The organism is Streptomyces bullii (assembly GCF_042657145.1).
Lineage (GTDB): Bacteria > Actinomycetota > Actinomycetes > Streptomycetales > Streptomycetaceae > Streptomyces > Streptomyces bullii.
This window is the reverse complement of record NZ_JBHSNY010000004.1, coordinates 503,073-559,909: the sequence shown is the minus strand read 5'-3', so window position 1 is coordinate 559,909 and position 56,837 is coordinate 503,073. Positions and strand designations below refer to the sequence as shown.

Below are 56,837 nucleotides of genomic sequence, written 5' to 3'. Positions count from 1 at the left end.
GGGGCCTTCGCGGGTCAGCGGCTGCCAGTGGCAGCGGGCCCGGTGCCAGGCCTCGGGCGCGCACAGGGAGTCCGTCTCGTCACCGAGGTCGGGGCCCGTGTACAGGGGGGCGTACGGGGTGCCAGCCGCGTCGAGGACGACGACGTCCCCGTCGCCGAGCTGCCAGCACACCAGCAGGCGCCGGGTGAGGACGGCGCCGAGGAGGGTGGTGCCGTAGGCGGTGAGGTCGGGACCCTTGGTCCGCTGTGCCGGCTGCTCACCGGCCGGCCGGGACGGTCCGCCGTGTGCCGGGGAGTTGCTCTCGTGCAGGGTGGCGCGCTCGTACCAGCGGTGCGTGACCTGCTGGGGCAGCCGTCGGGCCTCGGCGCGCAGGGTGGAGAGCGCGTTCCACCACAGGCCCTCGTCGCCCCGCAGCTCCGCCTCGTCGTCGTGGGCCACGGCGGTGCGCGCGAACTCCCCCGCGCACGCGACGAACTCCTCGACGGCCCAGCCGGCGCCCAGGTCGCTGCGGAAGTGGGGCGCGGAGCCGTGGCCGTCGGCCACGGCGAGGACGACGGCCCGCCCGTCGGCCGCGTGCCGGGCGGCGCAGCGGTCCTGGCTGTACTTCTTGCCCGCGCCCTTCACCGCGCCTTCGAGCAGTTCCCACCGCTCGGCCGGTGCCACGACGCCGTTCACCAGATGGGGTCTTCGTCCTCGTCCTTGCCCAGCGCCACCGGCGGCGGGGCCTGCACGGCGGTGCCGCCGTCGACCCTGGGCGTGGAGGCGGCCTTCACGGCCGTGGACATCCAGCGGATGGCGGCGGCGAGCTGGCGGGGGTTCTTGGCGTGCAGGGGCTCCAGCTCCGGGTTGGCGAGGAACTCCTTGAGCATGCTCTTGTCCGCGTCGTCGCCGATGGCGAGGGCGACCCGCACGGCGCGCTTGCCCCAGGGCGTGTCGTCGATGGCGCGCAGTCCGGAGCGCCAGTCGTCGGTGGGCTGGCCGTCGGAGACGAGGGCCAGCACCGGCGGCAGGGCGCGCTGCGGCATGGGCGGCGTCTGGAGCGCGCCGGCCGCCAGCCGGAACGCGGCGCCCATGTCGGTGCCGCCGTAGGTGTGCAGGTCCTCCCAGACGAACTGGTCGACCGGGGTGGGCTCGTTGATGTGCCAGCTGGCGCCGCTGGCGAAGGAGACGGCCCGCACGAGCAGGGTGGCTCCCGGATTGGAGCGGGCGGCCTGCTGCATCTCCGGTATGGCCTCGCGGATGGCGAAGTTCAGCTCGGCGATCTTTCCGTTCACACTCATCGAGCCGGAGCAGTCCAGCAACCAGATGAAATGGACGGGGCGGCTCGCCATACTGCCGCCGGGCAGGTCGAAGGTCTCGCTCACGCTGGTCCTCTCCCCCGAGGCCGGGGCCGTACCGGCCCCGCGTCTTCCGAGTAGCGCGTCGTCCGTGCCGCGGGCTCGCCTCGCAGGCGAACGCCGCGGATGTTCGTGTGGACTTCCTTGCGAGCAAGCCTAGTTGAGAATGCCCCCGCAGATCTGGTGCCTGTGAGGATTACGGGGGCACCGGTACCACCTTCCTGAGATCGTGCGCCCCTTGTGCGCCCCTCCTCTCGCGTACGCGCCCCACGATCACCGCCGGCACCAGGCGTGCCAGGCCCGCGCGTAGTCCTCGCCGCAGCGGCGGGCCAGGAACCGCACCACTTCGTCGACGTCGCGGCTGTCCAGCTGTCGCAGCGCCTCGCCGACGACCTGGACGAGCAGTTCGTCGGTGGCGTCGCGCCAGGCGCCGGTGGCGCCCCGGTGCCCTGTTCTCCATGCCGCGAACAGGGCCGCCAGGCGGCGCGGGTCGCGCAGCGAGTCGGGGGCCAGCACACCGCCCTCGCGCCGGGCGTCCGCCACGGCCTCCCGGTAGTGGCCGAGCAGCCGCATGCTGCCGGCGACGTACCGCAGCGCCTTGGAGCCGAACAGGTCCACGGGGTCGGTCCGGGCGATGCCGCGGGCGATCCGGTAGTCGATCGCGTCACGCAGGGTGGGGTCGAGCTCTCCCGCGCGGTCCTCCAGGACGGGCAGGGTTTCCATGACGCGGCCCAGCGGCTCGTGGCCGCGCTCGAAGTCGTCGGCCAGGGTGAGGAGCCGGGCGGTGGCCCTCTCGGAGGTGGTCAGCCGGCTGGAGTGGACGGCCGCGCGGGCGAAATCGACGAGCGCGGAGCCGACCCTGTTCGGGTGCCGGAGCCAGGGGGTGAACCGAATCTCCAGCTTCGCCTCGACGATCAGCGAGGCGGAGCAGACCTGGGTGATCCTGCTCAGGTCCTCGCGGGGCAGCTGGCCGCTCGCCGGCCAGACGAGGGCCCACAGCAGCCGCAGGGTGGGGGCGTCGGGCACCTGCCCGTCGAGGTGCTGTTCGGCCAGCCGGATCAGCAGGTCGGCCCCCCTGAGGTGGTGCGGTGCACGGCCCAGGACACCCGCCGACACGGCGAGCCGCACGGCGAGGGGCGCCCCGTCGAGCTGGGTGCGCAGCCAGTCGCCGTGCGAGGAGGCGGCCAGGTCGCGCAGGTTCCGCACGCGGTGCTCCGTCAGGTTCCCGGCCAGCCGCTCCAGGACGCGGCGGGTGAACCCGTGGTCGTCCAGCGCCGCGAGCAGCACGATCGCGTCCTCACCGGCCCGGCGGGCGTCGGAACTGCCGAGGACGCGGGAGATCCGCTCCGCGGCCTCCTCCACGACGGGGCTGGTGCCGGCCCCGGAGGAGAGCAGGGCGTGCAGCGGCTTCTCCCAGGTGTCGCAGGAGTAGCGCAGCATCTTGCGCAGCTCGTCCTCGGGCGGCGGCCCGTACTCGGCGCGCAGCGTGCGCCAGGACGTCTCGTCGAGGTGGAGGTCGGTGCAGGACTCCAGCACCGTCATGGCGTCCCGCGGGCTCGCCGCGTCCACCCGCCGCCGGGCCAGGGCGAGCGCGAGCGGCTGGACCAGGGACGGGCGGTGTTCCCCGAGCCGTACGCAGAACCTGGCGAGGTCCGCCACGGCGTCGCCGTCCGGCTTGTCACGTTCCGCCGCGTCGCGGACGGCGGCCACCAGGTCGCGCAGGGTCTCGTCCCCCAGGAGGTCGAGATGCTCCCACCGCTCGCGGTCCAGGGCGCGGCGGACGAGCGGGAGCAGGGTGAAGGCGTCGTCGGGGGCGGGAACGTGGGCCGTGTCGTCGTCGGTGCGCGGGGGCGCGCCCTCGCACCACAGCCAGGCGGTCACCTCGGCCCAGGTGTCGGTCAGGCGCGGGCTGCCCGGGCCGCCGAGCCCGTCGTGGACGCGGAAGAGGTGGGTTCGGGTCACCTCGTCGCACCGGTCGAAGACGGCCGGGTCGGTGTCCGGGCCGATCCCGAGGATCTGCTGCGGAGCGGTCCCGGGGTCGGGGGTGTGGGTGGTGAAGGTCAGCGCCCGTGCGTAACTGAGCGGCAGGGAGGCGCAGGCCAGGGCGATCCACCGCGCCACGGTCTCCTGGTCGTGCTCGGCCACGACGATCTGACGGCCGGCGGGATCCGCGAACAGCCTGCGCACATCGGCCAGGAAGGGCGCCAGGCGCCGGCCGGCGTCCCGGGCGAACTTGCCCAGCAGCGCGCCGTCCCAGCGCCGGTCGGGGTCCGCGAACGGGTCGTGCCCGGGCCGGACCAGGGCTCTGGGGCGCCAGGCGTCGATGGGCCGGCCCGGCCAGGTCCCGTCCGGATCGCCCACCGCGTACCGGGCGTCGACGCGCAGTCCTGCCCACTCCTCGTCGGGGCGCGCGCTGCACAGCAGTCCGCCGCCGTGCCGGCCGGGCAGCCGGGTGTAGCTGAGCGCGGCTCCCGACGCGGGCGCGGCGCGGTGCGTGGCGGTGATGATCCGCTCCATCAGGTCGTCCGGCACGCCCTCGGGCACCGCGGCGAGGAGTGTCAGTTCGTCGGTGCCCGTGGCAGGATCGCGGCGGAGCACGTAGCTGAGTTCGCGGATGGCCATGCCGTCATTCTGGCGACAGCCGACGAACCGCGCAGGCAGTCACGGGAGTTGCACGCAGCGCACGGAGGCGGATCCGTCCCCCAGGTGTCGCTTCCCGTAGACGCACCGGCGCGTCCCTCGCGGAGTCCGCACCACTCCCGACCGCGGTCTCCGGCAAGGGCTCACACCCGGACCTGGATCAGCGCGTGTGTGCCGCTCGTACGCCATCTGCGTTCCTCCCGCGCCACCAGTGCGGCCTCGGTGGCCGAGTCGAGGCCGGTGACGACGTCGGACTTCAGGGTGCGCAGGGCGGCGACCGGGCCGGGGAAGTGGGCGGTGACGTCCGCGAACGGCGTGGTCGGTGGCCAGAGCCGGTCGCCCACCAGGCGACGGTAGTTGAGGTCGCCCTTGAGGACGGTGACGGTGGCCGAGGCGAACTCCGCGCGCAGGTCGCCGGGCATGTCCTCGTACGGCAGCGGGGCGCAGGAGAAGGGGTGAGCACGGACGGTGAGGCGGCCGTCGGCCAGGGCGGACCACAGCAGGTGCCCGTGCCCGGCGGCGGCTCCCCCGGCGCCGGTCAGCCGCCGCAGCGCGTCGACCACGTCGGCGGTGGTGGCATCGGAGACGTAGTACGGGTACGGCTTGACGTGCAGGACGGCCCGGCCGATGTGCCCGTGGGTCAGGAGGTGCGCGACGAGCAGCAGGTCGGGGACGAGTTCCCGGCCCGCGTTGTCGGCGACGAGGTACAGCGTGCCCGTGCCGGCGGTGTCGAGCAGCGACCACAGGGTGTCGCTGTCGTCGGCGACCAGTCCGGGGGCGGCGGCAGCGGTTCCGGCGCCTTCGGCGGACAGCCGGAAGCCGAGGTCGGCGCGGTTGCCCCACAGGGAGCCGTGCAGCAGGGCCCGTGCCTGGGCGTCGGCGGGGCGGTCGGCGAGGTCGTCGAGCGCGGCGAGTTCCTCTTGGGTCTCGGTAGCGTCGAGTTCGGCCGTTTTGAAGGGCCGGAACGGGTCGATGCCCTGCCAGGGGCCGGGCGTGAAGTAGCCGACAGCGTCGAGGAGCCGACGGTAGAAGTAGCTCTCGGACCACAGCCAGGGCACGTCGAACCAGGACCGGCCGGCGTACTCGCGCATCCCCCATGTGTCCCAGCGGTCCCGGTCGTGCGCGTCGGCGGGGAGCGGTTCGATGGCGCCCTTGGCGCAGCTCTCCAGCAGCGCGTCGAGCGCGCGGTGCTGCTCGGGTCCGTAGGGGAAGGCCTCGCGCACCTGGCGGATGATCGCGGGGTGCCGTTCGGCCAGGACGCCGTGGGGGAACGAGCCCGGCTCATGGCCGAGGAGCACGGGAGCGGTGGGGGTGTCGGGCATGCGGCTCACGGTAGCGCGCGGCGGCGGACGGCCCGGTCGGGGTCGCCTCCCCGCACGGCCTGCCGTCACCGCCCGGCCGCACCGCCCTGCCCGTCAGACGTGTCCCGGCCGACCGACTCTGACGTCTCGTCGCGCGTCATTCCTCAGACCGGCGCTATCTCCCGCTCCAGACGCGCCGCGAGGCTCAGGTAACGCGCCCGGCGGGTGACCGGTACCAGCCCGCGGATCAGTATCTGCCACATCTCGGCGGTTCTGCGGGGCTGGCGTGCGACGGGTTCGCGCGAGCGGCCCACGACACGGGTGCCGACGAAGAAGCAGACGAGGGAGTGGGCGACGGAGTCGACGTCGATGTCCGGGTGGAGGTCGGACTCCTTGACCGCGCCCACGAGTCGGGCCGTGACGATGTCCATCAACTCCGCGAAGGGGTGCTGCATCGGCGGACGTGCCCGGATCCCGCCCGTCGCGAGCCGAAGACCGGCCCGCAGGACCGGGTCCTCGACGGACAGCCGCGTGACGCCGAACGTCAGGCGCATCAGCGCTTCCAGGGACGAGTGGCCGCGGCTGTCGGTCTCCCGGGCCAGCCGGCGGCACGTCTCGGACTGAATCTCCAGGATGGCCTGGGCCAGGTCTTCCTTCGCCGCGAAGTGGAAGTACAGGGCACCCTTGGTGACATGGGCGTGCTCGACGATGTCGCTGAGACTGGTCGATTCGTAGCCGTGACGGTCGAACAGGTCAGCTGCGGCCGTGATGATCGTCGCGCGGGTCTGTTCGGCGCGTAACTGCCTCGCCATCGACTGGACTATCCTGTAACGGAAAGGAACGGGTCATGCCGTTTGTTTTTACCCCGCGTACACGATAACTCACCGTACGACGGCGTTCATCACACCAGTGTGCCGGAAGTGCAGGTGCGCCTCCGGCGAAACAAGCGGAACCGTCGAAAGAAAACGGCACGTTCGGTATGCAACTGTGGGGGTTGTGTGGGCAAAAACACGACGGGCCGGCCGGTGCCCCATCCGCACCGGCCGGCCCGCCCGCTTGTGGCAGCCCCCGTTCAGGCTCCGATCAGAACGTCAGCTTCCAGCTGTTGAGCCTGCCGGTGTCCGCCGCCGCCGTGTCCTGCACCCGCAGCTTCCAGGTGCCGTTGGCCACCTCGCTGGAGGCGTTCACCGTGTACGTGGCGATCACGTTGTCCGCGGAGTCCGAGGAGTTGGCGGACTTCAGGCGGTACGCCGTACCGTCGGGTGCGATCAGGTCGATGACCAGGTCACCGCGGTAGGTGTGGGTGATGTCCACCCCGACCTGGAGGGTGGAAGGGGCGTTGCCGCTGCGCCCGCTGACGGTGATCGGGGACTCGATCGCCGAGCCGTTGTCCGGGATGGAGACGGCGGTGGTGTTGGAGAACGTGGTCCCCGTGGACGTACCGCCCTTGACGGCCTGGACGGTCTTGGCGGCGTCCGCCAGGCCCGCGCCGCAGCCGCCGGAGCAGGTGCCCGGCAGGGCACGGGCGTTGGACTTGATGGCCGACTCGATCTGCGCCGGGGTCAGGGCCGAGTTCGCCGACTTCATCAGCGCGGCCAGGCCCGCGATGTGCGGGGTGGCCATGCTGGTGCCCTGGTAGTAGGCGTAGCTCTCGCTGGACGGGGTCCGGGTGCCGGAGTTCAGCGTGGACAGGATGCCGTTGGCGGTGGTGGTCCGGGTCTCGCCGCCGGGCGCGGAGATGTCGACGATCGTGCCGTAGTTGGAGTAGTAGGCGCGGCTGCCCGCACGGTTGGTGGCGGCGACGGTGATGACGTTGTTGCAGTTCGCCGGGGAGGAGTTGGCGGCGTTCTGGTTCTCGTTGCCGGCCGCGACGACGACCGTGGTGCCGCGGTTGACGGCGGCGTTGATGGCGCTTTGCGTCGCGGTGGAGCAGGCGCCGCCTCCGCCGAGGCTCATGTTGATGACCTTGGCGACGTTGGCGTTGGCGGGGACGCCGGAGACCGTGCCGCCGGACGCCCAGGTGATGGCGTCGATGATGTCGGAGTCGTAGCCGCCGCACTTGCCGAGGACGCGCAGCGGGGAGATCTTCGCGCCGTACGCGATGCCGGCGACGCCCTTGCCGTTGTTGGTGGTGGCGGCGATGGTGCCGGCCACGTGGGTGCCGTGCCAGGAGGAGTTGCCGGCCGGGCTGCCCGAGTAGCACTCGCCGGCGAGCGACCAGTCGCCCGGGTCGGCCGGGTTGCTGTCGCGGCCGTCGCCGTCGACGGAGACCGCGGTGTCGGAGATGAAGTCGTAACCGGCCACGACGTTCGCGGCGAGATCGGAGTGGGTGACGTAGCCGGTGTCGATGACGGCGACGGTGACACCGCTGCCGGTGGTGACGTCCCAGGCGCCCGGCACGTTCATGCCCGCGGTGGACTCGAACAGGTCCCACTGCTTGCCGTACTCGGTGTCGTTCGGGGTGGCCATCGGCCTGTTGAGGCGGTCCGGCACCACATAGGCGACCTGCGGGTCGGCCTGGTACTCGGCGACGACGTCCGCGACGTCCGCCGTGGTGGGGTTCTCGCCGAGGTCGACGAGGGCGGCACCGGTGCCGAGGCGGCGCTGGAAGTCGACGTCCTCGCCGGTCTCCTTGGCCTTCGTCTCGGCGTCGGCGGCGGCGGCCTTGTTCGACTTGGCCTCGGCGGCACCGGACTTGTAGCCGACGATGAGCCGCTCGGCGGGGGTACCGGGGGCGGCCTCGGTCCGGGCGGTGGGGACGGCGGCTTCCTGGGTGGCGGGCTCCTGGGCCACGGCGACCTGTGCGGTGGCGGCGGTCAGGAGGGCGGCGGAGACCGCGGCGACGGATATCAGCTTCCGTCTCGGGGAGGGGGAGGTACGCAAGGGCTTGCCTTTCGTGCCGTACTCCGGGCAGCGCGGAGTGGCGGTCGGTGCGCTTCGTCCTCGAAGCGGAGGGGGGTGGAACCGAAAAGCGACAGCGATGGCCGGCCAGGCGGGGAAGCGACCCGTTCGGGGTTACCTGTGGGTCAGCAGTGCTCGAACGATAGGCAAAGCGAAGGTCATAGGGGTACAGGGGAAACCCTCGATCCGGCTGGAAACCCACCCTCGGTACAAGGGAGTTGGCCGGGAACGGGCCGCTTTGCCCGGCTCGTCGCGCAGTGAACGCGCCGGACGGGTGGCCCGTACCAGTACGGCAGGCAGACCGTTCCGCACCGGCCGAGGAGACGCTGACGGATGCACGGCAGGAGAGCCCACCGCACCGCCCTGGCGGCCTCCCTGGTCACCCCGTTCCTGCTGCCGCTGTGGGCGGCGGGACCGGCACGGGCGCACGGCGCGCCGACGGATCCGGTGAGCAGGGTGGTGGCCTGCTCGCCGGAGGGCGGCGACCGCGCCGGTTCGGCGTGCCGCGCGGCCGTCGCCGCGAACGGCGCCCCGTTCACGGCGTGGGACAACCTGCGGGTCGCGGGCGTCGGCGGCAGGGACCGGCAGGTGATCCCCGACGGGAAGCTGTGCAGTGGCGGCCTGCCGGACTACCGGGGCCTCGATCTGGCCCGCACCGACTGGCCGTCGACCCGTCTGACGCCCGGCGGCACCCTGACGATGAGGTACGTCTCGACGATCCCGCACACCGGCACGTTCCGGCTGTACCTGACGAAACCCGGCTACGACCCGGCCGAACCGCTGACCTGGTCCGACCTGCCGGACAAACCCTTCGCCGAGGTCCGTGACCCGGCCCTGACCCACGGCGCGTACCGCGTCAGCGCGACGTTGCCGGAGGACCGCGCCGGACGGCATGTGCTGTTCACGGTCTGGCAGAACAGCAGCACACCGGACACGTACTACTCGTGCTCGGACGTGGTGTTCCCGGAGCGACAGAACGAGGAGGGGGAGCAGCGGCGGGCGCAGGATCAGGGGCAGGCGCAGAGGAAGGGGAAGGGAGAGAAGAGGGAGAGGGAGAGGGAGAGGGACAGGGAGAGGGACAGGGACAGGGGCACGGAGCCCACGCCGCTGCTGGCGGGCGGCGCCGCCGTGCTGGTGCTCACCGGCGGCGCCGCCCTGGCCCTACGTCTGCGGCGGCGCTGAACTCAACCCGGCAGTACGTCAGTTGATGAAGACGGGCGCGCCCGAGGCGTCCGTCACCGGCGCGTACTTGGCGGTGAAGTAGGCGTTGGCGAAGCAGAGCGACGAGCCGGACGCCTTCGTGAACTGCTGGTTGGTGAAGGAGATGCCGCTGTCGGTGTTGTCGGTCGTTCCGGTCAGACCGGTCGCCCGGTAGACGCAGGTGATGGTGCCCAGCAGGGTGCGCAGCTTGACCGTGGACTGGATGGTGGAGCCCTCGGCCGGGGCGACGGTGATGGTGCCCTCGGAGGACACGGCGGCGGTGTACGGCAGGTTGTCGACCGTGATGCTGCTGACGCCGAGCACGCCGGTGACGTTGGTGGTGCAGCCGGCGGCGTCGAAGGTGTGCGCGTTCAGCGACTCGGTGGCGGTGCCGGGCGCGGCGGGGTTGTCGGTGACGGTGGCGCTGAACTGCGACGAGGTGCAGGAGATGCCGCTGGTGCCGGTGGCGCTCGAGTAGAAGGTGGCACTGGTGCCGCTCGCCAGCGACGCGGTGAGGGCCTCCCCGGCCGCGACGGGCGTACCGCCGGCGCCACCGGTGGTGAGGACCGGGGTGGCGGCGGCGGAGGCGGGCACGGCCGCCGGGAGGGTGAGGGCGGCGACGGCGGCGGTGAGGGTGAGGAGGGTGCGTGTACGCATGCGGGTGTACCTCTTCTCGGGAGTGGGGGGTGCGGGGTTTCTCTGGAGTGCTTTCTCCGGGGTGGTTTCTCCGGAACTGGGGGTGCGGGGTCCGGCGAAGGGAAGTGCGGGTTTCCAGGGAACGGGGCCGGGGGAACGGGGGCGCGCGTCGGCGTCCGCCGTCGCCGGCCCGTGACACCTTCTCCGTACGTGACGGATCGGCAACGGCAGGCCGGTGTCCGGCCGGAGGCGGTACGGCGTCTCCGGCCGGGTGGGGGGTGGCTGGGGCAGGTGTCCCCAGGGGGAGCGACCGTGCCGGAGCCGTGGAGGGGGACGCGGACAGCGAGGTGCCCGTGCGCAACGGGCGGGTCCGGGAGAACGCGGCCGGTGCCGCGGGAGGATCCGGCGCCACGGATCCGTTGAAACTGGGAGAGTTGTAGACCCGTGCGGTCGTCAACGTCAAGGCTGCTTCAGCGAGTTGGCATGCAGTGACGAACTTCGCCGCCGTGCGCCACGGCCACCACTCAAGGCGGCACACAATCGCCACCCTTCGTTCACACTTCCCTTGACCCCTGGGTGTAACCACCGGTAACTTCCTCGTCGGCCACCACGGCGTCACGAGAAAGCCCTTGCAGAAACCGGGAGTTGCGAGGAGCCGTCCGCGTGCCGCCGTCGTCCGCGCCAGGACACGTGCCACTGGAGCCCGATCCGCATTGACTATGCGCTGGGAGCAGACATGGCCTCGTCCTCGGACCTCTCGTCGTCCGCCGACCCCACCCCCGAGAACCCGGAAAGCGATTCCCCGTCCGACGCCCCGGCAGGCCCGGACAGACGCGGCCGGGTCCGGCTGCGCCGGACCGCGGTCATGGCGGTGCCGGCCGCCGCGGTCGCCGCGGGGTTGGCGATCCTCACCGCCCAGGGCGCGCTGGGCGTGCAGTTCGCGATCTCCGGCATGCCGTTCACGGTGACCGCGACGGAGCTGAAAGGCACCGGATTCGCGCAGTTCGGCGGTCTCGACCAGATGGCGGAGGGCAGCCCCAACGAGGGCGACACCGGCGGTCAGGTCCTGGTCGTCACGTCCGTGATCAAGAACGCGACGCTCACCAAGCTGTGTCAGAGCGTGGACCTCGGGGGTACGAACCTCGTCATCACCGCGGGCGGTGGGGCGGACAAGGTGACCGCGAGCGATCTGACCACCGACTCCACCGAGTTGTCCGGCAACGCGGCCTTCACCAACATCGAGATCGGCAACGACGCCAGCACGCTGAACAAGGCCGGGCCGCTGGGCCGCGGCCCCAAGGGCGTGTTCAGCCAGCAGTCCGACACCGTGCACATCGCCAATCTGCGGCAGACCAACTACGCCACCACCGCAGGGGTGTTCAAGCTGCCGGGCCTGAAGCTCCGCTTCAGCGACTCGGGGTGCTGATGCCGGCCGGTGCGCGCCGGGCCTTCCGTGACTGGCGGGCCCGGCGTCCGTTCTGGGGCGGGCTGCTGCTCACCCTGGGCGGGGCGGAGATCCTGCTCACGCAGAAGGCGTCCCTGAAGGTGATCCTGCACGTCGGCATGCAGGGGCTGGCGGGTTACCTCCTGCCCGGCCTGATGCTGCTGCTCGGTCTGCTCATCCTCTTCAACCCCGCCCAGCGCCTGTTCTACTCGCTCACCGGCGTCCTGCTCTCGCTGGGCACCTGGCTCACCTCGAACCTCGGCGGCTTCTTCGTCGGCCTCCTGCTGGGCTGTGCCGGCAGTTGCCTGGCCTTCGGCTGGCTCCCGGACCAGGCGCCGCGCCGCAGCCGCCGACAGCGCGCGAAGGAGGCCCGGGCCGCGGGGGCGGCCTCACCGAGCGACTGAACAGCGGGGCACCGGGCGCGCGACGAACACGGGAGGAGCGGGCCGCGCGGGGCCCTGGAACAAGGTGCCCGCACGGGGACAACCGGCCGCATGCGGCTCGTGGAACCCGGCCTCGCCGCGTACACCGCCGCCGGACGCGACCCCGGCCACCTCGGCCCGGACGCCGACGCCTTCGACGTCACCCGCCGCGACAAGGGCCACCCGCCCTCAGGCCGCGGCATCCACCACCGCCTGGGCGCGCCGCTGGGCAGGCTGAAGGCACGCGTGGCGCTCCCCGGGCCCTGTTCGATCGGTTCCCGGCGCTCGAACTGGCCGCGCCATCGGGTGAATTGGAGCCGGTGGAGTCCTTCGTCTCCCACGGCCACCGGTCCCTGCCGGTGGGTCTGAACTGACCTCCGCACGGCCGCCGCGCCACCGGGCAGCCACTGGGTACAGGGCCTCCACAAAGCCCGCACAGGCAGTGCAGACCGCGCGGTCGGTCCGTATTCGTGCTGGTCAGCGCCCGGGACATGCGGCACGCGGAGTGGTGGCGCGTGCCGCGACCGGAGCGGCCGGCCCACCGGCGTTCGACCGGTCGTACAGATCATCACAATGCGGCAGCATCACCTCACGTGCGGTGGCGGCTCACTTGACGACCGGTGTCCTCACACGGTTGGCTCCGGCCAGCGAGAGTCACCCGGTCGCTGCACGTCAAGCGGCTCCGCCTGTGCTCTCCCCATGCTCTTGCTCGGCCGCACAGCGAGGTGCCGCATCCTCATGAAGACCCCTCCCCCGCCTCCCCACTCCCCGAGACTCCCCCGCACGGCGGTTCTGGCCGCCGTGCTCTGCCTGCTGCTGTCCGGCTGCTCCTCCTTCGGCGCGGACGGCAAGGGGTCCGGCGCGGAACCGGCCGCCCGGGCCGACGGCGGGCGTCTCAGGGTCGCCCTGGTCGCGCACGGCGGCAAGGGCGACGCCTTCTGGGACCTGGTGAGGAAGGGTGCCGAGGCGGCCGCCGCCAAGGACGACATCGACCTGACGTTCGCGAGCGACTCCGATGCAGCGGCGCAGGCCGAGTTGGTGCGGGACGCGGTGCGCGACAAGGTCGACGGCATCGCGGTGACGCTGGCCAAGCCGCAGGCGATGAAGGGCCCGGTCGCCGAGGCGCGGCGGGCCGGCATCCCCGTGGTCGGCCTCAACTCGGGCATCGACGCGTGGCAGCCGGCCGGGCTGCTGGAGTACTTCGGCCAGGACGAGAGCGTCGCCGGGCAGGCCGTCGGCGACAAGCTCGACGCGCTCAAGGCCAAGCACGCCCTGTGCGTCGTCCACGAGCGGGGCAACGTGGCCTTGGAGGCCCGCTGCGCCGGCGTGAAGAAGACCTTCGACGGCACGACCGACAACCTTTACGTCGAGGGCACGGACATGAAGGCGGTGACCGGCGCCATCACCGCCCGGCTGCGGCAGGACCCGACCATCGACGAAGTCGTCACCCTGGGCGCCCAGTTCGCCCTCGCCGCGGTCGAGTCCGTGCACGAGGCGGGCAGCAAGGCGCAGGTGGCCACCTTCGACCTCAACAAGGACCTGGTGAAGGCCGTGCGCGGCGGCGACGTGCAGTTCGCGGTGGACCAGCAGCCCTATCTCCAGGGCTATCTCGCGGTGGACGCGCTGTGGCTGTACCGGACCAACGGCAACATCAGCGGCGGCGGGGTCGCCCCGGTGCTCACCGGACCGGCGTTCGTCACCAAGGGGAACGTCGCCGCCGTCGCCCGGTTCGCCGCCTCCGGAACCCGCTGACCGGACACATTCCGTGAGGGTGTCGCCAAAGATTCGGTCACGTACGGCCCATACGTTCACTAGGTACGGATAGCATCCTGCGCATCCCTTGTGCCGTTCCGGACACGCGGCCACCCCGCATCCGTCCGTTCCCCGACCGTCCCCCCTCGTACCCTCGCCCCCGTATCTCCCCTGTCCCCGATCCCCCTGTCCGCCGACCCCCTGTACCCGTATCCTCCGCTCCGCTGATCGCCCTAGGACGACGATGTCTCCACGGACACGTGCCCGGCGCCGTCTCGGCTCCATACGCCTCTCGCTGGTCCTCCTGGCCCTGGTTCCCAGCGTCACCCTCGCCGCGATGTGGAGCGTGACCACGATCCAGATATTCTCGGAGGGCCTGCGGCTGCGTGCCCAGACGGAGCTGAGCCGGTCGACGGGCGCCATGGGCACCGACGCGACCCTCGCCCTGCAGCGGGAGCGCAGCCTGTCGGCGGCGTGGCTGGCCTCGCCGCACGGCTCCCGGGCCGCCCTCGACGAGCAGCGTGCGAGGACGGACGCGGCGGTCGCGAAACTGGTCGGGCAGGCGGACGCCATCGAGGAGGCCCCGTCCCGCGTCTCGGACCGGCTGTACTCGGTCCTCGGCTCGGTGGGCAGCCTGGAGTACTACCGGGACCAGGTGGACAAGCCCACCGACATCACGCCCGAGCAGGCGCTCGACCAGTACACCTCGATCATCGACGACCAGATCCATGCCTTCCAGGAGCTGTCGCAGGTCGACGACGGCGACCTCACCTCGCAGGCCGGCCCGCTGGTCGCGCTCGAGCACGCGGCGGAGCTGGTCTCGCAGGAGGACGCGCGGCTGACCCTGGCCTGGCCGTCCGGGCACGTCGACGAGAAGGCCTGGACCGAGTTCACGGAACTGGTCAACACCCGCCGCTGGCTGGTGCAGGACCAGGTGCTGCCCTCCCTGAACGGCAGTGTGAAGACGCAGACCGAGCGGATCCTGCAGAGCCCGGAGTGGCAGACCCTGCAGAAGATCGAGGACCAGGTGCTGGCGGCGCGGGCCACGGAGCGGGGCGGGCGGATCATCCTGCCGGACGCGCAGAAGCGGTGGAACGCCGCCCTGGACAAGGTCTCCGACCAGTACACCGAGCTGATCCTGGGGCAGACCTCGGGCCTGCTCGACCGCAGCGCCGACAAGGCCCGCAGCCTGCTGGTCACTGCCGCCTCCCTCAGTGCCGGCGGACTGGTCGCCCTGCTGCTGTGCGTCGGCATGTCCTGGCGGATCACCCGCTCGCTGTCGCGGCGGCTGCGCGGTCTGCGCATGGCCACGCTCAGCCTGGCCGAGGAGCGGCTGCCCGACGTGGTGGCCCGGCTGGAGCGGGGCGAGAAGGTCGACGCGGAGTCGGCGACCACGCCCCTGGACTACGGCCACGACGAACTCGGCCAGGTCGCCCAGGCGTTCAACACCGCGCAGCGCACGGCCGTGCTCACCGCGGTGGAACTCGCCGACACCCGGCGCGGTTTCCAGAAGATCATCCTGGGCATCGCCCGGCAGAGCCAGAACTTGGTCAACCTCCAGCTCAGCAAGCTCGACGCGCTGGAGCGCCGGCACACCGACCCCGACGTCCTGCAGAGCCTGTACGAACTGGACTCCACGGCCAGCCAGTTGCGGCGGTACGAGGAGAACCTCGTCATCGTCAGCGGCGAGCGGCCCGGCCGCAGCTGGAGCCGGCCGGTCGCGCTGATCGACATCCTGCGCAGCGCCGTCGGCGAGGTCGCCGAGTACCAGCGGGTGGAGGTGCACACCGAGGAGGAGGTGTACCTCGCCCCGCCGGCGGTGGCCGACGTCATCCACCTGCTGGCCGAGCTCATCGACAACGCGACCGCGTACTCGCCCGCGCCGAGCCCCGTCGGGGTGCGGGCCGCCCTCGTCGCCAAGGGCCTGGCCGTCGAGGTCGAGGACCGGGGCCTCGGCATGTCGGAGGAGGACTACGCTTCCCTCAACGCGCAGTTGGCGACGCCTCAGAAGTTCGACGTGGTCGCGCTCGCCGACGACCTGCGGCTCGGCATGTTCGTCATCTCCCAGCTCGCCCACCGGCACGGCATCGCCGTCACCCTGCGCCCCTCGCCGTACGGCGGCACCACGGCGATCGTGCTGATCCCGCACGACATCGTGGTGCGGGAGGTCCCGGGCGACGCCGACGCGCCCGACGCACCGGAGGCGAGCGGCGTGCCGGACCCGCAGGGCACGAGGACCGCGCCGGAGCCGGAGCACGCCGAGGCCGCCGAGGTGCCCAGGACGGCCGGGCCCGCGCGGGAGTCCCGGACCCGCACCGCCGTCCGTACGGCCGCCGCGCCCGTCGCCCGGCGTGACGGCCTGGCCCCGCTGCCCCGCCGCGTACCGCAGACCAGCCTCGTCGCCGAGCTGCGCGAGGAGGCCCCGCCCGCTCCGGAGGACGGCGGCCTCGACGACTTCACCGCGGAGCGCGCCGCCTCCTCCCTCGCCGGCTTCCAGCGCGGCACGCTCCAGGCGCGCGACGGCGACGCCGAGCCGCCGTACGACCCCGGGGAGGCGGCCGGGGCGGAGCAGGCCGCCTCCCCCGTCGTCCCCTCGACTCCCCCCGCCGACCGCTGACGAAGGAACACCGCCATGACACGCCCCATCCCCGCCACCCACACCCAGCTGGACCAGCTGCTGACCGGACTCGTGGAGCGGGTCGCCGACGTGAACCACGCCGTGGTGCTCTCCGAGGACGGACTGGTCGTCAGCAAGTCCACCGGGTTCCTGCGCGACGACGCGGAGCGGCTCGCGGCGACCGCCTCCGGCCTGATGAGCCTGAGCAAGGGCGTGAGCATGGACTTCCGGGGCGGCCCGGTGCGCCAGGCGCTCATCGAGATGGCCAACAGCTATCTGATCCTCACCTCGGCGGGACCGGGCGCCCATCTCGTGGTGCTGACCGGCCCGGGCGCGGACGTCGGTGTGGTCGCGTACCAGATGAACATGCTGGTGAAGAAGATCGGTGAGCACCTCAGCGCGGCGCCGCGCGGCACCGCCGGCCCCGGCGCGTGAGGTGAGCGGAGGCGACACGCCGGGACGGCTCGTACGACCTTTCACCCTGACCGGTGGCCGGACCCGGCCCAGCCGGGCCGACTTCACGCTCATCACGACCGTGAGCACGGTGGATCCGCCGCCCGTCTCGGCCGCCCGGCCGCAGCCCGAGCACCACCGGATCCTGCGGCTGTGCACCCGGCCGATGGCCGTGGCGGAGCTCGCCGCCCGCCTCGACCTGCCGGTGAGCGTGGTCGTCATCCTGCTCTGCGACCTGCTGGAGGCGGGCCGGATCACCGCGCGCCCACCGCGCCCCGTCTCCCGTACCACCCCGGACCTGGACCTGCTGCAGAAAGTGAGGGACGGCCTTGGCCGGCTCTGACACCGCCGCCGAAGCGCCCACGGCACCCGACACGGTCAAGATCCTCATCGCCGGCGGTTTCGGCGTCGGCAAGACCACCATGGTCGGTTCGGTCAGCGAGATCGCGCCGCTGCGCACCGAGGAACCGCTGACCATGGCGAGCCTGGGCGTCGACGACCTGGACGGCATCGAGCAGAAGCGGGCCACGACCGTGGCCCTGGACTTCGGCCGGATCACCATCAGCGACGAACTCGTGCTGTACCTGTTCGGCACGCCGGGGCAGCAGCGGTTCTGGTTCATGTGGAACGACCTGGCCGTCGGCGCGCTGGGCGCCGTCGTCCTGGTCGACGTGCGCCGCCCGGAGTCCAGCTTCGCCGCGATCGACTTCTTCGAACGCCGGGGCATACCCTTCGTCGTCGGCGTCAACGGCTTCCACGGGGAGCACCCGTACCCGCCCGACGACATACGGGAGGCCCTGGCGCTGCCGGAGGGCGTGCCGGTGCTGCTGTGCGACGCGCGGGAGCGCGAGTCGTGCCGGGACGTACTGATCGCCCTCATCGACCAGTTGATCGCTGCGGCGGCCTGAGGGGCGACCGGCGGTCGCCCCCCGGCCACAGCGCCGTGGCCGCCGCGGTGAGGTGCCGGGGGGCGGTTCAGTCCAGGCCGGCCGACTTCAGCCAGTTCCTCGCCACGTCCAGCGGGTCCTTCTTCTCCAGCTGCACCTGGGCGTCCAGGTCCATCAGTGTGGCCGTGTCGAGCTTGGCGGAGACCGCGTCGAGGGCGGCGGCGCCCTCCTTCGGCAGCTCGCCCTTGCGGACCAGCGGCTGCACGTTCTGGAAGCCGAAGAGGTTCTTCGGGTCCTTCAGGACGACGAACCTCTCCTTGGCGATGGTCGGGTCCGTGGTGAAGATGTCCGCGACCTGCACGGTGTTCTTCTTCAGCGCCGTCTGGGTGAGCGGGCCGCCGGCGTCGAGCGCCTTGAAGGACTTGAACTCGACGCCGTACACGGACTTCAGTCCCACCAGGCCCTGGTGCCGGGTCTGGAACTCCGGTGAGCCGCCGAAGACCAGGTCCTTGGCGATGCCCTTGAGGTCCCCGATGCCGGACTCCGCGTCGAGGCCGTACGTGCGGGCGGTGGCCGCGTTGACGGTCACGGAGTCCTTGTTCTGCGCGGACGCCGGCTTCAACAGCTCCAGCTCGGCGTCGAGTTCGGCGTTGATCGCGGCGGTGGTCTCCTCGACCGTGGCCGGCTTGGCCTTGGGGTCGAGGTAGGCCAGCAGGGAGCCGTTGTACTCCGGCAGCACGGTGACGGACCCGTTCTTGATCAGGCCGTAGGTGGTCTCCCGGCTGCCGATGTTGGGCTTGTAGGTGACCTTGATGCCCTTGGCCTTGAGGGCCTCGCCGTAGATGTCGGCGAGCAGGATGCTCTCGGCGAAGTTGTTGGAGCCGACGACGACGGTGTCGCCGTCGCCCTTGCCCTCCTTGAGCGGGTCGGTGGTGTCGCCGGAGGAACAGCCCGCGAGCAGCGCCGCCGCGGTGGCGAGCGCGACGGTGGCCACGCCGGGGTGCCTCGTCCTGGACCTGCTGCTGCTCTTGGCTGAAGTAGTCACCCACCGATCCAAGCCAGCCGCTTCTCGATCAGTCAAGAGCAGCCTGGTCACCAATTGGCGTGTCAGCGCCTTCGGTTGTCCGGCTGACGTGCTGTCACGCCGTCGTGGCCGTCAGCTGCCGCCCGCCCTCGGGTGAGCGCGTCACCTCTGCCGCACACCGGGCGACACCGCGATCCGTCCCACCGCCCAGAACACCGCGAGCGTGGCCAGCGCCAGGACGGCGACCAGGGCGGCCCCGCCGACGACCTTCTCGTAGTCCCGCTGGTACAGGCCGTCGACGATGTACCGGCCGAGGCCGCCGAGGCTGACGTACGCGGCGATGGTGGCCGTGGACACGATCTGGATGGCCGCCGAGCGCAGCCCGCTGAGGATCAGCGGCAGGGCGACGGGCAGTTCGACCTGGAAGAGGATCCGCCGCTCGTGCATGCCCATGCCGCGGGCGGCGTCCACCGGCGCGGGGTCGACGGCGCGCACGGCCTCGTACGTGGTGACGAGGATCGGCGGCACGGCGAGCACGACCAGCGGGATCATGACGGGCACCATGCCGAAGCCCAGCAGCATCGTCATGAGCACCAGCAGGCCGAAACTGGGCAGCGCGCGGCCCGCGGTGGCGGCCAGGGACAGCACGGTCCCGCCACGCCCGTGGTGCCCGGTGACCAGGCCGACCGGCAGCCCGATCGCGGCGGCGAGGGCGAGCGCCAGCAACGAGTAGCGGACGTGTTCCCCCAGGCGGGCGGGGATGCCGTCGTAGCCCTGCCAGTGGGCGCCGTCGCCGAAGAAGGAGTGGACGAAGGTGAGTACGTTCACCGGGCCGCGTCCTCCGGTTCGGGCCGGCCCGCGGTCCTCGGCCGCTGCCGCGCGCCGCTCGGCATCCAGGGGGTCAGCACGACGCGCAGGAGGACCAGCAGGGCGTCGGCGAGGATCGCCAGGACGGCCGTGGTGATCACGGAGTTCCACGCGAGCTCGGGCCGGTTGTAGATGGTGGCGTCGTGCAGCAGGTTGCCGAGCGCGCCCTGGTTGCCGATCAGCGTGCCGATGCTGACCAGGGAGATGCTCGACACCGTGGCCACGCGCAGCCCCGCGATGACGGCGGGCACCGCGATCGGCAACTGCACCTGGAGGTAACGCCGTACGGGCCCGAAGCCCATGGCGGTGGCGGCGGCCAGGGTCTCCTGCGGCACCGACCGTACGCCGTCAACGATCGCGGGCACGAGCACCACCAGGCTGTAGACGGCCAGCGGGATCATGACGGTCAGCTCGGTCTGGCCGGTGTAGTCGATGAGGACGACGAAGAAGGCCAGCGAGGGGATGGCGTACAGCACGGTCGTGACGCCCAGCACGGGCGGGTACAGCCAGCGGAAGCGCACGCACAGCTGGGCGATCGGCAGCGCCAGCAGCAGCCCGGCCGCCACCGGCAGCAGGGCCTCCCGCAGGTGCAGTCCGATCAGGCCCAGGTAGCTGTGCTGGAGGTCGCTCGGGATGTCGAAGAAGCCGTTCACGGGGCGACCTCGACCTCGGCCTCGGCGCGGCGCTCGGCGTGCGCGGCGCGGATCGCGGCGCCGATGGCCTGCTGCGACACGACGCCGGTCACCCTTCCGTCGGCGTCCACGGCGACGGCCCAGCCGGTGGGCGAGAGGACGGCGCAGTCCAGGGCCGCGCGCAGCGAGTCCGTACCGGGCACGAACGGCCGCCCGTACGGCAGGAGTCGACCGGGCCTGATGTCTCCGGCGGTCAGCTCCCGGCGCTCGCTCCAGCCCAGCGGTCTGCCCTCCGCGTCGGTCACCAGGAGATGGGGCGTGTCCGGGGCGCCGATCTGCTCGGCGGTGGCGTCGAGCGGGATCACCGGATCGGTGGTCAGCTCCAGGCTCCGGGAGGAGAAGAGCGACAGCCGCCGGATACCGCGGTCCGCGCCGAGGAAGTCCTCGACGAAGGCGTCCGCCGGGTCGGAGAGCAGTTCGGCGGGCGGTGCGAACTGGGCGAGCCGGCCGCCGGCCCGCAGCACGGCGACCTTGGTGCCGATCTTGACGGCCTCGTCGATGTCGTGCGTGACGAAGACGATGGTCTTGCCCAACTCGTCCTGCAGGCGCAGCAGTTCGTCCTGGAGTCCCTTGCGGACCACGGGGTCGACGGCCGAGAACGGCTCGTCCATCAGCAGCACCGGCGGGTCCGCGGCCAGCGCCCGCGCCACGCCGACGCGCTGCTGTTGCCCGCCGGAGAGCTGGTACGGATACCGCTTGGCGAGCCCGGCGTCGAGGCCCACGCGCTCCATCAGCTCCACCGCCCGCGCCCGGGCGCGCTGTCTGCCCCAGCCGAGCATGCGGGGCACGGTGGCGATGTTGTCGACGATCGTGCGGTGCTGGAAGAGCCCGGCGTTCTGGATGACGTATCCCATGGAGCGGCGCAGCGTGGTGACGGGCTGCCGCTGGATGTCCTCACCGTCCAGGAGGATCGTTCCCGCGCTCGGCTCGACCATCCTGTTGATCATCCGCAGGGTGGTCGTCTTGCCGCACCCCGACGGTCCGACGAGAACGGTGATCGCGCGGTCGGGTATCTCCAGGGAGAGCCGGTCGACCGCCACGGTGCCGTCCGGATAGCGTTTGGTGACTGAATCCATCCGTATCAAAACGCCGGTAACCCTTCGTGGGCGGAACTCTGGACGTGGGCGGGGCTCGTGCCAGGGTCGTACGGGCTGTCGGCGATCGAGTCTAGACGGGGCCCCTCACGCCTCCGGCAGCCCCGCCGCCGAACTCCCGCCTGTCGCAGGGCATCCGCGTCCCCCGCCCCGAATGTCACCGGTCCGTGCGAGACGGCTCGGGCGCGCCGGTGAGGGGGAGGGTCATCGTGAAGACGGTCCTGCCCGGTTCGCTCATCAGGTCGATCGTGCCGCCGTGCGCCCGGACCAGGGAGCGGGCGACCGCCAGGCCCAGTCCGCTGCCGCCGCGGTCGCGGCTGCGGGCCTTGTCGACGCGGTAGAAGCGGTCGAAGACCCGCTCCCGGTCCTCGGGCGGAATGCCGGGGCCCGCGTCCGTCACCCGGACCAGGGCCGTACGGGAGGAGACGGCGACCTCGACGCAGACCTCCGTGCCGGGCGGGGTGTGCACGGCGGCGTTGGTGAGGAGGTTGTCCAGGACCTGCCGGACGCGCTGCGGGTCGAGGCGGAGTTGGAGCGGCCTGCCTCCGGCGCGCACGGTCAGCGGGCGGTCCGGGTGGGTCGCGCGGAAGGCGTCGGCGGCCTGCTGGACCAGGTCCGCGAGGTCCACGTCCGCCGGCCGCAGCGGCGCCTCCACCTCCGCCGCGTCCAGCCGGGCGAGCAGCAGCAGGTCGTCCAGGAGGACGCCCATCCGGGCGGCCTCCGCCCGCAGCCGGGCCAGGTGCTTGTCCCGCTCCTCGGGGGCGTTGGCCGCCGCGTACTGGAACAGGTCCGCATACCCCCGGACCGACATCAGCGGTGTGCGCAGCTCGTGCGAGGCGTCCGCGACGAAGCGGCGCAGCCGCTGCTCGGCCTCCGCGCGCACGGCGAGGGAGTCGTCGATGTGCTCCAGCATCGTGTTGAACGCCGTACGGAGCTCCTCGACCTCCGGGCCGCCGCCCGGGCCGTCGGCGCGCAGCGGGAGCCGGGCCGCCGACTCGGTCAGGTCGTGCGAGGCGATGCCGTGCGCGGTGTGCGCCATGTCGTTGAGGGGTTTCAGGCCGCGCCGCAGCATCTTCCGGCCGAACACCACCAGCGCCAGCAGCGCGAGCCCGAAGGTGACGGCCTGGATGGTGATCAGCTGCCGGACGGTGTCGTCGATGTCCTCCATGGGCGCGGCGCTCACCAGCACCACCCCTGGTTCGACCTCGCAGGCGCGCAGCCGGTAGGTGCCCTCGCCCCTGAGGTGCTCGGTGCGGACGAGTTCGGTGTGCGAGACGGTCTGGGCCCGGGCCAGTGCGGTGAAGTCGTCGACGTCCTCCGGCAGGTCGCCGGCGTTCTCGGGCCTGCGGAGCACGGGGGTGCCGCCCGACACGTCGTACACCGCGTAGTACCAGCGGTAGTACCGCTTGCCCTGGAGCGAGCCGTGCTGGGCGATGCTCTTGGACTGGGCGAGCTGGGCGAGCTTGAGCTGGTCGTTGAGCTGGGCGGAGAGGTAGTCCCGCATGTACGTGGTCAGGGCCGTGCCGACGACCGCGAACACCACCAGTGACAGCGCCCCGAGGCCGAGGGCCAGCCGGGTGCCGAGCCTGAGGCGCCGGTACGTCGAGCGCAGCCGGCGGATCACTCGGCGGCCTGACGGATCACGTACCCGAAGCCGCGCACGGTGTGGATCAGCGGTGCCCCGCCCTCAGCGCCCTCGACGGCGGCCTCGTCGAGCTTGCGGCGCAGGCGGCTGACGACCAGCTCGACGACGTTGGAGCGGCCCCCGAAGCCGTACTCCCAGACGTGGTCGAGGATCTGCGCCTTGGTCAGCACGGTCGGCGACTTGCGCATCAGGTAGCGCAGCACCTCGTACTCGGTCGGGGTGAGGGTGAGCAGCGTGGCGCCGCGGCGCACCTCGCGGGTGTCCTCGTCCATCGACAGGTCCGCCACCCGCAGCACCGAGCGCTGGAACCCGGGCCCGGCGCTGCGCCGCAGCACGGTCCGCAGCCGGGCCATCAGCTCCTCCACCGCGAACGGCTTGACCAGGTAGTCGTCCCCGCCCCGGGTCAGCCCGGCCACCCGGTCGGCGACGCCGTCGCGGGCGGTGAGGAACACCACCGGGACCATCGTCCCGGAGCGCCGCAGCCGGTCCAGCACACCGAAACCGTCGAAATCGGGCAGCATCAGGTCCAGCACCACGATGTCCGGGCGGAACTCGGCGGCGCGGCGCAGCGCCTCCTCACCGGAGTTCGCGGTGACGGCTTCCCAGCCCTCGTAGCGGGCGACCGTCGCCACGAGGTCGGCGATGGGCGGGTCGTCGTCCACGACGAGGAGTCGTACTTTTTCCACCCGCCCATAGTGCGGCACGCGGGCCGCGGCGCCAGAGGCGTCCGCCGCCCCCTTGCCGCATCGATAAAAACTTGAGAGTCGACCGACAGGTGATCGACAGCTGCCGGCGGCCAAGCTCGGACTCCCAGGACCCGATCGAGGGAGTAGCCGGCTGTGGCAGCTGTCCCATCGCACCCCGCGGCCCGCACGGCGGTGCGCCGCCCGAGCGTGGTGGCCCGCACCGGCCTGTACGCCGTGCTGGCCGCGAACGCCGTCGTCGTGGGCGTCTTCTTCGTGCAGGCCGGCTTCGGCTCCAACGCCCTGGTCCTGCTGGGCCGGCTCACCGGCCTGTACGGTGCCCTGCTGATGGCTTTCCAGCTGCTGCTGGTGGCCCGGCTGCCCTGGCTCGACCGCCGCATCGGCATGGACCGGCTCACCTCCTGGCACCGCTGGGTCGGCTTCGGTCTGCTGTGGACGCTGCTGGGCCACGCCGTGTTCCTCACGCTCGGCTACGCGCAGATGGCGTCGATGGATCCGGTGAACCAGCTCGTGGACCTCGCCGGGACCACCGAGGGCGTGCTCCGCGCGCTCGTCGCCCTGGCGCTGCTCGTCGTGGTCGGCGCGGTGTCGGCGCGCCGGGCCCGGCGCCGCATGGCGTACGAGACGTGGCACTTCGTTCACCTGTACACGTACGTCGCCGTGGTCCTGGCCTTCACGCACCAGGTCGCGGTCGGTACGACGTTCACCGCGTCGTCCGCCGCCACGGCGTACTGGTACACGCTGTGGGGCGGGTCGCTGACCGCGCTGGCCGTCGGCCGGCTGGTGCTACCGCTGTGGCGGAACTGGCGCCACCGGCTACGGGTCACCGCGGTCGTCCCCGAGAACGACCAGGTGGTCTCGATCTACGTCACCGGCCGTGATCTGGACCGGCTGCCCGCCCGGGCCGGGCAGTTCTTCCTGTGGCGGTTCCTGACGAGGGACCGCTGGTGGCAGGCCAACCCCTTCTCCCTGTCCGCCGCTCCCGACGGCCGTACGCTCCGGCTCACCGCGAAGGCGGCGGGCGACGGCACGGCGGCGCTGCGGCACCTGAAGGTCGGCACGCGGGTGTTCGCCGAGGGACCGTACGGCGCCTTCACCGCGATGCACCGGACCCGGCCGGAGGCCCTGCTCATCGCCGGCGGCGTGGGCGTCACCCCGATCCGAGCGCTGCTGGAGGAGCTCGACGGGCACTCGGTGGTCGTCTACCGGGTGGCCACCGACCGCGACGCCGTCCTCTACGACGAGCTGCGCGACCTGGCCCACGCCAAGGGCGCCGAGCTGCACCTGGTGACCGGGCCGCCCGTCCCCGACCGGCTCGCTCCGGCCGAGCTGGCCCGCCTCGTGCCGGACCTCGCCGACCGGGACGTCTTCCTGTGCGGGCCGCACCCGATGATGACCGCGGTGCTCGGCACCCTGCGCGCGCTGGGCGTGCCCAAGCGGCAGATCCACTTCGAACGCTTCAGCCTGGCGGGCTGACGGAGACGAGGAAGACACCGTGAAACGAGCGATACCCGTCCTGGTCCTGAGCGTCGCGGGTCTGATCCCGGTGTGGCGCTACGAGCCGTCGCACGGCACGGCGGGCACCACCGAGGTCGCCGCCCCCGCCCCGACGCCCTCCACCGCGGCGGGCGGCTCCGCCCGGCTGGTCGCGGGTCCCACCGTCGAGACCGAGAAGGGCCCGGTGCAGGTCGAGGTCGCCTTCGAGGGCGACACGATCAGCTCCGTACGGATGCTGCGGCAGCCGGACCACCCGCAGACCGAGGCCGCCGTGCCGCGGCTGATCGAGGAGACGCTCCAGGCGCAGAGCGCCGACATCGACACGGTGTCCGGCGCCACGGTCACCAGCGAGGGCTACAAGGAGTCGCTGCAGGCCGCCCTCGACGCGAAGGGCTCCTGACGTGCGGCGCGTCGAGCACGTCATGGGGTTCCCGGTGTCGCTGCGGGTGGACGACGAGCATGTGCCCGAGGCGACGGCGGACGCGGTGTTCGCCTGGCTGCGGGAGGCCGACACGCGGTTCAGCCCCTTCAGGCGTGACAGCGAGGTGTCCCGGCTGGACCGCGGGCAGCTGAGCGAGGTCGGTGCCGACCTGCGGGAGGTCCTGCGGATCTGCGAGGAGTACCGGCTGGCCACCGGCGGTGCCTTCGACGTCCGGCTGCCCGGCCGGGGCCTGGATTTCTGCGCGGTGGTCAAGGGCTGGTCGGTGCAGCGGGCGGCCGGGCTGCTGACCGCGGCCGGGGTCCGGCGGTTCTGCCTGAACGCCGGGGGCGACGTGGTCGCCTCCGGCGGGCCCTGGCGGGTGGGCGTACGGCATCCCGAGCACGCCGACCGGCTGTGTACGGTGCTCCGGCTGACGGACGGCGCGGTCGCGACCTCCGCGCGGTACGAGCGCGGGGACCACATCCTCGACGGCCGCACGGGCCGCCCGGCGACCGGCCTGCTGAGCATCACGGTCACGGCCCCCACCCTGACCGAGGCGGACACGGTCGCCACGGCGGCGTTCGCCATGGGCGCCGAGGGCGTCGAGTGGGCCGCCGCGCGGCGCGGCGGCGCGTGCTGCGCACGGGCGGGTTTCCGGTGGCAGTGGCGGCGTAGGGGGCCGCGGGTAGGGTGAGGCCCAGCGACGGCGACCGGCGGGGGCGCGCTGAGATGACGCGCAGGGGCGACGACCGACAGGGGCCGCGCTGACGTGACGCGCAAGGGGCACGATCGACAGGGCCCCGCCGACATGACGCCCAGAGCCACGACCAACCGGGGCCCCGCTGAGTTGACCCCGAAGCGGCGATCCGACGTGGGCGTCGCCCAGATGACCTCCCAAGGCGGCGACCAGACGGGGGAGCCGACCGCTGAGAGGTCCCCAAGGGCGGCGACCTAGACGGGGGCCCCTGAGATCGCCCGCAGGGCGGCGACCCGACGTGTGGCCTCTGCCGGTCAGCCCTCGGCCGCCGGCAGCACCACCTCGAAGCGGCAGCCACCCGGAATGTTGCGTACCGTGGCCCGGCCGCGGTGGGCCTCGACGATGCCGCGGACGATGGCGAGGCCGAGGCCCGCGCCGGCGGGCGGGGTACGGGCGTGGGTGCCGCGCCAGCCGGTGTCGAAGACCCGCGGCAGGTCCTCCTCGGGGATGCCGCCGCAGCCGTCCGTCACGGACAGGACCACGCCCTCGGGTGAGCGTTCGGCGGTCACGGCGACCGTGCCGTCGGCGGGCGTGCGGCGGATGGCGTTCACCAGCAGGTTGCCCAGCACGCGGCTCATCTCCCGGCCGTCGACCTCGACGGGCACCGGTTCGACGCGTTCGGCGGCGAGCCTGACGCCGTGCTCGCGGGCGAGCGGGTCCGCGCCGGACAGGGCGTCGCCGACCAGGTCGTACAGGGACATCCGGGAGAGGGACAGGGTGAGGGCGCCCGCGTGGATGCGGGAGAGCTCGAAGAGATCGCCGACCATGCCGTTGAGGCGTTCGACCTCGGTGCGGATCTGCCGGAGGTAGCGGTCGGGGTCGGCGGCGACACCGTCCTCCAGGGCCTCGGCCATCGCGCGCAGTCCGGCGAGCGGGGTGCGCAGGTCGTGGGAGATCCAGGCGACGAGTTCACGCCGGGAGGACTCCAACGCGCGTTCCCGGTCGCGCGATTCGGCCAGTTTGACGCTGGTGGCTTCCAATTCGCGGCTCAGCGCGGCGAGTTCGGCGGTGGACGGGCCGTCGGGAGCGGAGAAGTCGCCGCCGTCGCCGAAGGAGCGGGCGGCGAGGGTCAGGGCGCGGCTGCGGGCGACGACCCAGCGGCCCAGCAGCAGCGCGGTGGCCAGGGACACCACGGCGGCCATCGCCACGACGGTCGTCACCACCGTCAGGTCGTGCGCGGACAGGAACATGGCCTGGGCGACGGCGAGGGTGCCCGCGAGCATGGCGGTGACGGCCACCGCGGCCACCACCGTCAGGGACGCGACGAGGGAGCGGCGGCGGATCAGCAGCAGCACGAGCGCGCCGAGCAGTCCGGCCGCGGCGGCGCCGAGGAAGGCGAACAGGGCGATGAGAAGGGTGTCACGCATGGCCCTCACTCCTCGCCGGAGGCGGGGTCGAAACGGTAGCCGACGCCCCACACCGTCTGGATGAGGCGGGGGCGGGCCGGGTCGTCCTCGACCTTGCCGCGCAGACGGCGGACGTGGACGGTGACGGTCGACAGGTCGCCGAAGTCCCAGCCCCACACCGCGTGCATCAGCTCCTCCCGGCTGAAGGCGCGGCCCGGGTTGCGCAGGAAGAAGGCGAGGAGGTCGAACTCGCGGATGGTGAGGGCGAGTTCACTACCGCGCTTGAGGGCGCGGCGGGCCGCCGGGTCCAGTGCGAGCCCGGCGGCGTGGAGCGTCCCCGGGGGCGGGGCGGGGAGGGTGCGGCGCAGCACGGACTCGACGCGCAGGACGAGTTCGCGGGGGCTGAACGGCTTGGTGACGTAGTCGTCGGCGCCGACCTCCAGACCGAGGATCCGGTCGTCCTCGTCGCCGCGCGCGGTGAGCATGATGACCGGTACGGGCCCGTGGCCGCGCATCCGCCGGCAGACCTCCAGCCCGTCCATGCCGGGCAGCATCAGGTCGAGGACGACCAGGTCCGGCCAGTGCGCGGCGGCCCGGGCGAGGGCGTCGGGGCCGTCGCCGGCCCGGTCCACGACGTATCCGGCCCGGTCGAGGTACCCGGAGACGACTTCGGCGACGGTGGGGTCGTCGTCGACGACGAGGACCCGGGCCCCGGCCTGCGGCTGCGACTGCTGCTCCATGCCGCCAGCCTCGCACTCCGTGCCCGCCCCCGCCGCCGCCGGGCTGCGACGTCCTCGTTTCGTAAGGAGCGGAAGTCCTCTACGCCCACCTGCTGCCGCCTGCTGCCGACCGGCGGGTGAGCAGGCCGGCCCGTGAGCATGCGGGTCGGTGAGCACACCGGCCGGGCGTCGTCCCCCGCCGCCGAGGCACCGTTCGATCGGCCCGCTCGCGCCCGTCCGCCCGGTCACCTCGCCCAGGACTCCAGGAAACCCGCCGACGGGACGAAGAACAGGTTCCCGGTCACGGCCCGCGAGTAGTCCAGCAGCGGGTCGGGGCCGCCGTCCGGCCCGCCGAGGAACATCCGGCGCAGCATCGTCTCGGGCACCTCGGGCGTGCGGGCGTAGGCGACGAAGTAGGTGCCGAACTCCCCGTGCCCGGGCCGGCCGAACGGCATCGCGGAGCGCAGGATCTCCTGCTCGGTGCCGTCCGGGCCGGTGACGGTGTTGACGTCCTTGTGGGAGCCCGGCACGTCGAGTTCGAGGTTGGTCAGCTTCGTGCGGCCGATCACCTTCTCCTGCGCCTCCACGGCGAGCGCCTCCCACGCCTCCACGTCGTGCAGGTACTTCTGCACCAGCGCGTAGCTGCCGCCCCAAAAGCCGGGATCCTCCGGGCCGACCAGCGCGGCCTCGGCGGCGGCCGGTCCGACGGGGTTCTCGGTGCCGTCGACGAAGCCGAGGAGGTTGCGCGAGTCGAAGTAGGAGAACGCCTGCACCTCGTCCCGCACGGTCACCCTGGCGTCCAGCCGCCGCACGAGTTCGGCGGCCAGCGCGAAGCACAGATCGGGCCGGGCGGCCTTGATGTGGAAGAACAGGTCGCCCGGGGTGGCCGGGGCGAGGTGCCGGGGCCCGGCCAGTTCCCGGAAGGGACGCAGCCGGGCGGGGCGCGGATGGCCGAACAGCCGGTCCCACGCCCCGGACCCCACCCCGGCGACGCAGCACAGCCCGCCGTCGGGGCTGGGGAATCCGACGGCCCGCACCAGCCCCGCGAGGGAGCCGAGCACCTCCCGTACGGCGGGCTCCCCGCCCGGTTCGATCGTGGCGACCAGGAACATCGCGATGGACGACGGCTGACCCAGCACGGGCTGCGGCAGCGACTCGTCCGACGGCACCGGCGACGCCATGGGCTTCCCCTCCCCTGTCCGACCGACCCCGGCGGACGCCGTCGCCCCCCCCGGGGGTCCGGCGTCCGCCCTTCTCACGATGCCCAGCGAACGGGCGCGCGGAACTCCGTCACGAGGACGGCGGTGCGTCCCGGAACTCGTACGCCGCCGGCGTCTCGGCGCCCCGGGGGCGCGGGCCGTCCACCCGGTGCAGGACGCGCGCTCCGGCGGAAGCGGCAGCCCGGCCGCGCCGGCGACGGTGAGCGGGCCCACCCGGAGTGCTGAACTCGTCGTACGCCGCCCCGGCCGCCTCGCGGTCCGCTCGGGTCGGCTTCACGGCAGTGGCTGCTCCGTCCAGATGACCTTGCCGTCGGGGGTGTGGCGGGTCCCCCAGCGGTCGGTGAGCTGGGCGACGAGGAACAGGCCGCGGCCGCCCTCGTCCTCGGTGCGGGCGCGGCGCAGCCGGGGCGAGGTGCCGCTGCCGTCGGAGACCTCGCAGATCAGCGTGCGGTCGCGCAGCAGCCGCAGCTGGACCGGGCCGGTAGCGTGGCGGATGGCGTTGGTGACCAGCTCGCTGGCGACGAGTTCGGTGGTGAAGGCGAGTTCCTCCAGGCCCCAGGCGGCCAGCTGCTCGGTGACGGCCGCGCGGGAGCGGGAGACGACCGCCGGGTCGCTGGGCAGGTCCCACTGCGCCACCTGGTCCGGCCCGAGCGTGCGGGTACGGGCGACGAGCAGGGCCACGTCGTCGCCCGGGTGGGCCGGCAGCAGCGCGTCGAGGACGGCCTCGCAGGTCTCCTCCGGCGCCCCGTCGGCGCACTCCAGGACGGAGCGCAGCTCTTCCATGCCGCTGTCGATGTCCCGTATCCGGTCCTCGACCAGGCCGTCGGTGTACAGCACGAGCCGGCTGCCCTCCGGCAGTTCCAGCTCGACCGTCTCGAACGGCATGCCGCCGAGCCCCAGCGGCGGCGCGGAGGGCAGGTCGACGAACCGCACGGTGCAGTCGGGTGAGACGACCGCGGGCAGGGGGTGCCCGGCGCGGGTGAGGGTGCAGCGCCGGGACACCGGATCGTAGACGGCGTACAGACACGTCGCTCCGACGATGCCGGAGTCGGGGGTGTTCTCCACCGCCCAGCCCTCGCCCCGGTCGAGCCGGCCGACCAGGTCGTCCAGGTGGGTGAGCAGGTCGTCCGGGGGCAGGTCCAGGGAGCAGAAGTTGTGCACGGCGGTGCGCAGCCGGCCCATGGTGGCGGCGGCGTGCAGACCGTGGCCGACGACGTCGCCCACGACCAGCGCCACCCGGCAGCCGGACAGCGGGATGACGTCGAACCAGTCGCCGCCCACGCCGGCCTGCGCGGGCAGGTACCGGTAGGCGACCTCGACGGCGCTCTGCTCGGGCAGGCCGCGCGGCAGCAGGCTGCGCTGGAGGGCGAGGGCGGTGTTGTGCTCGCGGGTGTAGCGGCGGGCGTTGTCGATGCAGATCGCCGCGCGGCCGACCAGCTCTTGCGCGAGCGAGAGGTCGTCGTCCTCGAACGGGGTGGGCTTCGCCGAGCGGTAGAAGCTGACCACGCCGAGGGTCGTACCGCGGGCCCGCATCGGCACCGTGATCAAGGAGTGGATCCCCGTCGCCAGCACCCGCTCCAGCCGCGCCGGGTCCTGGGCGATCCAGCCGCGGGCCCGGGACAGCACGGGTTCCAGCACCGACTCCCTGCTCTCCAGGCTGCGGGCCTGCGGGGTGGACGGCACGTACTCGACCGTCGCCCCGACCTCGTACAGCTGGGACCCGTCGTGGACGGCGCCCAGGGCGACGCGGCGCAGCGGGGTCCCGGCGCCGAGCGTCCCGGGCTCCTCGCCGCGCAGCACCGCGTCGGGCAGGTCGACGGCGGTGAAGTCGGCGAACCGGGGGACGGTGACGTCGGCCAGTTCCTCGGCGGTGCGGGTGACGTCGAGGGTGGTGCCGATCCGGACGCCGGCGTCGTGCAGCAGCTCCAGGCGCTTGCGGGCCAGGACGGCCAGCCGCCCGACGCCCGGCTCGCCCACGAGCAGCAGTCGGCTCTCGACACCGCCGTCACCGTCGTCCCCTTCGGTGACCCCGTCGGTGGCGGGGTGCGGGGCCGGCTCCGGCTCGGCCGTGCCGGGCGTCGGTACGAGGGTGCGGAGGGCGGCGGGCGGCGCTCCGCCCGGCATCGGGACCGCCGGGGGCGGCGACGGCGCGAGGGGGATGGCCAGGGGCGGCGCGGGCTCGGCCGGCGCGGTGACGGCCGGAGGCTCGGTCACCGCGTGCAGGGCCGGGCGGGGCCGCGTCGGCGTGTTGGCCGAGGGCGGCGCGTCGGAGGACGGCCCGCCGGCCGGGCTCGGGGCATCCGCCGGGGACGGCCCGCCTGCCGAACCCGGCACATTCGCCGAAGCCGCCACGTTCAACGAGGACGGCGTGCCGGCCGAGGACGGTGCGGCCGTCCCGGTCTGCGAGCCGGCGCTGTCCGGCGGGACCGCCGCCACGTGCCGCAGGCGCGGCCCGCCGAGGATGCGCACCTCGACGGCCACGCCCAGCTCGCCGCCCGGTCCCCTGACCTGGCGGCGCAACAGGGTTGCGGCCCGGCCGCCGGGCAGGGCGACCTCGTCCAGGGTGAGGTGCGGCGAGGCGATGAGTTCCTCGGCCTTCTCCCGCAGCACGGCCAGGTCGATCCGGCTGAGGGGGGTGCCGCCTTCGTCGGCCGCCAGGGGCACGGGCTGCCGCGGCCAGCCGCGCGAGTCGCCGCCGGCCCGCCGGTAGGCGGCGAGGAGCGCCCGCTCGCGTTCCGTGGCCTGTTCCAGCAGCCGCGCCTCGATGGTCCGGGCGGCTTCGCGGACCAGCCGGACCATGGCCGGATCGCCGTCCCCGCGCAGACAGGTCAGGTCGAGGATCGCCTCGATCCGGCCGCTGAGAGGGTCGCGTACGGGCGCGCCCGCGCAGGCGAAGGGCTGGAGGGCGTCGGCGAAGTGCTCCCGGCCGACGACGAGGACGGGTCCGCGTTCGGCCAGCGCGGTGCCGACGCCGTTGGTGCCGGCGACCGGTTCGGAGGCGTCGAAGCCCGGGGCGAACCGCACCGCGTCGAGGCGCTGGTTGAGCTGCCGGTCCCCGCCGAGCCGCTGGACCATGCGGCCCTGACCGTCGCACAGCGCGATCGTCATGCCCGCGCCGGCGAGCGAGCCGGTCAGGCCCCTGAGCACGGGGTCGGCCGCCCGCAGGAACCGGTCGTCCAGTGCCAGGCCGGGGGTGTAGGGGAGCAGTACCTGGTGTGGTTCGAGCCCCACGGACCGGCACCGCTTCCAGGAGTCGAGCACCGCGGCCCGTACGTCCGCGTCGACGCGCGCACCGGCCAGGAATCGTTCGTGGGCATCGACGAGGCCGCCGATGTCGTCCCAGGCGACGGTCACCGGGATCACTTCCCTCGCCCGCAGGCGGACCCGTCGCGCGCCGCCGTCCGGCTCGCCCTCCGGGGAGGCCTCCGGGCGATTTCACCCTAGCCCCTGTGTGACGTGCATCACAACATCACCCAGGGCAGGTGGCCCGGCCTCAGCGTTCGTCGGCCTCGCCGTCGTTCCAGTCGTACGGTCCGCCGCCGCGCCACTCGATCAGCTCCGGGTCGTCGACGGCCGTGTCCACGGCGGGCAGGCCGGCGCTGTGCAGCAGTTCCAGCACGTCGAAGAGACCGTGCGCGGTGCCCACGGCCTCGCCGCGGATCGTCACCCGCCGTCCGCCACCCGACTCCGGCGGGAACACGATCACGGGGGGAGATCGGTCCATACCCCCACCATGCGCTGACCCGGCCCGCCCCGCCAGCCGTCCGCACCCGCCCCGCGGACCGGCGACGGGCTTTCGGAAGCGGGTGCGACGAAACGTTCGACGAAGTTCCTCCGTCATCCTCTCCCACCTCACCGGCACCCGTTAGCCTCGTAAGTCACCGACGGTGAACGGGGGTTGGCCCATGGTGAACACTGATCGCACGCCACCGGACTGTCCCGGGGGCCATGACGGGATGCCGGAGACCGGCGCCGCGGTCCATCTCCAGGATCAGCTGGAGATCCTCATCCAGGACTTCCGGCACACGAGCGAGCCGCCGATGCCGGTGTTCGTCGTGCACGCGCAGGACGACGCGGACGACGACGCCGTGGCCGCGCTGGTCCGGCAGCTGCACGCGGGCCAGGAGGCGCACGGCACGCGGTGCGCGGTGACGCAGGAGGAGTACGAGGGCGACACGGAGGTCCGCAGGGCCGCGGCGATGGTGCGTGCTCTGAGTGACCCCAAGAGGTGGGGCGGCCCGCACGCGGTCTACCGGCGGTACGCGTTCCCGCGGCTGCGGCTGGTGCACGCCATCGACGACGCCGTCACGGAACTCGGCGAGACCTGGCCGGCGGCCGTCCCCGGCCGCCCCGAAGCCGGACAGGACCAGCGGCAGCGGCTCCTCGACCAGCTGGCCCGCCAGCGCTGGCGCCCGAAGGGCACCGGTCGCTGGCGCTCGGGTCTGCCGCTGTTCGACATGGCGCACATCCTGCCGGCGAGTCTCGTGACCGTGCTCGCCGCGCTCCTCGCCCGCAGCGACTGGTACGTGGCGGTGGCCGCCGGCCTCGCCTTCCTGCTGCTGCTGACGGTCCTCAACTACGTCCTGCCAGGGCGGGCGCCGATCTTCCTGTGGCTGCGCCGGGAGAGCCGCTGGTTCATGACCACCACCTTCCTGCGGGCCGCGGACCAGGAGGACTCGACCGAGGTCTCGCTGCTGCGCCCCGTGCGGTCCTGGAAGGCGATCGCGGCCCGGGCGTACGACGTGGCCGAGGCGCTCAAGGCGGGCGGCGACTTCCACCTGCAGTTGTGCGTGCTGGCCCTGCGGGAGGACCTGCGGGACAACCACCGCCGCTGGAGCTGGGACCTGCGCGGCTTCAAACGGCCGCGCCCGCCGATGCTGTTCCTGCCCCACGCCGACGAGCGCAACGGCGGCATCGAACTCATCCGGGCCGTCAGCGACGTCCGCAGCCGGCGCAGCGAACTCGACCCGCTGCTCGTCGTGGCCGCGGTGCGCGCGGACGACGTGCAGCGCCTGGAGCGCAGCGTGGTCCGGGCGGACCCCGAGCCGGACCCCGCGCTGCGCAGCCGGTTCAGCGACCGGCTGCGCGTCTGGTACCGGGAATGGGCCCGCAACCTGCGCGCCGAGCAGTCACCCAGCCGGGAGCGGGCCGTCCTGCCCTGGGTGATGAAGATCCCGCTGCCGCACGACCAGCTCGGGACGGTCGAGGCCCGGCACCGGCATCTGCGGGCCTCCACCCGGCCGACCCTGGCCCGCCTGGTGTGGGCCCTGCACAGCCTGGTCCTGGTGGCCGCCCTGCTGACCGCGGGCGCCGTCCTGCAGGCCGACCGGCTGCACGACCGGTACTGCTCGGCGTCCGTGCTGACCGCCAACCGGGACACCCGGCGCGAGACGACACCCGACGGCCACACGGAGTGCATCGGCATAGCGACGGGCGACGTCCGCTTCGCCGACTGGCTGCCCGAGGCCGACGCCGGCGCCGACGCCATGACGCTCGCCGCCGACGAGAAGCCGTGGACCGTGGCCGAGTTGGAGGACCGGATCGCCCGGCAGAACGAGGACGTCCTCGCCCACCACACCGGGCGGTACGTCACCGTCGTCTACGCCGGCCCGCTCAGCGCCGACCCGGATGCGGGTTCCTCCCTGGTCAAGGGCGCCGAGGAGCTGGCGGGCGTGTACCTGGCGCAGGCCGTCATCAACGAGAACTCCAGCGTGAAGCTGCGCGTCCTGCTCGCCAACGGCGGCGTGGACCTGGGCCACCAGAAGCAGATGGCCGAGGAGATCGCCGCGTACGCCGCCGACGACCCGACCGTGGTCGGCGTCGTCGGCACCGGCCGCGACCTGAAGACGAGCCGGGTGACGACCCGCATCCTGATGAGGGCGGAACTGCCCGTCGTCTCCGGCACCAACTCCGCCACCTACCTGCCCCGCGAGTACCCCAACTGGTTCAGCCTGGCCGCCACCGACGAGTGGCAGACCGAGCAACTGGGGCTGATAGCGGCCCAGCTGCGCACCCCGGGCACGCCGCAGTACGCCCTCGTCCTCGCCCGCGACACCGCGAACACCGACGACCGGTACACCGACGAACAGGCGCACTACGGCCGGCGGATGCTGGAGCGGCAGGGGTTCACCGTGCTGGAGCGGCGCCGCTACAGGCTGACCGGCGGCAGACCCGAGCTGCGCTCGCACGCCCACGAGATCTGCCGGGGCGGCCGGGTGCCCTCGGTGATCTACTTCGCCGGCCGGGTCGAGGACGTCGATCCCCTGATGACCCAGCTGGGCACCGAACCGGGCTGTGCGGGCCGGCCGTTGGCCATCCTCACCGGCGACGACCTGTCCAAGGCGGACTTCACAGGCGGCGGCGACGCCGTCGCGCCGAAGGTCACCCTGTACCACGCGGTCCTCGCCGAGCTGGAGAGCGCCGCCAAGAAGACGGCCTTCTACGTGGATGCCGCCAGACACCTGCCGGGCCTGAAGGGACAGCGCCTGCGGTACGACAGTTCCGCCCTGGCCAGCGGCCAGACCGCCCTGGCACACGACGCGACCCGCGCCCTGTACTGGGCGGCCAGCCGCGACGACCGGCCCCAGAGCCGCGCCGCGACCTGGGTGAACCTGCGCAGCGTCAAGATCGAGGGCATGGCCACCGGCACCATCGACTTCACCAGGGCCCCGCTGTACGGCGACCGCACCGGCCACAGCATCGCCCTCAAGGAGGTCCGCCGCACGGCTGACGGCGATTCCGAGACCCGTGTGGTGTGCAGCCGCTCCGCCGGTGACACGACACCGCTCACGCGGAAGGAGTGCGGGATCACGCGATCTCGGTGAGACGGATCCGCCCGGTCGCGCATCCGCAACAGGGGAGGCGTCGGCGGCACAGCCGGCGAAGTCGCGCCACCGTGCCGCTGAGAGGTACCCGCAGGCCCGGCCGGGTGGGGAGGCCGGTCTCACCCGGCCGGGCGGTCGCGGGGGTTCAGCGCTTCCTGCGGCCCTTGGCGCCCTGGGCCTTGTTCACCTGCCGGGCCAGTTCCTCCTTGGTCATCGAGGACCTGCCCTCGATGCCGAGCTCCCGGGCCTTCTCGTACAGCTCCGCCCGGGTACCGCCGGCCGGGGTCTCCGCGCGGGTACCGCCGGCCTTGGTGCCCCGGCCGCCGCCGGTCCTGGCCGCGCCCGCGCTCCGCTGCCGGCGCTTGGCGGTCGTACCGCCGTCGACGGCCGCGAGCGGCCGCCCCGCCAGTGCCCGGGCCCGCCGGGTCGCGAACTGCAGCCCCAGTTCCCGCAGCCGGTCGGAGTCGACGGCCTCGCTGAGCGCGGGCAGGATCTCGTTCTCCTCCTCCTCGACGTGGTGCAGCACGGCGTCGACCCACTCGTTCAGCGCGCGGTCGAACTCCTCGCTCTCCCAGTTCATCTCCAGCAGATGCTTCCCGAGGTCCTCGGCCTGGTGGTGCTCTTCGGCGGCGTGCTCGGCCTCCGCCTTCTCGCCGGCCTCCTTGGCCACGGCCGGGTACACCCGGTCCTCCTCGGCCTCGCTGTGCGCCTCCAGCATCGCCACGGCCAGGGGGAGCGCCAGCGGCCGGGAGCTCCTGTCCTCCTGCATCATGTCGAACAGGCGCTTGAGCTCACGGTGGTCGGTGGTGACCAGGGTGATGAGATCGTCAGCCATGGCAGACCTCTTCTCTCTCACACGGTGGGCGGTTCCCCGCCTGAACGGTTCCCCCTCCTTCGCCCCACCGGGTTTCCGCGCCGGACGGACTGATGCGTCGGCAGGGACGGAATGTGTCGCCGGAGGCGCCTCGAAGGATCGTCGTCCCTTGCCGGGCGACGCCTCTTAGGCTCCTGGACACCGCGCCGTCATACCGGACGGGCACCTTTCCCGCGTCCCCTCGCCGCCGGTATCCGTCCGCCCCGTCCCCGGGGGCGTGACGCGGAAGGACGACGTACGCCGTGTCCCTGGTCCCGCTCGCCCCCCGCGCCCGCTCGCTCCCCGCCTCCGTCCGCTCCCCCGGCGCCGCCCGCCTCGCCCGCCGGGCGCTCGCGCTGCTTCCGCTGCTGCTGGTCGGGGCGTGGGCCGCGGCCGACTGGCGCACCGTCCGGGACGGCACCGCCCGGCTGGCCTCCGCCGACCCCTGGTGGCTGCTCGCGGGGCTGTTCTACACCTGCCTGGGCTGGGTGGCCGCCGCCTGCGCCCGCCAGGGGGCCCTGCCGGAACGGCTTCCGCCCGGGCTGCTGCTGGCCTCGCAGTTCGCCGCCGGGGCCGCGAACCATGTGCTGCCGGCGAGCATCGGCGCCCACGCGGTGACTCTGCGCTTCCTGCAGGGCCGCGGCATCCCGCTGGCCCGGGCCACGGCGTCCCTGGCCCTGTACTCCCTGGTCAAGCCGCTCGCCAAGGTGCCGTTGCTGCTGTTCTTCCTCGCGGCGTTCCCGGACGTCCTGCGGTTCGGCGACCTCCTGCCCGACCGGCGGACGCTGCTGACGGTCGCCGGGGGCGTCGCGCTGGCCCTGGTCGCAGCCGCGCTGCTGGTGACACTCGTCCGTCCGCTGCGCCGCCCGCTGTCGGACCTGTCCCGCACCGCCCTGACGGACGTACGGCTCCTGCACAGCCGCCCCAGCCGTGTGCTCGCCCTGTGGGGCGGGTGCGCCGCCGCCCCGGTCCTCCAGGCGTGCGTCATCCACGCGGTCGGCGCCGCGGTCGGTCTGCCGCTGACCTGGCCGCAGGTGGCCTTCGCCTTCCTGGCCGCCGGCACCGCGGCCGGCGCCGTGCCGGCCCCCGGCGGCATCGGTCCGGTGGACGCGGCGATGGTCCTCGCCCTGGCCGCGTACGGCGCGCCGCTGCACCTGGCCACGGCGACCCTCATCGGCTACCGCGTGCTGACGGTGTGGCTCCCCCTGCTGCCCGGGGCGCTGGTGCTGTCGGCGCTGGTGCGGCGGAAGGTGTTGTAAGCCCTGCCCAGGCGGTGAGCCGGCCTCGGCGGTGCGCCCGCCTCAGCCCTCGTCGGGCGTCAGCCGCAGCGCGATGCTGTTGATGCAGTAGCGCTGGTCCGTGGGCGTGGGGTACCCCTCGCCCTCGAAGACGTGCCCGAGATGCGAGCCGCACCGTGCGCAGCGCACCTCGGTGCGCACCATGCCGTGGGAGCGGTCCTCCAGGAGCTCCACGGCGTCGGAGTCCTTGGGGTCGTAGAAGGACGGCCAGCCGCAGTGCGACTCGAACTTGGTGTCGGACCTGAAGAGTTCGGCGCCGCAGGCACGGCAGGAGTACACGCCCGTGGTCTTGGTGTTCGTGTACTCACCGGTGAAGGCGGGTTCCGTGGCGGCCTGGCGCAGCACGGCGTACTCGGCCGGGCTCAGCTCCGCGCGCCACTGCTCGTCCGGCTTCTCGACGTCGTACGGCATGAGCCTCACGTCCCTCACTTCGACAGGCGGTCCAGAATGCGCGGGCCGAGGTCGGTGACATCGCCCGCGCCCATCGTGAGAACGAGATCGCCCGCCCTCGCCATTCCCGCGACGACCTCGGGGACCTCGGCCTTGTCGTGCACCGGTGTCACGTCCGCGCCGGCCGCCCGGGCCGCCTCGATGATCATGTCACTGGTCACTCCGGGGATCGGGTCCTCGCGGGCCGGGTAGATGTCCAGCACCACCGAGGCGTCCGCCAGCGCCAGGGACAGACCCATCTCCTTGCCCAGCTCCTGGGTGCGGGAGAACAGATGCGGCTGGAAGACGACCAGGATCCGGGAGTCGCCGGCGGCCGCGCGCATCGCCTCCAGGTCGGCCGTCATCTCGGTCGGGTGGTGCGCGTAGGAGTCGATGACCTGCACACCGGCCGCCTCGCCCTTGAGCTGCAGGCGCCGCTTCACACCGGTGTACGCGGCCAGGGCCGGGGCCAGCTCCGCCGCCGGGACGCCGAGGGCGACACCGGCCGCGAGGGCGGCGACCGCGTTGTGCGCGTAGTGGCGGCCGGGGACGGAGACGGCGAAGGTGAGCTCCTGCCCGTCCAGGACCACGGTGACCTGGCTCTTCAGGCCCTGCGGGACGACGGACAGGATACGCACGTCGGCGTCCGGTGCCTCGCCGTACGTCACGGTGCGCACCGAGCCGGCCAGTCGCCGGGTCAGCTCCCGCGCGCCCTCGTGGTCGGCGGCGATCACCAGCGTGCCACCGGGCACGATCCTGCCGGCGAAGGTCTCGAAGGACTCGTAGATCTCGTCCATCGAGGCGTAGTTGGCGTGGTGATCCAGCTCGACGTTGAGGACGATCGCCACCTCGGGCGCGTACTTGTGGAAGCTGCGGTCCGACTCGTCGGCCTCGGCGACGAAGATCTCGCCCTCGCCGTGGTGGGCGTTGGAGCCGGGCGCGTCCAGGTCGCCGCCGATCGCGTACGACGGGTTCAGGCCGAGCGCGCTCAGCGACACCGCCAGCATCGACGTCGTGGTCGTCTTGCCGTGCGTGCCCGCCACCGCGATCGGGCGCAGGCCCGCCATCAGCGCGGCGAGCGCGTCGGAGCGGTGCACCACCGGGATGCCCAGCTCGGCCGCGCGGGCCAGCTCCGGGTTGTCCTGGCGGATCGCCGAGGACACCACGACGCAGGAGGCGTCGTCGGCGAGGTGGTCCGCCGCGTGCCCGATGTGCACGGTGGCGCCGAGCGCGCGCAGCGCCTCGGCGGTCGCCGACTCCTTGGCGTCGCTGCCCGCCACCTTCGCCCCGCGCTGGGCGAGGATCTTCGCGATGCCCGACATCCCGGCGCCGCCGATGCCGATGAAGTGCGGTCGGTCCATGGCGGTAGGAAGGCCGGGTGCCATGCGCGTTTCTCCCAGATTCGACTCAGGCGTACGACGGTGGGCGGCCTCTGCCGAGGGCGCCGCCCAAGCCTATGCCTTGCTGTGGGAGAACAGTTTCAGCACCGGCACCCCCACCTTGTGCCGGGCCCGCGAGGCCCAGTCGCGGTGGAAGAACTCCTCCACGTAGTGGGGGTCGGTCAGGACGATCACCTCGTCGGCGTCGACCTCCTCCACCAGGGACTTCAGCGCGTCCAGCGGATGGTCCTCGATGAGGCGGCCCCCGGCCTGGCTGCCGGAGGCGCGCAGGGCGGCGAGCGACACCTCCAGAGCCCGCTGGCCGACGCTCAGCGCCTCCTCGCCCTCCGGTGTCTCGCCTTCGCGGACGGCCTCGTCGAGCTCGCCGAGGGCCACGTCGTCGATGGCCCGCAGCAGACGGTCCGCCTGCTCGCCGCGTGGCTGGAGCAGCACGTGGAAGGAGACCGGCTCGTCCCCGTGCAAGGTGGTGACGAACTCCACGTCGGCGGACGTGAGGGCCTTCTCGATCATCAGTACGCTTGTGAACACCAGGCGCCCCTTCTCCCTACGGGGGCCGTCGGCCCCCTCGTCCTGTCCTGCGTGGGCCGTACCGGACCAGGCCCTGCGGAAACCATCCTGCCCCGTGATCGCACGGGTAGACCGCATTCAGTGTGCCCGGCCGGACGGTAAACGGAACGGCACATTCCGCCGATTACCGGACCTGCGGGCCACCGAGCCCTCTCCGGCCGGAACCCCGGACGGCAGCCCGGCCCACGGAGGTCCTGGCCGGATCTCGACGGTCCCCCACCGATGTCAGGCCCGCCGGTACCGGGTGAACAGGAAGCCGTCCTCCTCCAGCATCGACACCAGCGCGAAACGCTGCGGCACCGTGACCGCGGGCCCCCCGGCGATGCGCTGCGCGTCGCCCGCCGTGAGCATCGGGGAGACGGTGAGGCACAGCTCGTCCAGCACACCGGACGCGACCATCTGGCCCAGCAGCCGCGGGCCGCCCTCCGTCAGCAGCCGGGTGTGACCGAGCTCGGCGAGGGCCCGTACGGCACGGACCGGGTCCACACCGACGCCGTCGCCGGCGATCACCACACGGGCGCCCGCGGCCTCGGCGGCCGCGGCGCGGTCCGGGGCGGCCGCGGCGCCCGTGAGGACCAGCGTGGGCACCAGGGGCGAGGTGAACAGCGGGAGCGAGAAGTCGAGGTCCAGGCTGGCGGTGACGACGGCGATCGCCGGCGCCGGGCCCTGTCCGGCGGCCTCACGCATCGGCGTGAACTCGGCGCGCGCACGTGCCGGGCGGTAGCCCTCCTGCCGCACCGTTTCCGCGCCGACGACCACGACGTCCGCCAGCGCCCGCAGCGTGCCGAAGATCCGCATGTCGGCCGCGCTGGAGATGGGCTGCGACCGCCCCTCGTGCTGGGCGGCCCCGTCCAGCGTCGCGACCATGTTCGCGCGCAGCCAGGGCTCCCGGCCGCCGGCCGCGGCCTGCGGATAGGCGTACGCGGCGGCCAGCTCGGCCAGACTCCACTCCCGCGCGGCGCGGTCCGCCACTGCGGGCGTCCCGGCGTCCGGGACCCCACCGGGCCGCTCGGCTCCCGGCGTCCCGCCCGGGGCGGGAGCTGCTGTTTCGTCGGTCACAGGGAACAGGCGTCGCATGCCGTGCAGTGTTCCACGCGCCGTAGCATGGGGAACCGTGTCCTCTTCCACAGCCGCTTCCGGAACCGGCCCCGTGACCGACGCGGCCCCGCTGTCCCTGTGCGCCCGTGAGCCGCACGTCCCCGCGGACCGGCTGGTGGCCGAAATGGTGCCGCCGCCGCGGTTCGACTCGGTGCGCTTCAGCACGTACATACCGGACCCGAACCAGCCGAGCCAGAGCGAGGCCGTCCGAGTCCTGGAGGGCTTCGCGGCGGGGCTGGGCGGCGCCCCGGACGCCGGCAGGCGCAGGCTGTTCGGTTTCGGCAAGGCGGCGAAGAAGGCCCCCGCCGGCCCCCGCGGCGTCTACCTCGACGGCGGCTACGGCGTCGGCAAGACCCACCTGCTGGCCTCCCTCTGGCACGCCACCCCGGCCGAGCCCGAGCGGAAGGCGTTCGGCACCTTCGTCGAGCTGACGAACCTCGTCGGCGCCCTCGGCTTCCAGCAGACCGTCCAGACCCTCTCCGGCCACCGTCTGCTCTGCATCGACGAGTTCGAACTCGACGATCCCGGCGACACCGTCCTCGTCTCCACCCTGCTCGGCAAGCTCGTGGACGCGGGCGTCGCGCTCGCCGCCACCTCCAACACCCTGCCGGGCAAGCTCGGTGAGGGCCGGTTCGCCGCGGCCGACTTCCTCCGCGAGATCCAGGGCCTGTCGGCCCACTTCCGCACGCTGCGCATCGACGGCGAGGACTACCGCCACCGGGGCCTGCCCGAGGCGCCGCCGCCGTTCTCCGACGCGCAGGTCACGAAGGCCGCGCACGCCACCGAGGGCGCCTCCCTCGACGACTTCGCGCACCTGCTGGAGCACCTGGCCCGGGTGCACCCGAGCCGGTACGGCGCCCTGACGGACGGGATCAGGGCGGTCTGCCTCACCGGTGTGCGGCCGGTTCCCGACCAGTCGACGGCCCTCAGGCTCGTCGTCCTCGCCGACCGGCTCTACGACCGGGAGGTGCCCGTCCTCGCCTCGGGCCTGCCCTTCGACCGGTTGTTCAGCGAGGAGATGCTGAAGGGCGGCTACCGCAAGAAGTACTTCCGCGCGATCTCCCGCCTGACCGCGCTCGCCCGCGACGCGGGGCGGCTCGCCGGCACCGAGTAAACCGCCGCCCCGAGTGGCCCGCCCCCACTAGTCGATCAACAACCGCGATACAAGGGCCACTTCGCGCCAACCACCCTGCCGTTTTCAGGCTCTCTTCAGCTTGAAACGTTAAGTTAACCCTGCGAACGGCCTTGCAGGGTTAACGTGTTTCTTGACCAGCCGTTGACCAACCGTTGGCGCGAAGCAGAGGCGACAACCGCCTGAAGGGGGGCCCATGTTCCGAGGTACGACGACCCGGACCGTGACGTCGCTCCTCGCCGGCGTCCTGCTCGCCCTCCAGTTCTTCGCACCGACAGCTTCGTTCGCATCCGCGCATACGGTCCGTCATATAGAGGCCAAGGCTCAACCCGGAACCAAGCCCTCCGGGAAAGCGCTGCGCGATGAGATGGTCACCTGCCGGACCGCCGGACGCCACGGGGACCCGACCGGTCCCCTGCGCACGCGCGACCGGTTCCACACCGCCGACCACGCCACCGGAGCGTCCGAACGCCCCGCGCTGAAGCAGAGCCCGGCCGTCCCGGAACCCATCACGTCCGGCGTGGCGCACCACCGCACCTCGAGATGGTCGGCAGCCCACACTCCGGCCGCACTCCAGGTCTTCCGCTGCTGAGGAACAGAGCAGTACCCCCCCACCTCTGTCATGCAAGCCCGACGCGCCCCCACAGCGCGCCAGGAGGAGTCACCACATCATGCAACCCCTCATCGACAACGCCCGCACGTTCGGACAGCGCCCTGAGGAGTTCGCTCACCTCGCCGAGGGTCAGTCCCCCGACGTCCTGTTCATCACCTGCGCCGACTCCCGGGTCGTTCCGGCGCTGATCACGGGCGCCCGCCCCGGCGAGCTCTTCGAGCTGCGCACCGCGGGCAACATCGTCCCCCCGTACGCCTCCGGACACCCCACCAGCGAGGCGGCCACCATCGAGTACGCGGTGGAGGTGCTCGGGGTGAAGGACATCGTGGTCTGCGGCCACTCCCACTGCGGTGCCATCGGCGCACTGGTGCGCGGTGACGACCTCACCGCCGTGCCGGCCGTGCGCGACTGGCTGACGAACGCCGCCGACGAGCCCAAGTGCTCCGACACGGCCGACCCGACGGTCGCCGAGGCCGTCCAGAACCACGTCCTCGCGCAGTTGCTGCGGCTGCGTTCCTACCCGTGCGTCGAAAAGCGCCTGGAGTCGGGTGAACTGCGGCTGCACGGCTGGTACTACGAGGTCCACACGGGCATCGTGCGGGAACACCGCGCGGAGTCCGACACCTTCGAGACGCTCTGAGGGGACTGGAGACCATGTTGTCGAAGTTCCCTTACCTGAGGCAGGACTTCCTCGCCTCGATCGTCGTCTTCCTGGTCGCCGTGCCGCTGTGCGTCGGCGTGGCGGTCGCTTCCGGTGTCCCGGCCGAACTCGGCCTGATCACCGGCATCGTGGGCGGCATCGTCACCGGGCTCATGCCCGGCAGCAGCCTTCAGGTGTCGGGGCCGGCCGCCGGTCTGACGGTGCTGGTCTTCGAAGCCGTCAGCGAGTTCGGCGTGGCCACGCTCGGCGTGATCGTGCTGATGGCCGGTCTGCTCCAGCTCGCCATGGGCTTCTTGAAGATCGGCCGCTGGTTCCGGGCGATCTCCGTCTCCGTCGTCGAGGGCATGCTCTGCGGTATCGGCCTGGTGATCATCGCCGGGCAGATCTACGCGGCGGCCGGCCTGAAGGCACCGGACACCGGGATCGGCAAGATCGTGGGACTGCCCGGGGCGTTCGCGGACGCGCTCGGCAGCACCGAGGCCCTGGCCTCCCTCGCGGTCGGCGCGGGCACCGTCGCCGTCGTCGTGCTGTGGACGAGGATGCCGAAGGCGGTCCGGTCCGTGCCGGGCGCCCTCGCGGCGGTGGTCCTGGCCACGGGTGCCTCCCTCGCCTTCAGCCTGCCGGTCGCCACCGTCCAGGTGGAGGGTCTGCTCGGCGTCGTCCAGCCGCCCGGGTCCGAGGCCCTCGGCGAGCTGGCCGGGCCGGCCATCTGGGGCACGATCGTCGCGTTCGCGCTGATCGCCTCGGCGGAGAGCCTGTTCAGCGCGGCGGCCGTGGACCGACTGCACGACGGTCCGCGCACCGAGTACAACAAGGAGATGATCGCCCAGGGCGCGGGCAACACCGTGTGCGGTCTGCTCGGCGCGCTGCCGATGACCGCGGTGATCGTGCGCAGCTCCGCGAACGTCAACGCGGGCGCGAAGACGAAGGCCTCGCGCGTGCTGCACGGTGTGTGGCTGCTGCTGTTCGCCGCCGCGATGCCGTGGGCCCTGGCGCTGATCCCGATTCCCGCGCTCGCCGGCATCCTGGTGCACGCGGGCTGGAAGCTGATCCCGTTCCGCCAGCTCGCGGCGCTGTGGCGCAGTCACAAGGGCGAGGCGTTCATCCTCGTCGTCACGGCCGTGTCGATCGTCGCGGTGAACATGTTCGAGGGTGTCCTGATCGGTCTGGCCCTGGCTGTCGTCAAGACCGCCTGGGAGGCCTCGCACGTCAAGCTGGAGGTCATAGACAAGGGCGCCGGTCCGATCCAGGCGTACCTGTCGGGCAACGCGACCTTCCTCAGGCTGCCGAAGATCCTCGACAGCCTGGAGGCGCTGCCGCAGGACCGTCCGGTGGAGCTGGACCTGTCCGGCCTGCACCACCTGGACCACGCCTGCCGTACGGCGCTGGAGAGCTGGGCCGAACGGCACAGCGCGGTCGGGACGGAGCCCGTGCGGGTCACCGAACCGGTGACGGCCCGAACGGCCGAGAAGGTCACGGCGGCCTAGGCACCCGCGACCCGTCCGTGCCGTGAGGCCCGGGGCGTACACCGCCCCGGGCCTCACGCACGTCCGGGCCCGGGGCCCCGGCTCCTGGCATGGCCCCGGACCGGATGCCGGGCATATCGTTACAGGGAGCACACCCATCGGACCTCTGGACGGGGAGGTCGTCATGCTCCAGGAGCTGCTGGCGGCGGCCGCGGCGACCGGTTCCGCGGGCCTGCTGTACGTGGCCTCGGCGGCGCGGATCGTCAAGCAGTACGAGCGCGGGGTGGTCTTCCGGCTCGGCCGTCTGCACGGCGACGTGCGCCGGCCCGGATTCAACCTCGTCGTCCCCGGCGTGGACCGGCTGCGCAAGGTGAACATGCAGATCGTGACCATGCCGGTGCCCGCCCAGGAGGGCATCACGCGCGACAACGTGACCGTGCGGGTCGACGCGGTGGTGTACTTCAAGGTCGTGGACCCGGCGGCCGCGATCGTCAACGTCGAGGACTACCGCTTCGCCGTCTCGCAGATGGCGCAGACCTCGCTGCGCTCGATCATCGGCAAGAGCGAGCTGGACGACCTGCTGTCCAACCGGGAGAAGCTCAACCAGGGCCTGGAGCTGATGATCGACAGCCCGGCCGTGGAGTGGGGCGTGACCATCGACCGCGTGGAGATCAAGGACGTGTCCCTGCCGGACACCATGAAGCGCTCCATGGCCCGCCAGGCCGAGGCCGACCGCGAGCGGCGAGCCCGGCTGATCAACGCCGACGCCGAGTACCAGGCCTCGAAGAAGCTGGCCCAGGCCGCCCACCAGATGGCGGACACGCCGTCCGCGCTCCAGCTGCGGCTGCTGCAGACGGTGATGGCGGTGGCGGCGGAGAAGAACTCCACGCTCGTGCTGCCCATCCCGGTGGAGCTGCTGCGCTTCCTGGAGAAGGGCGGGCAGCCGCCGGCGGAGCGCTCCGCCGAGGCGGTCGAGGACGCCGACGAGAAGGTGCCGCGCGCCGTCGAGCAGTGACACGTGCTACGCGCGTGGTTCCCGCGGCTCGCACCAGGTGATAGACACAGCGGGGTCACCGTCCCTGTCCGCCAGCAGGAAGGTCGCTCCATGTCCGAAACCGGTCGCTCCGCGACGCGACGTCAGGTGCTCGCCCGTTCCGGCGCCTTGGGCATCGGCATCGCGTTCGCCGGATCCCTGTCCGAACTCTTCGCGGGCACCGCCGCCGCCCGCAACCTGGGCCACACCGGGTACGGCCCGCTCGTACCGGACCCCGACGGGCTCCTCGATCTGCCGAAAGGTTTCCGCTACCGGGTGCTGTCCCGTGAGGGCGACCCACTCCGCTCCGGCGAGGGCCGGGTCCCCTCCAACCACGACGGCATGGCCGCCTTCGCGGGCAGAGGCGGCCGAGTCCACCTGGTCCGCAACCACGAGAACCGCGCCAACGGCAGGATCCCGGTCCCGGTGGTCGAGGGCCTCACCTACGACCCGGCGGCCAAGGGCGGCTGCACGGCCCTGACGCTGGACTCCCGCGACAACGTCCTGTCGGAACGGGTCGCCATCGCCGGTACGGCCGTCAACTGCGCGGGTGGGCCTACTCCTTGGGGCACCTGGCTGACCTGCGAGGAGACCGAGGACAAGGCGGGCACGGCCGGCTACGCCAAGGACCACGGCTTCATCTTCGAGGTCGACCCGGCCGACCCGCGCCGCTCCGGAGCCGTGCCGCTGACCGCGATGGGCCGCTTCCAGCACGAGGCGATCGCCGTCGACCCCCAGCGGGGCGTGGTCTACGAGACCGAGGACGCCTTCCAGAAGCCGTTCGGCCTCTTCTACCGGTTCCTGCCGAACAAGCCGCTGGGCGGGCTCGGTTCGCTGCGCGCGGGCGGCCGACTGCAGGCGATGCGGGTGCCGGGCGTGCCCGACCTGTCCACGATCCAGGAGACGGGCGCCTGCTTCGACGGCGTCGAGTGGGTGGACGTGCCGGACCCGCAGGCGGCCCGAACCCCCATCCGACTGCAGGACTTCGGCCCGAAGGGCATCACGCACGCGCAGAAGCTGGAGGGCTGCTACTGGGGCGGGCGCAGCGTGTACTTCGTGTCGTCCTTCGCGCGCAGCGCGGAGGGCTCCGCGGCCGACCACTACGGGCAGATCTGGCGGTACGACCCGGACCGGCGCCGGCTGACCCTGGTGATCGTCTTCGGCCCGGACACGGACGTGCAGCTGCCGGGCGAGTCACCGGACAACATCTGCCTGGCCCCGAGCGGCGGCCTGATGGTCTGCGAGGACGGTGACGGCGCCCAGCACGTCTACGGCGTGACCAGGCGCGGCGAGGTGTACGCGATGGCCCGCAACCGGCAGAACATCGGCACGCCCGACGCGCCGGAGTGGGGCGAGTTCGCCGGCGTCACCTTCTCGCCCGACGGCGAGACGATGTACGTCAACTGCTACGCGCCCGGGACGACGTTCGCGGTGACGGGCCCCTGGCGCCGCTAGCCGGAGCCGCCGGGCGCGCCGGGGCGCCGGGTCCGTGCACCCGGCGCGCCGGCGCGTCACCGGGTTGAAGCACCCCGGCGCCCCGGCGCGTCACCGACCGGGCGGTCGGCAGGTGCGGGGGCGGCGCCTGGGACACTGAACGCCGCCCGCCGGGGTACTCGGCGAGCCATGAGCGACAAGCAGCAGGTCAAAGGCTCCTACTGGCTGGACACGGCACCCGACGGGCAGCACCCCGCCCTGACGGAGGACGTGCACGTCGACGTGGCCGTGATCGGCGCCGGCATCGCCGGGCTGTGCACGGCGTGGGAGCTGGCGCGGGCCGGGCGGAGCGTGGCGGTGCTGGAGGCCGGGCGGGTCGCGGCCGGTGTCACCGGGCACACCACCGCCAAGGTCACCGCGCTGCATTCGCTGATCTACGACAAGCTGCGGCGCACCCGGGGCGAGGAGGGCGCGCGACTGTACGCCCGTTCGCAGTCCGAGGCGATCGAGCACGCGGCGGCGGTCGTCGAGGAGCTCGGCATCGACTGCGAGTGGGAGCCGAGGAGCGCGTACACCTACGTCTGCGACGCGGGCCGGGTGGACGAGCTGCGGGCCGAGGCGCGGGCGGCCCGGGAGGCGGGGCTGCCGGCCTCGTTCGTGACGGAGACCGGGCTGCCCTTCCCGGTGGCGGGAGCGGTCGAGGTCACCGGGCAGGCGCAGTTCCACCCGCGCAAGTACTTGCTGGCCCTCGCCGCCGACCTGGTCGCGCGCGGCGGGCGGATCTTCGAGGACACCACGGTCCTCGGCCTGGACGAGGGCGAGCCGTGCCGGCTGTCGACGGCGACCGGGGCGACGGTGACGGCCCAGGACGTCGTGGTCGCCACGCACTACCCGATCTTCGACCGGGCGCTGCTGTTCACCCGGCTCTCCCCGCGCCGGGAGCTGGTCGTCGCCGGCCCCGTCCCCGCCGACCGGGACCCGCACGGCATGTACATCACGCCCGACGAGGGCACGCGCTCGGTGCGGACGGCGCCCCTGGACGGGGACCGGCGTCTGCTGATCGTCACCGGGGAGCACTTCACGCCCGGCACGGGCGACACGCGTGCCCGTTTCGACCGCCTCACCGCCTGGGCCACCGACCACTTCCCCGACCTGCGGGTCACCCACCGCTGGGCCACACAGGACAACGACCCCACCGACACCGTGCCGATGGTCGGCCCGCTGCACCCGGGCGCCCGGAACACCTACGTCGCCACCGGCTTCGCCGGCTGGGGCATGAGCGGCGGCGTGATGGCGAGCCTGCTGCTCACCGCGCAGATCACGGGCCGGGCGTGCGCGTGGAGCGAGCTGTACGACCCGCGCCGGCTGCGGCCCCAGGTGCGCGAGGCCCCGTCGTTCCTGAAGACCCAGGCGAAGGTCGCCGGCCACTTCGTCGGCGACCGGCTGCGCCCCTCGCCGCCGGTGGAGTCCCTGCCGCCCGGGGAGGGCGCCGTCGTCCGGGTCGACGGCCACCGTCTCGCGGTCTACCGGGACGACGCCGGCGCCCTGCACGCCGTGTCCGCCCGCTGCACCCACCTGGGCTGCCTGGTCTCCTTCAACGGGGCCGAGAAGGCCTGGGAGTGCCCCTGCCACGGCTCCCGCTTCGACACCGACGGCAAGGTCATCCAGGGCCCGGCCACGCGCCCGCTGGAGCGGCGGGACATCTGACCGGGTGACTCCCCGGTCGCGTCACTCCTCACCGGCACGGACAGGAGGACCATTCCTCATATGGTCCTACGGTGATCACTCGGGTCCCCCGCGTCCTCGCCGTCCTGTCCGTCTGCGCCCTCGGCGCCACCCTCGCCTCCTGCGGCCCCGCCCCGGCCCCGCGGGAGACGCCCGGCGCGGCGCCGTCCGCGCGGCCGCCGTCCACCCCGCCGCCGTCCCGGCCGCCCACGCTCGCCCCCGGTCCGGCGGGCCTGACCCCCGTCTTCCACCACGGCCCCCGCGACCAGGGCCGCACCGTCGCGCTCACCTTCGACGCCGACATGACGGCCGACCAGGGGCCGCGAGCGGCGGCGGGCGAGCGGTTCGACCATCCGCGGCTGATCGCGACGCTGCGCGCGCTGAAGGTGCCGTCCACCGTGTTCATGACGGGCCGGTGGGCCGAGGAGTACCCGGACCAGGCCCGTTCCCTCGGGCGGGACCCGCTCTTCGAGGTGGCCAACCACTCGTACAGCCACTACGCGTTCACCGGTGACTGCTACGGCCTGCCGACCGTCCCCGAGGAACGGATGAGGGCGGACGTGGAGCGGGCCTACGCCGCGTTCCGCGAGGCCGGTGTGCCCGCTGCGATGCCGTACTTCCGCTTCCCCGGCGGCTGCTACGACCGGCGGGCGCTGCGGGCGCTGACCGCCACCGGTGTCACCGCCGTGCAGTGGGACGTGGTGAGCGGGGACGCGTTCGCGACGGACGCCGACGCGGTCGCCCGGCAGGTGCTGGACGGGGTGCGACCGGGCTCGGTGGTGGTGCTGCACTGCACGCGCAGCGCCGCCCCGGTCACGGAGCGGGCCGTACGGACGATCGTGCCCGAGCTGCGCCGGAAGGGCTTCCGGTTCGTGAAGGTCTCGGAGCTGATCGGGGCGGCGGGCGCGCGGCGCTGATCCGTCCGAGCCGGCCGTCCTACGCTGGACGTATGAGCGAGAACGACTACTGCCTGATCGACGCGACCAGGCCGCCCAAGGCGGACGGGCCGCCCTACGCGGAGTGCGTGCTGTGCCGGGAGCCGACGGAGTACCCGGAGTCGTACAAGGGCATCACCCTGTGCCCCGCCTGCGAGTGGCAGGAGGCCCAGCGCACGGCCTGCTCGGGGTGACCGGCGCGAGGTGAGCGGGCAGCAGGCACAGCCCCGCGCCCCAGGGTTGGCACACTGGACGTCGTGACCCACGACGAGACGCCCCCGCACGCCGGCACCTCCGTGCAGGAGACCACCTCCATGCACGACAGCGCCCCCGTGCACGACAGCCCCTTCCGGTCCGAGCCGATCGCGCGCGACGCGGTACCGCAGTTCGTGCTGCCGCTGGTCGTCCGGATCGAGAAGGCCGCGCCGCCCGCCCGTACGGACGCGCTGGAGACCGCGGCGCGCGCCGTGCTGGTGATGCTGAGCGACGAGCGGTCGGTCGGCGACGGGGAGTGGGCGCAGGCGGTGCGGGCCTGGCAGGACGCCCGGATCCGCAAGGTGGTGCGACGGGCGCGCGGCGCCGAGTGGCGGCGGGCCGAGGGTCTGCCCGGTGTCACGGTCACCGGCAAGGCCGCGGAAGTGCGGGTCTTCCCGCCCGTCCCGCTGGACGGCTGGCCCAAGGAGCTGGCCCGGCTCCAGGTCTCCGGCACCGAGCTGGACGACCCCGAGCAGCCGGTGGACGCGGACCTGTCGGCGCCCGTGCTCTGGATGAACCCGGACCTCGGCATGTCGGCCGGCAAGGCGATGGCCCAGGCCGGTCACGCCGCCCAGCTCGCCTGGTGGGAGCTGAACGACGAGGAGCGCGCCGCGTGGTGCGACGCGGGCTTTCCGCTCAGCGTGCGCACCGCCGACCCCGGCCGCTGGTCCCGGCTGACCGTCAGCGGGCTGCCGTTGGTGCGCGACGCGGGTTTCACGGAGATCGCGCCCGGCTCGTGCACGGTGGTCGCGGACCACCCGGCGCTGCGAGGCGCTCGCCCGGCGCGGCCGTAAGGGGTGGGGCCCGGCCGGCCGAAGCTCAAATGTTGCTCTGAACGTCCCTCCCGCATGGTTCGGCCGCCCCTCCCGGGGCGATGACTCCTGCACGCCGCGCCGACCTGCGCACGGCGCACCGCCCACGACGCACGACGCACGACGCGGCGGACGACGAGGTGGAGGAGGGGGACCATGGAGCGACTGGGGACGGGCATCGGATGGCGGCCGGAGATCGCGGACGCCGTGGAGCGCATGCCGGGCATCGACTGGGTCGAGGTCGTGGCCGAGAACGTCTGCCCGGGGCATCTTCCCGACTCGCTGCTGCGGCTGCGCGAGCGCGGGATGACCGTGGTGCCGCACGGCGTCGCGCTCGGGCTCGGCGGCGCGGACCGGCCCGACGAGGGCCGGCTGACCGCGCTGGCCGAGCGGGCGCAGGCGCTGGGGTCGCCGCTGGTGACGGAGCACATCGCGTTCGTCCGCGCGGGCGGGCCGGTGACCGCCTCCCCCCGGCTGGAGGCGGGGCACCTGCTGCCGGTGCCGCGTACCCGGGACGCCCTGGACGTGCTGTGCGAGAACGTGCGCATCGCGCAGGAGGCGCTGCCCGTACCGCTCGCCGTGGAGAACATCGCCGCGCTCATCGCGTGGCCGGGCGAGGAGATGACGGAGGGACAGTTCCTGTACGAGCTGGCCGACCGGACCGGGGTGCGGCTGCTCATCGACGTGGCGAACCTGCACACCAACCACGTCAACCGCGGCGAGGACCCGGCCAAGGCGCTGGCCGAACTGCCCCTGGAGGCCATCGCCTACGTCCATGTCGCGGGCGGCTTCGCACGCGACGGCGTCTGGCACGACAGCCACGCCCACCCCGTCCCCGAGCCGGTCCTCGACATCCTGACCGACCTCGCCTCCAGGGTCTCCCCGGCGGGTGTACTGCTGGAGCGGGACGAGAACTTCCCGGAGCCGAACGAACTGGTAGGGGAGTTGGGGGCGATCCGGGGAGCGTTGGAGAAGGGGGCGGTGGGGCGGGAGGCGGCGGCCGGGGGACCGACGCCCTCGGACCCCGCGCCCATGACCGAGGGCGCTGCCCGCATGCCGCGAAACCGGCCGGCCGAGGCGGCCCGGCAGCGGATCGCACTCGCGCAGGCCGCCCTGCTGTCCGCGCTGGTCGCCGGGACGCCGGTGCCGGAGGGCTTCGACCGGGTGCGGGTGGGGGTACAGGCGCGGGCGCTGGCCGCGAAGCGGGCGGACGTCGTGGCGAAGGTCGCGCCCGAACTGCCGGTGATGCTCGGGGCGTCCTACCGCGAGACCTTCCTCGCGTACGCGCAGCGGCATCCGATGACGGGCGGGTACCGGCGGGACGCGCTGGACTTCGCCGAGTGGTCACTGCGGGAGGGACGCCTGGACGACGCGCGGGTACGGCGGGACCTGCGGGAGTGGTGGCTGGAGCGGTCCGGCCCGGTGCCGCGATCCCGGCGACCGGCGGTGCGGTTGGCCCGCGCCACGCGGAAGGTATTGCTGCGTCGCGGGTGAGCCGACCGGCGGAGCCGCTCGCGGGCGCTGGCGGACAGGAAACAGCGCGCCCGGGGCGGCCTGCCCAGCGGGCCGACCACAGCGAGGGCGAGCACGGACACGGGAGACAGCGCGCACGGCACAGTGCGCGAGAGCGGACCGCCCTCGGCGGAGGCGGGCACGAACACGGGAAAAACCTGCCGGGCCCGGTGTGCCCAGCGGGCCGACCGCAGCGGGAACAGGCACGGGCATGGGAACGGCGGGGCCCGGTGGGCACCCCGCACCCCGCTCCCCCACTGACCGCCCACTCTCATCCCGTCCACCCCCGAGTGTGCGGGGATTGACACCTCAACCGCGCATGGACAGCGCGGTGTCCGGTTCAGGGGTCCATGTCGCCGTATGTCACCCGACATGCCTCCCCCTCTTCGCCCGCACTGACCCGGTTTCAACCCTGCGAGATCCTGCGGCAGTTCACTTAGACCGCGCAGTAATATGCCAATCCCGCACCCGAAGCGCACTAGCGTGCGGTGCCGCAACAGGAGGCACCATGCGACCGCGACCACCCGTCAAAGGCCGAGGCATATTCAGTGGCACCGGGCTCATCATCACCTGCCTGGCGGCGACACTCGCCGCGCTGGTCTTTCCGATCTGGTCGTACGCCGACCGCTCGGTGACGGGCCCGGACCTCCTGAACGCCCAGGCCGTCTCGACGCGTTACGGACCGCTGTCCGCGCTGGACCGGGACTTCGTCACCAAGGTCCGGCTGGCCGGGCTGTGGGAACTGCCGGCCGGGCAGCAGGCGCAGCTGAAGGGCACGACCCCGGCCGTACGGACGGCGGGACAGCACCTCGTCGACGGGCACACGTTCCTGGACGAGCGGGTGCGCGGGGTCGCCGCGCGGCTCGGGCTCGAACTGCCCAACGAGCCCAGCGACCAGCAGAAGGAGTGGCTCGGGATCCTGAACACGTCGCAGGGCGTGGACTACGACCGGCAGTTCGCCAATCTCCTGCGGCTGGCGCACGGCAGGGTCTTCTCGGTCGTCGCCCAGGTCCGCGCGAGCACCCGCAACTCGCTGGTGCGCGCCCTCGCCGACGACGCCAACACCACCGTGCTCGACCACATCAAGGTGCTGGAGGCCACCGGATACGTGGACTACGAGGCGCTGGCCCGGGAGATGGCCGCCGCGAACACTCCTCCGGCCACCCCCTCACCCGCCCCGCCGGGCCCGGTCGCCGACCCCGCTCCGGCCGTGCCGGTCACCCCCTCGCCGTCGCCGAGCTACCCGCTCCCGCCCCCCGCGTCGAGTCCGCCGCCCCGGCAGACCGAGGACTCCTGACCACCGGACCAAAACGGAACGTCACATACCGACAACACTGCGTCCGGATGGTGAACAAGGCATGGTGTTCTCACGACCGTGTCACATACAAACAACTCATGTTCTGGGTCCTTCTTCTGCTGCTGGCCTGGGCCGTCGCCGGCACGGCGTGCACGCGGCTGTGCCTGGCCGCCGTGCGCGCGGCGACCGCCGACTCCGAAGACGCGACCACGGGCCGGGGACACGAACTGACGTTGTACGAGGCCGCTTTCCTGTCCGGCGGCCCCCGGCGGGTCGCCGACGTCACGCTCGTCGCCATGGCACGCCAGCGCCGGCTGCTGCTGGCCCACACCGGCTGGGCCACGGTCGTCGATCCGCGCGGGCGGGACGAGATGGAGCGGTCGGTGATAGGGGCGATCGGACCGGAGGGACAGTCCCGTATCGCGCCGGTGCGGGCCGCCGCGGCGGCGGCGGACGCGGTGCGGGGCATCGCCGACCGGCTGGTCCGGGCGGGGCTCGCCGTGCCCGACGGGGCCCGTACGACGGTCGCGGCCACGGTCCGCCAGGTGCGGCTCGCGGCGGTCGCGGTGGTCGGACTGGGGGCGATCGCGCTGCTGCTGCCCGAACCGCCGGACGTGCCGCGCCACCTGGTCGCCCTGTGGTTCGCGCTGCCGCTCGCCCTGACGCTGAGCTGTCTCGCCATCGCCCGGATGGAGGTCCACCCGTACTCGCGCTGGGCCTCCCCCGCCGGTCAGCGGCTGCTGGGCGGGCTCGCCCGGCACGCCGACGGCGGCGACGACCGTACGTACCTCACGACCGTCGCCGTACGCGGCGTCCAGGCGGTCGGCGAACCGGACCTGCGGGCGGCCTTCGCCCACCGCGAGACGTTCCGCGACACCTTCGGCGAGGCGCACGACTGAGTCGCGCGGACCGGTTCACCCGCTGATCAGGCGAGCCCGGCGACCAGCTCGGCGATGTCCTTGCGGCGCCCCGTGAAGAACGGCACCTCCTCGCGGACGTGCCGGCGGGCCTCCGAGCCGCGCAGGTGACGCATGAGGTCGACGATGCGGTACAGCTCGTCGGCCTCGAAGGCGAGGATCCACTCGTAGTCGCCGAGGGAGAAGGAGGCGACCGTGTTGGCGCGCACGTCCGGGAATCCGCGGGCCATCTTGCCGTGGTCGGCGAGCATGCGGCGGCGGTCCTCGTCCGGCAGCAGGTACCAGTCGTAGGAGCGCACGAAGGGGTAGACGCTGACGTAGTTGCGCGGCGTCTCGTCGGCGAGGAACGCCGGGATGTGCGAGCGGTTGAACTCGGCGGGGCGGTGCAGCGCCATGTTCGACCACACGGGCGTGAGCGCACGGCCCAGCCTGGTGCGGCGGAAGAGGTTGTACGCCTCCTGGAGCTGGTCGCTGGTCTCGGCGTGCCACCAGATCATGAGGTCGGCGTCGGCACGCAGGCCGGACACGTCGTAGGTGCCGCGCACGGTCACGTCCTTGGCGGCGAGCTGGTCGAACAGCTCCTGGACCTCCTCGGCGTACCCCGCGCGGTCCTCGGGCAGCACGTCCTTCAGCCGGAAGACGGACCAGAGCGTGTAGCGGATGACCTCGTTGAGGTCCTTGGCCAGCTTGCCCTTGTTGGGGATCCGGTCGGGGGCGGTGGTGGGGGCGTCGTCACTCATGGTCCTCATTCTCCCGCTCCGCCGTGCAGACTCTGCACCGGGTGGGCGGTGAGCTGCCGCACGGCCCGCAGGTCACCGTGGATCTGGTCGACGGCGGCGTACGCGCTCGCGATGCACGCGGGGACGCCGACGCCGTCGTACACCGCGCCGCACACGGCCAGCCCCGGCAGCTCGGCGACGTGCTCGCGGACACGGGCCACGCGCGCGTGGTGACCGACGGGGTACTGGGGCAGGCCGCCGTCCCAGCGGGTGACGCGGGC

General features: G+C 72.9%; 51 protein-coding genes and 2 pseudogenes (2 of these 53 cut by a window edge). 27 read left to right on the top strand and 26 right to left on the bottom strand.

The genetic code is table 11. From position 1 onward, the window contains the following. The 6 genes from ACFPZJ_RS14030 to ACFPZJ_RS14005 form a co-directional block, all read right to left on the bottom strand. A protein-coding gene (locus tag ACFPZJ_RS14030) for a protein phosphatase 2C domain-containing protein (protein WP_381021080.1) crosses the window boundary here: on the bottom strand, positions 1-675 show its 5' portion. It extends 243 nt beyond the left edge of the window; 675 of the gene's 918 nt are visible here — the first part of the coding sequence; its start codon is at positions 673-675; its stop codon lies off the left edge, out of view. Next, positions 672-1,331 carry a vWA domain-containing protein gene (locus ACFPZJ_RS14025; RefSeq protein ID WP_381021311.1) on the bottom strand — a complete coding sequence of 220 codons (660 nt, stop codon included), beginning with the start codon at positions 1,329-1,331 and terminating at the stop codon, positions 672-674. The genes ACFPZJ_RS14030 and ACFPZJ_RS14025 overlap by 4 nt, the downstream gene beginning before the upstream one ends. Before the next feature lie 279 nt (positions 1,332-1,610). After that, entirely contained in the window at positions 1,611-3,959 is a 2,349-nt protein-coding gene (locus tag ACFPZJ_RS14020; RefSeq protein WP_381021078.1) for a GTPase-associated protein 1-related protein, read from the bottom strand. A 161-nt stretch (positions 3,960-4,120) separates the two neighbouring features. Next, complete coding sequence (locus tag ACFPZJ_RS14015) at positions 4,121-5,299, bottom strand: damage-control phosphatase ARMT1 family protein (RefSeq protein WP_381021077.1); 1,179 nt, start codon at positions 5,297-5,299, stop codon at positions 4,121-4,123. 143 nt (positions 5,300-5,442) lie between these two features. Beyond that, a complete protein-coding gene (locus tag ACFPZJ_RS14010) occupies positions 5,443-6,090 on the bottom strand; it encodes a ScbR family autoregulator-binding transcription factor (protein WP_381021076.1) in 648 nt (215 codons plus the stop codon). A 271-nt stretch (positions 6,091-6,361) separates the two neighbouring features. Then, a complete protein-coding gene (locus ACFPZJ_RS14005; RefSeq protein ID WP_381021074.1) occupies positions 6,362-8,161 on the bottom strand; it encodes a S8 family peptidase in 1,800 nt (599 codons plus the stop codon). Between the two features lie 351 nt (positions 8,162-8,512). Here ACFPZJ_RS14005 and ACFPZJ_RS14000 point away from each other — a divergent pair, with 351 nt between their 5' ends. Continuing rightward, complete coding sequence (locus tag ACFPZJ_RS14000; RefSeq protein ID WP_381021073.1) at positions 8,513-9,361, top strand: lytic polysaccharide monooxygenase auxiliary activity family 9 protein; 849 nt, start codon at positions 8,513-8,515, stop codon at positions 9,359-9,361. A gap of 18 nt (positions 9,362-9,379) precedes the next feature. On the opposite strand, the gene ACFPZJ_RS13995 is transcribed toward ACFPZJ_RS14000, so the two are convergent. Next, entirely contained in the window at positions 9,380-10,036 is a 657-nt protein-coding gene (locus ACFPZJ_RS13995) for a Tat pathway signal sequence domain protein (RefSeq protein WP_381021071.1), read from the bottom strand. Positions 10,037-10,751: 715 nt separating this feature from the next. On the opposite strand from ACFPZJ_RS13995, the gene ACFPZJ_RS13990 reads away from it, so the two are divergent. From ACFPZJ_RS13990 to ACFPZJ_RS13955, 8 genes and pseudogenes are all read left to right on the top strand, one after another. After that, on the top strand, positions 10,752-11,441 hold the full coding sequence (locus tag ACFPZJ_RS13990) for a DUF6230 family protein (protein WP_381021069.1): 690 nt from the start codon (positions 10,752-10,754) through the stop codon (positions 11,439-11,441). Then, on the top strand, positions 11,441-11,863 hold the full coding sequence (locus tag ACFPZJ_RS13985; RefSeq protein WP_381021067.1) for a DUF6114 domain-containing protein: 423 nt from the start codon (positions 11,441-11,443) through the stop codon (positions 11,861-11,863). The genes ACFPZJ_RS13990 and ACFPZJ_RS13985 overlap by 1 nt, the downstream gene beginning before the upstream one ends. Before the next feature lie 111 nt (positions 11,864-11,974). Next, a pseudogene (locus ACFPZJ_RS13980) lies at positions 11,975-12,255 on the top strand (cytochrome P450); the annotation flags it as partial. 364 nt (positions 12,256-12,619) lie between these two features. Further along, the gene (locus ACFPZJ_RS13975) at positions 12,620-13,633 is read left to right on the top strand and encodes a substrate-binding domain-containing protein (protein ID WP_381021065.1); all 1,014 of its coding nucleotides are present in this window, start codon (positions 12,620-12,622) and stop codon (positions 13,631-13,633) included. Positions 13,634-13,877: 244 nt separating this feature from the next. Next, the gene (locus ACFPZJ_RS13970) at positions 13,878-16,250 is read left to right on the top strand and encodes a sensor histidine kinase (protein ID WP_381021063.1); all 2,373 of its coding nucleotides are present in this window, start codon (positions 13,878-13,880) and stop codon (positions 16,248-16,250) included. Between the two features lie 15 nt (positions 16,251-16,265). Then, complete coding sequence (locus ACFPZJ_RS13965; RefSeq protein WP_381021062.1) at positions 16,266-16,685, top strand: roadblock/LC7 domain-containing protein; 420 nt, start codon at positions 16,266-16,268, stop codon at positions 16,683-16,685. Between the two features lies 1 nt (position 16,686). After that, positions 16,687-17,046: a DUF742 domain-containing protein gene (locus tag ACFPZJ_RS13960; protein WP_381021061.1), complete on the top strand. Its 360-nt coding sequence runs from the start codon at positions 16,687-16,689 to the stop codon at positions 17,044-17,046. Beyond that, positions 17,033-17,611, top strand: a complete 579-nt coding sequence (locus tag ACFPZJ_RS13955) for a GTP-binding protein (protein WP_381021059.1) — start codon at positions 17,033-17,035, stop codon at positions 17,609-17,611. Before ACFPZJ_RS13960 ends, ACFPZJ_RS13955 begins: the two co-directional genes overlap by 14 nt. A gap of 67 nt (positions 17,612-17,678) precedes the next feature. On the opposite strand, the gene ACFPZJ_RS13950 is transcribed toward ACFPZJ_RS13955, so the two are convergent. The 6 genes from ACFPZJ_RS13950 to ACFPZJ_RS13925 all read right to left on the bottom strand — a co-directional run bounded on the left by ACFPZJ_RS13950 (position 17,679) and on the right by ACFPZJ_RS13925 (position 23,598). Then, the gene (locus tag ACFPZJ_RS13950; protein ID WP_381021058.1) at positions 17,679-18,635 is read right to left on the bottom strand and encodes an ABC transporter substrate-binding protein; all 957 of its coding nucleotides are present in this window, start codon (positions 18,633-18,635) and stop codon (positions 17,679-17,681) included. Positions 18,636-18,776: 141 nt separating this feature from the next. Next, on the bottom strand, positions 18,777-19,442 hold the full coding sequence (locus ACFPZJ_RS13945) for an ABC transporter permease (protein WP_381021056.1): 666 nt from the start codon (positions 19,440-19,442) through the stop codon (positions 18,777-18,779). Next, positions 19,439-20,134 (bottom strand): ABC transporter permease, encoded by a 696-nt coding sequence (locus ACFPZJ_RS13940; RefSeq protein ID WP_381021055.1) that lies wholly within the window; start codon positions 20,132-20,134, stop codon positions 19,439-19,441. Before ACFPZJ_RS13940 ends, ACFPZJ_RS13945 begins: the two co-directional genes overlap by 4 nt. Beyond that, positions 20,131-21,258 carry an ABC transporter ATP-binding protein gene (locus tag ACFPZJ_RS13935; protein ID WP_381021054.1) on the bottom strand — a complete coding sequence of 376 codons (1,128 nt, stop codon included), beginning with the start codon at positions 21,256-21,258 and terminating at the stop codon, positions 20,131-20,133. The genes ACFPZJ_RS13940 and ACFPZJ_RS13935 overlap by 4 nt, the downstream gene beginning before the upstream one ends. A gap of 166 nt (positions 21,259-21,424) precedes the next feature. Beyond that, positions 21,425-22,891 carry a sensor histidine kinase gene (locus ACFPZJ_RS13930; RefSeq protein ID WP_381021052.1) on the bottom strand — a complete coding sequence of 489 codons (1,467 nt, stop codon included), beginning with the start codon at positions 22,889-22,891 and terminating at the stop codon, positions 21,425-21,427. Beyond that, complete coding sequence (locus ACFPZJ_RS13925) at positions 22,888-23,598, bottom strand: response regulator transcription factor (RefSeq protein ID WP_381021050.1); 711 nt, start codon at positions 23,596-23,598, stop codon at positions 22,888-22,890. The genes ACFPZJ_RS13930 and ACFPZJ_RS13925 overlap by 4 nt, the downstream gene beginning before the upstream one ends. A gap of 153 nt (positions 23,599-23,751) precedes the next feature. On the opposite strand from ACFPZJ_RS13925, the gene ACFPZJ_RS13920 reads away from it, so the two are divergent. From ACFPZJ_RS13920 to ACFPZJ_RS13910, 3 genes and pseudogenes are all read left to right on the top strand, one after another. Continuing rightward, entirely contained in the window at positions 23,752-25,092 is a 1,341-nt protein-coding gene (locus tag ACFPZJ_RS13920) for a ferredoxin reductase family protein (RefSeq protein WP_381021049.1), read from the top strand. 19 nt (positions 25,093-25,111) lie between these two features. Next, positions 25,112-25,513 carry an FMN-binding protein gene (locus tag ACFPZJ_RS13915; RefSeq protein WP_381021047.1) on the top strand — a complete coding sequence of 134 codons (402 nt, stop codon included), beginning with the start codon at positions 25,112-25,114 and terminating at the stop codon, positions 25,511-25,513. Position 25,514: 1 nt separating this feature from the next. Beyond that, positions 25,515-26,209: pseudogene (locus ACFPZJ_RS13910) on the top strand (FAD:protein FMN transferase). Positions 26,210-26,545: 336 nt separating this feature from the next. Here ACFPZJ_RS13910 and ACFPZJ_RS13905 read toward each other — a convergent pair. The 6 genes from ACFPZJ_RS13905 to ACFPZJ_RS13880 all read right to left on the bottom strand — a co-directional run bounded on the left by ACFPZJ_RS13905 (position 26,546) and on the right by ACFPZJ_RS13880 (position 33,300). Next, entirely contained in the window at positions 26,546-27,658 is a 1,113-nt protein-coding gene (locus tag ACFPZJ_RS13905) for a sensor histidine kinase (protein WP_381021045.1), read from the bottom strand. A gap of 5 nt (positions 27,659-27,663) precedes the next feature. Further along, positions 27,664-28,377, bottom strand: a complete 714-nt coding sequence (locus tag ACFPZJ_RS13900) for a response regulator transcription factor (RefSeq protein WP_381021044.1) — start codon at positions 28,375-28,377, stop codon at positions 27,664-27,666. Between the two features lie 224 nt (positions 28,378-28,601). After that, positions 28,602-29,537, bottom strand: coding sequence for a Dyp-type peroxidase (locus tag ACFPZJ_RS13895; RefSeq protein WP_381021043.1), 936 nt, complete (start codon positions 29,535-29,537; stop codon positions 28,602-28,604). A gap of 109 nt (positions 29,538-29,646) precedes the next feature. Beyond that, positions 29,647-29,853, bottom strand: coding sequence for a hypothetical protein (locus ACFPZJ_RS13890; protein ID WP_381021042.1), 207 nt, complete (start codon positions 29,851-29,853; stop codon positions 29,647-29,649). Next, complete coding sequence (locus tag ACFPZJ_RS13885; protein WP_381021041.1) at positions 29,850-32,939, bottom strand: SpoIIE family protein phosphatase; 3,090 nt, start codon at positions 32,937-32,939, stop codon at positions 29,850-29,852. The genes ACFPZJ_RS13890 and ACFPZJ_RS13885 overlap by 4 nt, the downstream gene beginning before the upstream one ends. A 130-nt stretch (positions 32,940-33,069) precedes the next feature. After that, positions 33,070-33,300, bottom strand: a complete 231-nt coding sequence (locus tag ACFPZJ_RS13880) for a hypothetical protein (RefSeq protein WP_381021039.1) — start codon at positions 33,298-33,300, stop codon at positions 33,070-33,072. Positions 33,301-33,532: 232 nt separating this feature from the next. Between ACFPZJ_RS13880 and ACFPZJ_RS13875 the strand changes: the two genes are divergently transcribed. Further along, positions 33,533-36,400, top strand: coding sequence for an ABC transporter substrate-binding protein (locus tag ACFPZJ_RS13875; protein WP_381021038.1), 2,868 nt, complete (start codon positions 33,533-33,535; stop codon positions 36,398-36,400). A 145-nt stretch (positions 36,401-36,545) separates the two neighbouring features. Here the strand turns inward: ACFPZJ_RS13875 and ACFPZJ_RS13870 are convergent, their stop codons facing one another. Then, entirely contained in the window at positions 36,546-37,235 is a 690-nt protein-coding gene (locus ACFPZJ_RS13870; protein WP_381021036.1) for a hemerythrin domain-containing protein, read from the bottom strand. A gap of 281 nt (positions 37,236-37,516) precedes the next feature. Between ACFPZJ_RS13870 and ACFPZJ_RS13865 the strand changes: the two genes are divergently transcribed. Further along, on the top strand, positions 37,517-38,512 hold the full coding sequence (locus ACFPZJ_RS13865; RefSeq protein ID WP_381021034.1) for a lysylphosphatidylglycerol synthase transmembrane domain-containing protein: 996 nt from the start codon (positions 37,517-37,519) through the stop codon (positions 38,510-38,512). A gap of 42 nt (positions 38,513-38,554) precedes the next feature. On the opposite strand, the gene msrB is transcribed toward ACFPZJ_RS13865, so the two are convergent. From msrB to ACFPZJ_RS13845, 4 genes are all read right to left on the bottom strand, one after another. Continuing rightward, entirely contained in the window at positions 38,555-38,962 is a 408-nt protein-coding gene (gene msrB, locus ACFPZJ_RS13860; protein WP_381021033.1) for a peptide-methionine (R)-S-oxide reductase MsrB, read from the bottom strand. A gap of 14 nt (positions 38,963-38,976) precedes the next feature. Further along, positions 38,977-40,365 carry a UDP-N-acetylmuramate--L-alanine ligase gene (gene murC / locus ACFPZJ_RS13855; protein WP_381021031.1) on the bottom strand — a complete coding sequence of 463 codons (1,389 nt, stop codon included), beginning with the start codon at positions 40,363-40,365 and terminating at the stop codon, positions 38,977-38,979. 69 nt (positions 40,366-40,434) lie between these two features. Beyond that, complete coding sequence (locus tag ACFPZJ_RS13850) at positions 40,435-40,908, bottom strand: indole-3-glycerol phosphate synthase (protein ID WP_381021030.1); 474 nt, start codon at positions 40,906-40,908, stop codon at positions 40,435-40,437. A gap of 264 nt (positions 40,909-41,172) precedes the next feature. After that, positions 41,173-42,024: a pyrimidine reductase family protein gene (locus ACFPZJ_RS13845; protein ID WP_381021028.1), complete on the bottom strand. Its 852-nt coding sequence runs from the start codon at positions 42,022-42,024 to the stop codon at positions 41,173-41,175. A 37-nt stretch (positions 42,025-42,061) separates the two neighbouring features. On the opposite strand from ACFPZJ_RS13845, the gene zapE reads away from it, so the two are divergent. The 13 genes from zapE (at position 42,062) to ACFPZJ_RS13780 (ending at position 55,819) form a co-directional block, all read left to right on the top strand. Then, the gene (gene zapE, locus ACFPZJ_RS13840) at positions 42,062-43,159 is read left to right on the top strand and encodes a cell division protein ZapE (RefSeq protein ID WP_381021027.1); all 1,098 of its coding nucleotides are present in this window, start codon (positions 42,062-42,064) and stop codon (positions 43,157-43,159) included. Positions 43,160-43,373: 214 nt separating this feature from the next. After that, a complete protein-coding gene (locus ACFPZJ_RS13835) occupies positions 43,374-43,769 on the top strand; it encodes a hypothetical protein (RefSeq protein ID WP_381021025.1) in 396 nt (131 codons plus the stop codon). A gap of 79 nt (positions 43,770-43,848) precedes the next feature. Further along, on the top strand, positions 43,849-44,430 hold the full coding sequence (locus ACFPZJ_RS13830; protein ID WP_381021024.1) for a carbonic anhydrase: 582 nt from the start codon (positions 43,849-43,851) through the stop codon (positions 44,428-44,430). A gap of 14 nt (positions 44,431-44,444) precedes the next feature. Next, a complete protein-coding gene (locus tag ACFPZJ_RS13825; protein WP_381021023.1) occupies positions 44,445-45,938 on the top strand; it encodes a SulP family inorganic anion transporter in 1,494 nt (497 codons plus the stop codon). A gap of 163 nt (positions 45,939-46,101) precedes the next feature. Beyond that, positions 46,102-46,932, top strand: a complete 831-nt coding sequence (locus ACFPZJ_RS13820) for a slipin family protein (protein ID WP_381021021.1) — start codon at positions 46,102-46,104, stop codon at positions 46,930-46,932. 90 nt (positions 46,933-47,022) lie between these two features. Then, positions 47,023-48,405, top strand: a complete 1,383-nt coding sequence (locus tag ACFPZJ_RS13815) for a PhoX family protein (RefSeq protein WP_381021020.1) — start codon at positions 47,023-47,025, stop codon at positions 48,403-48,405. 168 nt (positions 48,406-48,573) lie between these two features. Further along, positions 48,574-50,091, top strand: coding sequence for an FAD-dependent oxidoreductase (locus ACFPZJ_RS13810; protein ID WP_381021018.1), 1,518 nt, complete (start codon positions 48,574-48,576; stop codon positions 50,089-50,091). Positions 50,092-50,162: 71 nt separating this feature from the next. Next, on the top strand, positions 50,163-51,026 hold the full coding sequence (locus ACFPZJ_RS13805) for a polysaccharide deacetylase family protein (protein ID WP_381021017.1): 864 nt from the start codon (positions 50,163-50,165) through the stop codon (positions 51,024-51,026). A 32-nt stretch (positions 51,027-51,058) separates the two neighbouring features. Continuing rightward, positions 51,059-51,238 (top strand): hypothetical protein, encoded by a 180-nt coding sequence (locus ACFPZJ_RS13800; protein ID WP_381021016.1) that lies wholly within the window; start codon positions 51,059-51,061, stop codon positions 51,236-51,238. Positions 51,239-51,358: 120 nt separating this feature from the next. Further along, positions 51,359-52,093: an aminoacyl-tRNA hydrolase gene (locus tag ACFPZJ_RS13795; RefSeq protein ID WP_381021310.1), complete on the top strand. Its 735-nt coding sequence runs from the start codon at positions 51,359-51,361 to the stop codon at positions 52,091-52,093. A gap of 174 nt (positions 52,094-52,267) precedes the next feature. Further along, positions 52,268-53,605, top strand: coding sequence for an MbnB/TglH/ChrH family RiPP precursor modification enzyme (locus ACFPZJ_RS13790; RefSeq protein WP_381021014.1), 1,338 nt, complete (start codon positions 52,268-52,270; stop codon positions 53,603-53,605). A gap of 526 nt (positions 53,606-54,131) precedes the next feature. After that, positions 54,132-54,920, top strand: coding sequence for a DUF4142 domain-containing protein (locus ACFPZJ_RS13785; protein WP_381021012.1), 789 nt, complete (start codon positions 54,132-54,134; stop codon positions 54,918-54,920). A gap of 98 nt (positions 54,921-55,018) precedes the next feature. Continuing rightward, positions 55,019-55,819, top strand: coding sequence for a TIGR04222 domain-containing membrane protein (locus ACFPZJ_RS13780; protein ID WP_381021011.1), 801 nt, complete (start codon positions 55,019-55,021; stop codon positions 55,817-55,819). 26 nt (positions 55,820-55,845) lie between these two features. On the opposite strand, the gene hemQ is transcribed toward ACFPZJ_RS13780, so the two are convergent. Continuing rightward, positions 55,846-56,577 carry a hydrogen peroxide-dependent heme synthase gene (gene hemQ, locus ACFPZJ_RS13775; RefSeq protein ID WP_381021009.1) on the bottom strand — a complete coding sequence of 244 codons (732 nt, stop codon included), beginning with the start codon at positions 56,575-56,577 and terminating at the stop codon, positions 55,846-55,848. 5 nt (positions 56,578-56,582) lie between these two features. Further along, positions 56,583-56,837, bottom strand: partial view of a protoporphyrinogen oxidase gene (gene hemG, locus ACFPZJ_RS13770; protein WP_381021007.1) — the 3' portion only. Its footprint extends 1,302 nt past the window's final position; the window shows 255 of its 1,557 coding nt (coding positions 1,303-1,557); its start codon lies off the right edge, out of view; its stop codon occupies positions 56,583-56,585.

Bases quoted from the DNA above. Each gene is read 5' to 3' on its own strand.
- ACFPZJ_RS14025 (WP_381021311.1), bottom strand. From the start codon at position 1,331: ATGGCGAGCCGCCCCGTCCATTTCATCTGGTTGCTGGACTGCTCCGGC.
- ACFPZJ_RS14020 (WP_381021078.1), bottom strand. From the start codon at position 3,959: ATGGCCATCCGCGAACTCAGCTACGTGCTCCGCCGCGATCCTGCCACG.
- ACFPZJ_RS14015 (WP_381021077.1), bottom strand. From the start codon at position 5,299: ATGCCCGACACCCCCACCGCTCCCGTGCTCCTCGGCCATGAGCCGGGC.
- ACFPZJ_RS14010 (WP_381021076.1), bottom strand. From the start codon at position 6,090: ATGGCGAGGCAGTTACGCGCCGAACAGACCCGCGCGACGATCATCACG.
- ACFPZJ_RS14000 (WP_381021073.1), top strand. From the start codon at position 8,513: ATGCACGGCAGGAGAGCCCACCGCACCGCCCTGGCGGCCTCCCTGGTC.
- ACFPZJ_RS13995 (WP_381021071.1), bottom strand. From the start codon at position 10,036: ATGCGTACACGCACCCTCCTCACCCTCACCGCCGCCGTCGCCGCCCTC.
- ACFPZJ_RS13990 (WP_381021069.1), top strand. From the start codon at position 10,752: ATGGCCTCGTCCTCGGACCTCTCGTCGTCCGCCGACCCCACCCCCGAG.
- ACFPZJ_RS13985 (WP_381021067.1), top strand. From the start codon at position 11,441: ATGCCGGCCGGTGCGCGCCGGGCCTTCCGTGACTGGCGGGCCCGGCGT.
- ACFPZJ_RS13975 (WP_381021065.1), top strand. From the start codon at position 12,620: ATGAAGACCCCTCCCCCGCCTCCCCACTCCCCGAGACTCCCCCGCACG.
- ACFPZJ_RS13970 (WP_381021063.1), top strand. From the start codon at position 13,878: ATGTCTCCACGGACACGTGCCCGGCGCCGTCTCGGCTCCATACGCCTC.
- ACFPZJ_RS13965 (WP_381021062.1), top strand. From the start codon at position 16,266: ATGACACGCCCCATCCCCGCCACCCACACCCAGCTGGACCAGCTGCTG.
- ACFPZJ_RS13905 (WP_381021045.1), bottom strand. From the start codon at position 27,658: ATGCGTGACACCCTTCTCATCGCCCTGTTCGCCTTCCTCGGCGCCGCC.
- ACFPZJ_RS13900 (WP_381021044.1), bottom strand. From the start codon at position 28,377: ATGGAGCAGCAGTCGCAGCCGCAGGCCGGGGCCCGGGTCCTCGTCGTC.
- ACFPZJ_RS13895 (WP_381021043.1), bottom strand. From the start codon at position 29,537: ATGGCGTCGCCGGTGCCGTCGGACGAGTCGCTGCCGCAGCCCGTGCTG.
- ACFPZJ_RS13880 (WP_381021039.1), bottom strand. From the start codon at position 33,300: ATGGACCGATCTCCCCCCGTGATCGTGTTCCCGCCGGAGTCGGGTGGC.
- ACFPZJ_RS13875 (WP_381021038.1), top strand. From the start codon at position 33,533: ATGCCGGAGACCGGCGCCGCGGTCCATCTCCAGGATCAGCTGGAGATC.
- ACFPZJ_RS13870 (WP_381021036.1), bottom strand. From the start codon at position 37,235: ATGGCTGACGATCTCATCACCCTGGTCACCACCGACCACCGTGAGCTC.
- msrB (WP_381021033.1), bottom strand. From the start codon at position 38,962: ATGCCGTACGACGTCGAGAAGCCGGACGAGCAGTGGCGCGCGGAGCTG.
- murC (WP_381021031.1), bottom strand. From the start codon at position 40,365: ATGGCACCCGGCCTTCCTACCGCCATGGACCGACCGCACTTCATCGGC.
- ACFPZJ_RS13845 (WP_381021028.1), bottom strand. From the start codon at position 42,024: ATGCGACGCCTGTTCCCTGTGACCGACGAAACAGCAGCTCCCGCCCCG.
- ACFPZJ_RS13835 (WP_381021025.1), top strand. From the start codon at position 43,374: ATGTTCCGAGGTACGACGACCCGGACCGTGACGTCGCTCCTCGCCGGC.
- ACFPZJ_RS13830 (WP_381021024.1), top strand. From the start codon at position 43,849: ATGCAACCCCTCATCGACAACGCCCGCACGTTCGGACAGCGCCCTGAG.
- ACFPZJ_RS13825 (WP_381021023.1), top strand. From the start codon at position 44,445: ATGTTGTCGAAGTTCCCTTACCTGAGGCAGGACTTCCTCGCCTCGATC.
- ACFPZJ_RS13820 (WP_381021021.1), top strand. From the start codon at position 46,102: ATGCTCCAGGAGCTGCTGGCGGCGGCCGCGGCGACCGGTTCCGCGGGC.
- ACFPZJ_RS13815 (WP_381021020.1), top strand. From the start codon at position 47,023: ATGTCCGAAACCGGTCGCTCCGCGACGCGACGTCAGGTGCTCGCCCGT.
- ACFPZJ_RS13810 (WP_381021018.1), top strand. From the start codon at position 48,574: ATGAGCGACAAGCAGCAGGTCAAAGGCTCCTACTGGCTGGACACGGCA.
- ACFPZJ_RS13800 (WP_381021016.1), top strand. From the start codon at position 51,059: ATGAGCGAGAACGACTACTGCCTGATCGACGCGACCAGGCCGCCCAAG.
- ACFPZJ_RS13795 (WP_381021310.1), top strand. From the start codon at position 51,359: ATGCACGACAGCGCCCCCGTGCACGACAGCCCCTTCCGGTCCGAGCCG.
- ACFPZJ_RS13790 (WP_381021014.1), top strand. From the start codon at position 52,268: ATGGAGCGACTGGGGACGGGCATCGGATGGCGGCCGGAGATCGCGGAC.
- ACFPZJ_RS13785 (WP_381021012.1), top strand. From the start codon at position 54,132: ATGCGACCGCGACCACCCGTCAAAGGCCGAGGCATATTCAGTGGCACC.
- ACFPZJ_RS13780 (WP_381021011.1), top strand. From the start codon at position 55,019: ATGTTCTGGGTCCTTCTTCTGCTGCTGGCCTGGGCCGTCGCCGGCACG.
- hemQ (WP_381021009.1), bottom strand. From the start codon at position 56,577: ATGAGTGACGACGCCCCCACCACCGCCCCCGACCGGATCCCCAACAAG.